63 protein-coding genes are annotated in these 55185 nt (G+C 48.8%); 12 read left to right on the top strand and 51 right to left on the bottom strand.

Annotated features, from left to right (window positions below; genetic code table 11):
- Positions 1–155 precede the first annotated feature (155 nt).
- Entirely contained in the window at positions 156–2117 is a 1962-nt protein-coding gene (locus AC6R0R_RS16670) for a bifunctional 2',3'-cyclic-nucleotide 2'-phosphodiesterase/3'-nucleotidase (RefSeq protein WP_500627528.1), read from the top strand.
- Positions 2118–2260: 143 nt separating this feature from the next.
- Entirely contained in the window at positions 2261–2716 is a 456-nt protein-coding gene (locus AC6R0R_RS16665) for a GNAT family N-acetyltransferase (RefSeq protein ID WP_500627527.1), read from the top strand.
- A gap of 39 nt (positions 2717–2755) precedes the next feature.
- Here the strand turns inward: AC6R0R_RS16665 and AC6R0R_RS16660 are convergent, their stop codons facing one another.
- The gene (locus AC6R0R_RS16660) at positions 2756–3451 is read right to left on the bottom strand and encodes a LysM-like peptidoglycan-binding domain-containing protein (protein ID WP_500627526.1); all 696 of its coding nucleotides are present in this window, start codon (positions 3449–3451) and stop codon (positions 2756–2758) included.
- Positions 3452–3698: 247 nt separating this feature from the next.
- Between AC6R0R_RS16660 and bamJ the strand changes: the two genes are divergently transcribed.
- Both bamJ and AC6R0R_RS16650 read left to right on the top strand, forming a co-directional pair.
- Entirely contained in the window at positions 3699–4319 is a 621-nt protein-coding gene (gene bamJ / locus AC6R0R_RS16655) for a BamJ family beta-barrel-assembly machinery protein (RefSeq protein WP_500627525.1), read from the top strand.
- A gap of 202 nt (positions 4320–4521) precedes the next feature.
- On the top strand, positions 4522–5001 hold the full coding sequence (locus AC6R0R_RS16650; protein ID WP_500627524.1) for a DUF2780 domain-containing protein: 480 nt from the start codon (positions 4522–4524) through the stop codon (positions 4999–5001).
- Positions 5002–5131: 130 nt separating this feature from the next.
- On the opposite strand, the gene rplQ is transcribed toward AC6R0R_RS16650, so the two are convergent.
- From rplQ to kefG, 37 genes are all read right to left on the bottom strand, one after another.
- A complete protein-coding gene (gene rplQ / locus AC6R0R_RS16645) occupies positions 5132–5512 on the bottom strand; it encodes a 50S ribosomal protein L17 (protein ID WP_005383141.1) in 381 nt (126 codons plus the stop codon).
- A 26-nt stretch (positions 5513–5538) separates the two neighbouring features.
- The gene (locus AC6R0R_RS16640) at positions 5539–6531 is read right to left on the bottom strand and encodes a DNA-directed RNA polymerase subunit alpha (RefSeq protein ID WP_334554594.1); all 993 of its coding nucleotides are present in this window, start codon (positions 6529–6531) and stop codon (positions 5539–5541) included.
- A 24-nt stretch (positions 6532–6555) separates the two neighbouring features.
- Positions 6556–7176, bottom strand: a complete 621-nt coding sequence (gene rpsD, locus AC6R0R_RS16635; protein ID WP_334554596.1) for a 30S ribosomal protein S4 — start codon at positions 7174–7176, stop codon at positions 6556–6558.
- A gap of 27 nt (positions 7177–7203) precedes the next feature.
- Positions 7204–7593: a 30S ribosomal protein S11 gene (rpsK, locus tag AC6R0R_RS16630; RefSeq protein WP_001118870.1), complete on the bottom strand. Its 390-nt coding sequence runs from the start codon at positions 7591–7593 to the stop codon at positions 7204–7206.
- Positions 7594–7611: 18 nt separating this feature from the next.
- On the bottom strand, positions 7612–7968 hold the full coding sequence (gene rpsM, locus AC6R0R_RS16625; RefSeq protein WP_005435100.1) for a 30S ribosomal protein S13: 357 nt from the start codon (positions 7966–7968) through the stop codon (positions 7612–7614).
- 148 nt (positions 7969–8116) lie between these two features.
- Positions 8117–8230 carry a 50S ribosomal protein L36 gene (gene rpmJ, locus AC6R0R_RS16620; protein WP_000868186.1) on the bottom strand — a complete coding sequence of 38 codons (114 nt, stop codon included), beginning with the start codon at positions 8228–8230 and terminating at the stop codon, positions 8117–8119.
- Positions 8231–8269: 39 nt separating this feature from the next.
- The gene (secY, locus tag AC6R0R_RS16615; protein WP_500627523.1) at positions 8270–9604 is read right to left on the bottom strand and encodes a preprotein translocase subunit SecY; all 1335 of its coding nucleotides are present in this window, start codon (positions 9602–9604) and stop codon (positions 8270–8272) included.
- A 20-nt stretch (positions 9605–9624) separates the two neighbouring features.
- Positions 9625–10059, bottom strand: coding sequence for a 50S ribosomal protein L15 (gene rplO, locus AC6R0R_RS16610; RefSeq protein ID WP_500627522.1), 435 nt, complete (start codon positions 10057–10059; stop codon positions 9625–9627).
- 5 nt (positions 10060–10064) lie between these two features.
- On the bottom strand, positions 10065–10241 hold the full coding sequence (rpmD, locus tag AC6R0R_RS16605; RefSeq protein WP_000201159.1) for a 50S ribosomal protein L30: 177 nt from the start codon (positions 10239–10241) through the stop codon (positions 10065–10067).
- Between the two features lie 7 nt (positions 10242–10248).
- A complete protein-coding gene (gene rpsE, locus AC6R0R_RS16600) occupies positions 10249–10752 on the bottom strand; it encodes a 30S ribosomal protein S5 (protein ID WP_500627521.1) in 504 nt (167 codons plus the stop codon).
- A gap of 14 nt (positions 10753–10766) precedes the next feature.
- Entirely contained in the window at positions 10767–11120 is a 354-nt protein-coding gene (rplR, locus tag AC6R0R_RS16595; protein WP_334554606.1) for a 50S ribosomal protein L18, read from the bottom strand.
- A 9-nt stretch (positions 11121–11129) separates the two neighbouring features.
- A complete protein-coding gene (gene rplF, locus AC6R0R_RS16590) occupies positions 11130–11663 on the bottom strand; it encodes a 50S ribosomal protein L6 (RefSeq protein WP_334554608.1) in 534 nt (177 codons plus the stop codon).
- A gap of 12 nt (positions 11664–11675) precedes the next feature.
- On the bottom strand, positions 11676–12068 hold the full coding sequence (gene rpsH, locus AC6R0R_RS16585) for a 30S ribosomal protein S8 (RefSeq protein WP_500627520.1): 393 nt from the start codon (positions 12066–12068) through the stop codon (positions 11676–11678).
- A gap of 29 nt (positions 12069–12097) precedes the next feature.
- A complete protein-coding gene (gene rpsN, locus AC6R0R_RS16580) occupies positions 12098–12403 on the bottom strand; it encodes a 30S ribosomal protein S14 (RefSeq protein WP_334554612.1) in 306 nt (101 codons plus the stop codon).
- Positions 12404–12420: 17 nt separating this feature from the next.
- Positions 12421–12960, bottom strand: coding sequence for a 50S ribosomal protein L5 (gene rplE / locus AC6R0R_RS16575; protein ID WP_334554615.1), 540 nt, complete (start codon positions 12958–12960; stop codon positions 12421–12423).
- 24 nt (positions 12961–12984) lie between these two features.
- The gene (gene rplX / locus AC6R0R_RS16570) at positions 12985–13302 is read right to left on the bottom strand and encodes a 50S ribosomal protein L24 (RefSeq protein ID WP_334554617.1); all 318 of its coding nucleotides are present in this window, start codon (positions 13300–13302) and stop codon (positions 12985–12987) included.
- 13 nt (positions 13303–13315) lie between these two features.
- Complete coding sequence (rplN, locus tag AC6R0R_RS16565; protein ID WP_334554619.1) at positions 13316–13687, bottom strand: 50S ribosomal protein L14; 372 nt, start codon at positions 13685–13687, stop codon at positions 13316–13318.
- A 163-nt stretch (positions 13688–13850) separates the two neighbouring features.
- A complete protein-coding gene (gene rpsQ, locus AC6R0R_RS16560) occupies positions 13851–14105 on the bottom strand; it encodes a 30S ribosomal protein S17 (protein WP_500627519.1) in 255 nt (84 codons plus the stop codon).
- Positions 14105–14296 carry a 50S ribosomal protein L29 gene (gene rpmC, locus AC6R0R_RS16555; RefSeq protein WP_334554623.1) on the bottom strand — a complete coding sequence of 64 codons (192 nt, stop codon included), beginning with the start codon at positions 14294–14296 and terminating at the stop codon, positions 14105–14107. Before rpmC ends, rpsQ begins: the two co-directional genes overlap by 1 nt.
- A complete protein-coding gene (rplP, locus tag AC6R0R_RS16550; protein ID WP_005379577.1) occupies positions 14296–14706 on the bottom strand; it encodes a 50S ribosomal protein L16 in 411 nt (136 codons plus the stop codon). The genes rpmC and rplP overlap by 1 nt, the downstream gene beginning before the upstream one ends.
- Positions 14707–14717: 11 nt before the next feature.
- Positions 14718–15416: a 30S ribosomal protein S3 gene (gene rpsC / locus AC6R0R_RS16545; RefSeq protein WP_334554625.1), complete on the bottom strand. Its 699-nt coding sequence runs from the start codon at positions 15414–15416 to the stop codon at positions 14718–14720.
- Positions 15417–15433: 17 nt separating this feature from the next.
- A complete protein-coding gene (rplV, locus tag AC6R0R_RS16540) occupies positions 15434–15766 on the bottom strand; it encodes a 50S ribosomal protein L22 (protein WP_334554973.1) in 333 nt (110 codons plus the stop codon).
- 10 nt (positions 15767–15776) lie between these two features.
- Entirely contained in the window at positions 15777–16055 is a 279-nt protein-coding gene (rpsS, locus tag AC6R0R_RS16535; protein ID WP_005435078.1) for a 30S ribosomal protein S19, read from the bottom strand.
- Positions 16056–16075: 20 nt separating this feature from the next.
- Positions 16076–16900: a 50S ribosomal protein L2 gene (rplB, locus tag AC6R0R_RS16530; RefSeq protein ID WP_334554627.1), complete on the bottom strand. Its 825-nt coding sequence runs from the start codon at positions 16898–16900 to the stop codon at positions 16076–16078.
- Positions 16901–16916: 16 nt separating this feature from the next.
- Positions 16917–17219, bottom strand: coding sequence for a 50S ribosomal protein L23 (gene rplW, locus AC6R0R_RS16525; RefSeq protein ID WP_004398471.1), 303 nt, complete (start codon positions 17217–17219; stop codon positions 16917–16919).
- Entirely contained in the window at positions 17216–17818 is a 603-nt protein-coding gene (gene rplD / locus AC6R0R_RS16520; protein WP_005379556.1) for a 50S ribosomal protein L4, read from the bottom strand. Before rplD ends, rplW begins: the two co-directional genes overlap by 4 nt.
- Before the next feature lie 17 nt (positions 17819–17835).
- Complete coding sequence (gene rplC, locus AC6R0R_RS16515; RefSeq protein WP_334554631.1) at positions 17836–18465, bottom strand: 50S ribosomal protein L3; 630 nt, start codon at positions 18463–18465, stop codon at positions 17836–17838.
- 14 nt (positions 18466–18479) lie between these two features.
- Positions 18480–18791 carry a 30S ribosomal protein S10 gene (gene rpsJ, locus AC6R0R_RS16510; RefSeq protein ID WP_001181007.1) on the bottom strand — a complete coding sequence of 104 codons (312 nt, stop codon included), beginning with the start codon at positions 18789–18791 and terminating at the stop codon, positions 18480–18482.
- Between the two features lie 428 nt (positions 18792–19219).
- Positions 19220–19957, bottom strand: a complete 738-nt coding sequence (rlmB, locus tag AC6R0R_RS16505) for a 23S rRNA (guanosine(2251)-2'-O)-methyltransferase RlmB (RefSeq protein WP_500627518.1) — start codon at positions 19955–19957, stop codon at positions 19220–19222.
- 56 nt (positions 19958–20013) lie between these two features.
- On the bottom strand, positions 20014–22494 hold the full coding sequence (gene rnr, locus AC6R0R_RS16500; RefSeq protein ID WP_500627517.1) for a ribonuclease R: 2481 nt from the start codon (positions 22492–22494) through the stop codon (positions 20014–20016).
- 301 nt (positions 22495–22795) lie between these two features.
- A complete protein-coding gene (motX, locus tag AC6R0R_RS16495) occupies positions 22796–23434 on the bottom strand; it encodes a flagellar protein MotX (protein WP_500627516.1) in 639 nt (212 codons plus the stop codon).
- A 331-nt stretch (positions 23435–23765) separates the two neighbouring features.
- A complete protein-coding gene (locus AC6R0R_RS16490) occupies positions 23766–25082 on the bottom strand; it encodes an adenylosuccinate synthase (RefSeq protein ID WP_334554640.1) in 1317 nt (438 codons plus the stop codon).
- A gap of 161 nt (positions 25083–25243) precedes the next feature.
- Positions 25244–26185, bottom strand: a complete 942-nt coding sequence (locus AC6R0R_RS16485) for an isoaspartyl peptidase/L-asparaginase family protein (protein WP_500627515.1) — start codon at positions 26183–26185, stop codon at positions 25244–25246.
- A gap of 145 nt (positions 26186–26330) precedes the next feature.
- Complete coding sequence (gene slyD, locus AC6R0R_RS16480; protein WP_500627514.1) at positions 26331–26903, bottom strand: peptidylprolyl isomerase; 573 nt, start codon at positions 26901–26903, stop codon at positions 26331–26333.
- Positions 26904–27000: 97 nt separating this feature from the next.
- Complete coding sequence (locus AC6R0R_RS16475; RefSeq protein WP_334554646.1) at positions 27001–27195, bottom strand: YheV family putative zinc ribbon protein; 195 nt, start codon at positions 27193–27195, stop codon at positions 27001–27003.
- An 82-nt stretch (positions 27196–27277) separates the two neighbouring features.
- A complete protein-coding gene (gene kefB, locus AC6R0R_RS16470) occupies positions 27278–29071 on the bottom strand; it encodes a glutathione-regulated potassium-efflux system protein KefB (protein WP_500627513.1) in 1794 nt (597 codons plus the stop codon).
- Entirely contained in the window at positions 29055–29699 is a 645-nt protein-coding gene (gene kefG / locus AC6R0R_RS16465) for a glutathione-regulated potassium-efflux system ancillary protein KefG (protein WP_500627546.1), read from the bottom strand. The genes kefB and kefG overlap by 17 nt, the downstream gene beginning before the upstream one ends.
- Positions 29700–29925: 226 nt before the next feature.
- Between kefG and AC6R0R_RS16460 the strand changes: the two genes are divergently transcribed.
- The 4 genes from AC6R0R_RS16460 to AC6R0R_RS16445 are packed head-to-tail and all read left to right on the top strand — an operon-like array spanning position 29926 to position 33633.
- Positions 29926–31854, top strand: coding sequence for an ABC transporter ATP-binding protein (locus AC6R0R_RS16460; protein WP_500627512.1), 1929 nt, complete (start codon positions 29926–29928; stop codon positions 31852–31854).
- Entirely contained in the window at positions 31791–32381 is a 591-nt protein-coding gene (locus AC6R0R_RS16455; protein ID WP_500627511.1) for a TIGR02444 family protein, read from the top strand. The genes AC6R0R_RS16460 and AC6R0R_RS16455 overlap by 64 nt, the downstream gene beginning before the upstream one ends.
- 4 nt (positions 32382–32385) lie before the next feature.
- A complete protein-coding gene (locus AC6R0R_RS16450) occupies positions 32386–33366 on the top strand; it encodes a hydrolase (RefSeq protein ID WP_500627510.1) in 981 nt (326 codons plus the stop codon).
- Between the two features lie 54 nt (positions 33367–33420).
- On the top strand, positions 33421–33633 hold the full coding sequence (locus tag AC6R0R_RS16445) for a YheU family protein (protein ID WP_500627509.1): 213 nt from the start codon (positions 33421–33423) through the stop codon (positions 33631–33633).
- Positions 33634–33716: 83 nt separating this feature from the next.
- On the opposite strand, the gene AC6R0R_RS16440 is transcribed toward AC6R0R_RS16445, so the two are convergent.
- The 7 genes from AC6R0R_RS16440 to AC6R0R_RS16410 form a co-directional block, all read right to left on the bottom strand.
- Positions 33717–35909, bottom strand: coding sequence for a YjbH domain-containing protein (locus AC6R0R_RS16440; protein WP_500627508.1), 2193 nt, complete (start codon positions 35907–35909; stop codon positions 33717–33719).
- Positions 35906–36646: a capsule biosynthesis GfcC family protein gene (locus AC6R0R_RS16435; protein WP_500627507.1), complete on the bottom strand. Its 741-nt coding sequence runs from the start codon at positions 36644–36646 to the stop codon at positions 35906–35908. The genes AC6R0R_RS16440 and AC6R0R_RS16435 overlap by 4 nt, the downstream gene beginning before the upstream one ends.
- The gene (locus AC6R0R_RS16430; protein WP_500627506.1) at positions 36643–37329 is read right to left on the bottom strand and encodes a YjbF family lipoprotein; all 687 of its coding nucleotides are present in this window, start codon (positions 37327–37329) and stop codon (positions 36643–36645) included. The genes AC6R0R_RS16435 and AC6R0R_RS16430 overlap by 4 nt, the downstream gene beginning before the upstream one ends.
- A gap of 74 nt (positions 37330–37403) precedes the next feature.
- On the bottom strand, positions 37404–37682 hold the full coding sequence (locus AC6R0R_RS16425; protein ID WP_500627505.1) for a hypothetical protein: 279 nt from the start codon (positions 37680–37682) through the stop codon (positions 37404–37406).
- Between the two features lie 142 nt (positions 37683–37824).
- Positions 37825–38805 (bottom strand): Wzz/FepE/Etk N-terminal domain-containing protein, encoded by a 981-nt coding sequence (locus AC6R0R_RS16420; protein WP_500627504.1) that lies wholly within the window; start codon positions 38803–38805, stop codon positions 37825–37827.
- Between the two features lie 138 nt (positions 38806–38943).
- Positions 38944–41526 (bottom strand): SLBB domain-containing protein, encoded by a 2583-nt coding sequence (locus tag AC6R0R_RS16415; RefSeq protein ID WP_500627503.1) that lies wholly within the window; start codon positions 41524–41526, stop codon positions 38944–38946.
- Between the two features lie 33 nt (positions 41527–41559).
- Complete coding sequence (locus AC6R0R_RS16410; RefSeq protein ID WP_500627502.1) at positions 41560–42906, bottom strand: capsule assembly Wzi family protein; 1347 nt, start codon at positions 42904–42906, stop codon at positions 41560–41562.
- A gap of 325 nt (positions 42907–43231) precedes the next feature.
- Between AC6R0R_RS16410 and AC6R0R_RS16405 the strand changes: the two genes are divergently transcribed.
- A complete protein-coding gene (locus AC6R0R_RS16405) occupies positions 43232–44101 on the top strand; it encodes a phosphoribulokinase (RefSeq protein WP_334554657.1) in 870 nt (289 codons plus the stop codon).
- A 257-nt stretch (positions 44102–44358) separates the two neighbouring features.
- Positions 44359–44991: a cAMP-activated global transcriptional regulator CRP gene (gene crp, locus AC6R0R_RS16400; protein ID WP_004410522.1), complete on the top strand. Its 633-nt coding sequence runs from the start codon at positions 44359–44361 to the stop codon at positions 44989–44991.
- 155 nt (positions 44992–45146) lie between these two features.
- Here the strand turns inward: crp and AC6R0R_RS16395 are convergent, their stop codons facing one another.
- The 6 genes from AC6R0R_RS16395 to AC6R0R_RS16370 all read right to left on the bottom strand — a co-directional run bounded on the left by AC6R0R_RS16395 (position 45147) and on the right by AC6R0R_RS16370 (position 51676).
- On the bottom strand, positions 45147–45947 hold the full coding sequence (locus AC6R0R_RS16395) for a DUF1338 domain-containing protein (RefSeq protein ID WP_500627501.1): 801 nt from the start codon (positions 45945–45947) through the stop codon (positions 45147–45149).
- 119 nt (positions 45948–46066) lie between these two features.
- Positions 46067–47524: a succinylglutamate-semialdehyde dehydrogenase gene (gene astD, locus AC6R0R_RS16390; RefSeq protein ID WP_500627500.1), complete on the bottom strand. Its 1458-nt coding sequence runs from the start codon at positions 47522–47524 to the stop codon at positions 46067–46069.
- A 59-nt stretch (positions 47525–47583) separates the two neighbouring features.
- Complete coding sequence (astA, locus tag AC6R0R_RS16385; RefSeq protein ID WP_487903350.1) at positions 47584–48603, bottom strand: arginine N-succinyltransferase; 1020 nt, start codon at positions 48601–48603, stop codon at positions 47584–47586.
- Between the two features lie 104 nt (positions 48604–48707).
- The gene (locus AC6R0R_RS16380; RefSeq protein ID WP_500627499.1) at positions 48708–49919 is read right to left on the bottom strand and encodes an aspartate aminotransferase family protein; all 1212 of its coding nucleotides are present in this window, start codon (positions 49917–49919) and stop codon (positions 48708–48710) included.
- A 505-nt stretch (positions 49920–50424) separates the two neighbouring features.
- Positions 50425–51009 carry an aminodeoxychorismate/anthranilate synthase component II gene (locus tag AC6R0R_RS16375; protein WP_500627545.1) on the bottom strand — a complete coding sequence of 195 codons (585 nt, stop codon included), beginning with the start codon at positions 51007–51009 and terminating at the stop codon, positions 50425–50427.
- Between the two features lie 130 nt (positions 51010–51139).
- Positions 51140–51676: an FxsA family protein gene (locus tag AC6R0R_RS16370; RefSeq protein WP_500627498.1), complete on the bottom strand. Its 537-nt coding sequence runs from the start codon at positions 51674–51676 to the stop codon at positions 51140–51142.
- Between the two features lie 270 nt (positions 51677–51946).
- Here AC6R0R_RS16370 and aspA point away from each other — a divergent pair, with 270 nt between their 5' ends.
- Together aspA and AC6R0R_RS16360 are read left to right on the top strand one after the other, a co-directional pair.
- Entirely contained in the window at positions 51947–53398 is a 1452-nt protein-coding gene (gene aspA, locus AC6R0R_RS16365; protein WP_500627497.1) for an aspartate ammonia-lyase, read from the top strand.
- A gap of 192 nt (positions 53399–53590) precedes the next feature.
- Positions 53591–54898 (top strand): anaerobic C4-dicarboxylate transporter, encoded by a 1308-nt coding sequence (locus tag AC6R0R_RS16360; RefSeq protein WP_500627496.1) that lies wholly within the window; start codon positions 53591–53593, stop codon positions 54896–54898.
- The last annotated feature ends 287 nt before the right edge of the window (positions 54899–55185 follow it).

The raw sequence follows: 55185 nt of genomic DNA, 5'->3' as shown, positions 1-55185 counted from the left end.
TGTGACACCGAATCGAGGCAAAAAGTGAGAGTTGGGCACCACAACCCGTTGATACCAACGGTTAAGATCACGTTTTCCTGATGAATGAAATTCTTGTTTCATACAACTTTGTTACATTATGCAGTACTGTTGACCCCCCCTCATCGGAGCAAAAAATGAACGTAGCAGTGAAACCTCTCTCTCTGGCCGTCCTCAGCGGGATGCTGGTTATGGCCAGCCCAGCGATGGCAGAAACCATCAAACTTCGCATTATCGAGACCACCGACATCCACACCAACGTGATGGATTACGACTACTACAAAGACAAACCGTCACAAAAGATTGGTTTGACTCGCGCCGCAACCTTAGTCAAAGCAGCGCGCAGTGAAGTCGAAAACAGCGTCTTGGTTGATAACGGTGACTTGATTCAAGGCAGCCCAATGGGTGACTACATGGCAGCCAAAGGCATTGAGAAAGGCGAGGTTCACCCTGTTTACAAGGCGATGAATCAGCTTGGCTACGATGTGGGTAACATCGGTAACCACGAGTTCAACTACGGGTTAGAGTTTCTGGCAAAATCGCTGGAAGGTGCCGAATTCCCTTATGTCAGCGCGAACGTTTTTGACCAAAAAACCGGTGAGCACTACTTCAAACCTTATCTGATAAAGTCGCACATGTTTAAAGATGTCGATGGTGTCGAGCACGAGATCAAAGTCGGCTACATCGGCTTCGTACCGCCACAAATCATGGTGTGGGATAAGAAAAACCTCGAAGGCAAAGTGTTTGCCAAAGACATCAAAGAGTCAGCGATGGCCCTAGTGCCACAAATGAAGGCTGAAGGCGCAGATGTGATTGTCGCCATCCCGCACTCTGGCGTATCCTCTGATCCGCACAAAATGGGCGCAGAAAACTCCACTTACTATCTCTCTGAAGTAGAAGGCATTGATGCGATTGCGTTTGGTCACTCGCACGCCGTCTTCCCAGGGAAAGGCTTTGAAAACATCCAAGGTGTGGATAATGAAATGGGTACCATCAACGGCGTTGCCGCCGTCATGCCAGGACGTTGGGGCAGCCACGTTGGTGTGATTGACCTAGAGCTTAAGCAAGAAGGTGAGCAGTGGGTGGTGGTGAAAGGCCAGTCCGAAGCACGCCCAATCTTTGATTCAGCGACTAAACAGCCTATCGTCGACGCGGATGCCGGTATCGTCAAAGCGCTTGAAGCAGACCACAAAGCGACGCGCGACTTTGTCAATCAGCCGATTGGTAAAGCCAGCGACGTGATGTACAGCTTCCTCGCCTTGGTGCAAGACGATCCCACCGTACAAATCGTCAACCTTGCACAAAAAGATTACGTTGAGCGCTTTATCCAAGGCGATCCTGATTTATCAGACATCCCTGTGCTCTCAGCGGCAGCGCCATTTAAAGCGGGCGGTCGTAAAAACGATCCGAATAACTACACCGAAGTGGAGTCAGGTCAGTTGACCTTCCGTAACGCTGCGGATCTCTATCTCTACCCGAATACCTTGGTGGCGATGAAAGTCAGCGGTCACGAAGTGAAAGAGTGGCTAGAGTGTAGCGCCGGTCAATTTAAACAGATCGATACCAACAGCAGCGCCGCACAAAGCCTGATTGATTGGGATGGCTTCCGTACTTACAACTTTGACGTCATTGATGGGGTTAACTACCAGATTGATGTGACCCAGCCAGCGAAATACGACGGCAACTGTAACGTCATCAATGAAGATGCTGAGCGTATCGTCGGTTTGACTTATCAAGGGAAAGCGATTGATCTGAAACAGCCATTTATCATTGCGACCAACAACTACCGTGCGTACAGCAACAAGTTCCCAGGCACAGGTGCCGAGTTTGTTGCGTTTGACTCGCCAGATGAAAACCGCTCGGTTGTGGCTGCGTACATTACCCGCGTCAGTGAAGAAAACGGTGAGTTTGTACCAAGCGCAGACAACAACTGGTCTTTCGCCCCTATCCAATCGGATAAAAAACTCGATATCCGTTTCGAAACCTCACCGGGTGAAAAGGCAGCTAAGTTCATCGCAGATAAAGGTCAATATCCAATGGCCTTCGTTGAGAATGATGATGTAGGCTTTGCGGTCTACCAAATCGATCTGCAAAAATAGCACTTTGCTCAATCAGAGCGTCTTTCATTAAGCCGCAGTCACTGCGGCTTTTTTCTCTCTATTTTACAAAGATCGTTAATATTGCAGCCACTTATCTCAGGTTGATATGATGGCGTCCCTTATTTACCACCAATAGGTGTCCGATGGATTGGCAACTGCGTACCTTTGAAGCTTTGAGCAACCACGAACTGTATCAATTACTCAAACTAAGAGTGGATGTGTTTGTGGTCGAACAAACCTGCCCATACCCCGAGCTCGATGACAAAGACCCAATCACGGGGGTGTATCACCTACTGGGTTATGAGCAAGGCCAACTGGTCGCCTGCGCGCGCTTACTGCCTGCGGGGATCAGTTATCCGAGCGTCAGTATTGGCCGAGTGGCGACACATGAAAAAGCGCGTGGCAACGGGCTGGGTCATCAACTGTTGGAGCAAGCGATTCATCAATGCCAACGTTTGTGGCCAAACAGCGCAATTGAAATCGGCGCGCAGGAGCACTTAAGTGCCTTCTATGGCCGATATGGATTTGTTGCCACCTCTGAGGTCTATCTCGAAGATGGCATCCCTCATATTGATATGAAGCGAGAGAGTGGGGCTTGAGGGGCAAAGGGGAATGGGTAGCGGGCAGAGGGTAAGTGATTACTTACTGCGGCCAAATCCACCATCTGATAACCTAAAGAACATCACCGATTGCTGATTTTTCTCAAGCTGAAGAATATCAAGCTGACCTTCATCGGTCACTTTGTAGCGCACCAACTGGCCTTGGCGAATTTGACTAAGCGGTTTATCTTGCCCCTCGACTTTGACGAGTGCGTTTAAGTCCGCCATTGAGAGCCCATTGCGTCGAAACATCTCAGCTAGGGTATCGCCACTTTTCACCGTATCTTCTTGCCACGGGTTCGTGACTTGTCTTGGGTTTGTTACTTGTTCTTGATGTGAGACTGGCGTTGAGCTTTGCTGGCTCAGTGAGGTGGTGTTGATATCAATGGAGACACGTTGAGGTGACGCAACCTGCACCGAAGCCGTCTCCGGTGTCGACTGTGATGTGGGCAACATCAGCAAAATGACAAGTAGTGGAACCAGTACCATCAACCCACGTTGATGCCACTTAGGTAGACGATGCCAAAGCGCCTTGCCTTGCTCGGGTAACGTGCGCCATTTAGCCCCAAGGGGAGACGATGGGTTCGTCTCAGGCGTGCTTGAGTCGGGCTGACTAGGCCCTTGCTTTTTCAGCTTGAGTGCGCCCAACGGGTTTGAATGACGAAAGCGCGCCAACTGTGTTTTCAATACCTCAGCATAATCGACACGTTGTGGTTTCTTCTTTCTGCGATTCATCGCCCTATTTCTCCCAATACTACCCTGCCCCAAGTATAAAAATGATAATCAACCGAGTATAGGGATTTTGCGCGCGTTAAGTAATAACTCGGTCAAATCTCACGGAATTCTCATCGATAGGCGCATTTCACCCCGAGAGTGATGGTTATTCTCCCCCGAGAGTGACAGTTAAAAGGGCGCTATCGTTTCATCACTGTGTGAGAACTGGTAGACTTGATGACTTTATACACCCAACAAGAGAGACATCATGTCTGAAGTGAAATTTGAAACTGTAGAGCAAAAAGCCAGCTACGGAATCGGCCTACAAATGGGTCAACAACTTGCGGGTTCTGGTCTTGACGGCCTAAACGTTGACGCCATTGCTGCGGGTATCGCAACAGCATTGGTTGGTGACATGCCAGCAATCGAAGTAGACGAAATCAACAAAGCGCTGCAAGAGCTGCACACTCGTGCAGAAGCAGTACGTCAAGAAGCGGCAAAAGCGGCGGCGGCAGATGGCGAAGCCTTCCTAAAAGACAACGCTCTACGTCCAGAAGTGACCGTACTAGAGTCAGGTCTTCAGTACGAAATCATCACTGAAGGTACGGGTGAAATCCCAACTTCAGACAAGCAAGTTCGCGTTCACTACCACGGTGAATTGACTGACGGTACGGTATTTGACAGCTCAGTGTCTCGTGGCCAACCAGCAGAATTCCCAGTTACTGGCGTGATCAAAGGTTGGGTAGAAGCCCTACAACTGATGCCTGTTGGCTCAAAGTGGAAACTGTATATTCCTCAAGACCTTGCCTATGGTGAGCGCGGCGCTGGTGCGGCGATCCCTCCATTCGCAGCCTTGGTCTTCGAAGTCGAATTGCTGGCTATCCTGTAATAGCCTGGCAGAACAGCCGAAAGTTCAAGACAGACAGCGGTGCTCTATGAGCGCCGCTTTTTTTCATCTTGACGCAGAGATGGCTCTATTCACTGTGAGATGAGTGTGATACAAGTATCGCTTATGGAAGCAATATACCCATTGATCCATTCAATCACTCTGGCCTATCAGAGTGTTAAAGCGAACACTGCATGGAGGCTCTATGCGCAAACACCTTCTTACTGCGGCGCTGCTGGCTCTGTCTGCCGGACAAGCGCACGCCTTTCTCAATTCCATTACTGAAAAATCAAGCCAAGAGGGTTTGATGGACATGGTTAGCCAAGGGCTCAACCTGCAATCTTCACCAATAAGCGAGCTGTTGACCAGTCAGCTTCCTGTGACCAGCGAACAAGCGACAGCGGGCGGCGGCGCACTGTTGGCGTTCGCACAAAGTCAGTTATCTTCTGAAAACAGCAACGAATTAGAGTCTTTAGTACCTGGCCTCTCGCAACTCAACGATGCGGGTGGGCTCTTTAGTCAACTTGAAAGTATCGAGGCGGTGCGCGGCGTCTTTGAAAAAGTGGGTCTGGACCCTTCGATGATCAGCCAATTTGCGCCTGTAATCCTTGGCTATCTTAGCGACCAAGGCGCCAGTGACAGTCTATTAGGTTCACTCGGTGGACTCTGGACCGATTTAGAATAGTCGTCAGTGAGTAGAGTGGTGCTCTGCATTAAATCTTGATGTCTCGATGAGATAACGTACAGAGACATTACCTATACGACAGGCACAAAAAAGCCGAGCTAACGCTCGGCTTTTTCGTTATACGAACTGATTACTCAGCAGCTTCTTCAGCAGCTGGGCGATCAACAAGCTCAATGTAAGCCATTGGAGCTTTATCACCAGCACGGAAGCCAGCTTTTAGGATACGAGTGTAACCGCCCTGACGAGCAGCAAAACGTGGACCTAGTTCGTTAAATAGTTTTGCAACTACTTCGTTGTCACGAGTACGTGCAAATGCTAGACGACGGTTAGCAACGCTGTCAGTCTTAGCTAGTGTAATCAAAGGCTCAACTACGCGACGTAGCTCTTTTGCTTTTGGCAAAGTAGTCTTGATAACTTCATGACGTACTAGAGAGCTAGCCATGTTGCTGAACATCGCTTTGCGATGTGAGCTGTTGCGGTTGAGTTGACGACCACTCTTACGATGGCGCATGACCTAATCCTTCTAACTAGTATCGATTAATCTTCAGCGATAGACGCTGGTGGCCAGTTTTCTAGGCGCATGCCCAGAGACAGACCACGTGATGCAAGTACGTCTTTAATCTCAGTAAGAGATTTTTTACCAAGGTTTGGCGTTTTAAGTAGCTCAACCTCAGTGCGCTGTACAAGATCACCGATGTAGTGAATCGCTTCTGCTTTCAGACAGTTAGCAGAGCGAACTGTTAGTTCAAGATCGTCTACAGGACGCAGTAGGATCGGATCGAATTCTGGCTTCTCTTCCTTCTCCTCAGGTACACGTACATCACGAAGATCTACGAACGCATCCAATTGCTCAGCAAGAATAGTTGCTGCGCGACGGATTGCTTCCTCAGGGTCTAGAGTTCCGTTCGTTTCCATGTCGATAACAAGCTTGTCTAAGTCTGTACGCTGCTCTACACGAGCGGCTTCAACAGCGTAAGCAATCTTGTCTACTGGGCTGTACGTAGCGTCAACCAGTAGGCGGCCAATTGGACGCTCATCTTCTTCAGTATGGATACGAGCTGAAGCTGGAACGTAACCGCGACCACGTTCAACTTTGATACGCATAGCGATCTCAGCGTTGTCATCCGTTAGGTGACAAATTACGTGTTCTGGGTTAGCGATCTCTACATCACCATCATGGGTGATGTCACCTGCAACCACAGGGCCTGAGCCTGATTTGTTCAGTGTAATAAACACTTCATCTTTGCCTTCGGCAACGCGAACAGCCAAACCTTTAAGGTTTAGAAGAATTTCAAGAATATCTTCTTGAACGCCTTCTTTAGTGCTGTACTCGTGCAGAACGCCTTCAATTTCAACTTCAGTCACTGCGCAACCTGGCATAGACGAAAGTAAAATACGGCGAAGTGCATTACCTAGAGTGTGACCAAAGCCACGCTCTAATGGCTCAAGAGTTACTTTTGCGTGTGTCGTGCTGACTTGTTCGATGTCAACCAGACGTGGCTTAAGAAATTCTGTTACAGAACCCTGCATTGTGTCCTCTCTTTAGTTTAAACCTTACTTAGAGTAAAGCTCGACGATCAGTTGTTCGTTGATGTCAGCAGACAGATCAGAACGCTCAGGCAGACGCTTGAACGTACCTTCCATCTTAGTGCCATCTACTTCAATCCAAGTTGGTTTTTCGCGTTGTTCAGCAACTTCTAGTGCACCTTTGATGCGAGATTGCTGTTTCGCTTTTTCGCGAATAGAAACAACGTCGTTAGCCGCAACTTTGAAAGAAGGAACGTTTACCACTTTACCGTTAACTAGAATAGCTTTGTGGCTAACTAGCTGACGTGCTTCTGCGCGAGTTGCACCAAAGCCCATGCGGTAAACTACGTTATCAAGACGACCTTCAAGAAGCTGAAGCAGGTTTTCACCTGTGTTGCCTTTAAGGCGAGCAGCTTCTTTGTAGTAGTTACGGAATTGTTTTTCTAGAACGCCGTACATACGACGAACTTTTTGCTTCTCACGAAGCTGAACGCCATACTCAGATAGACGACCGCGACGAGCGCCGTGTACACCTGGTGCGTTATCAATTTTACACTTGGTATCGATCGCGCGTACACCAGACTTAAGGAATAAGTCAGTACCTTCGCGACGGCTAAGCTTCAGCTTAGGACCCAAATATCTTGCCATGATCTTTCTCCAGTAATCTAAAAAACGTTATACGCGACGTTTCTTAGGTGGACGACAACCGTTATGAGGGATTGGTGTAGCATCAACAATGTTTGTGATGCGGAAACCAGCAGCGTTCAGTGCGCGAACAGTAGATTCACGACCTGGACCTGGACCCTTAACCATAACTTCCAAGTTCTTTAGACCGTATTCTTTAGCCATTTCAGCACAACGCTCAGCAGCAACCTGTGCAGCGAACGGAGTAGACTTACGAGAACCACGGAAACCTGAACCACCTGCAGTAGCCCAAGCTAGTGCGTTACCTTGACGGTCAGTGATGGTTACGATTGTGTTGTTGAAAGAAGCATGGATGTGCGCAACGCCATCTGCAACTTGCTTGCGTACGCGCTTACGAGCGCGAGTTGGTTGTTTAGCCATTGTACTCTACCTTCCCGATTATTTCTTGATCGGCTTACGCGGACCCTTACGGGTGCGAGCGTTGGTTTTAGTACGCTGTCCACGTAGTGGTAGACTGCGACGATGACGAAGACCACGGTAACAACCAAGGTCCATAAGACGCTTGATGTTCATAGATACTTCACGACGTAGATCACCTTCTACAGTGTACTTAGCTACACCATCACGCAGTTGATCGATCTGCTCTTCAGTTAGTTCACTGATCTTAACATCTTCAGCAATACCCACTTCAGCTAGGATAGCTTGAGAGCGAGTTTTACCGATGCCGTAGATTGACGTTAGTGCAATCACAGCATGTTTCTGATCAGGAATGTTAATGCCTGCAATACGGGCCATTATTCACTCCTAGTGTTTCTTAAAAAGAATTAGCCGCAACAAAGCCCGTTATGGATACGTTGCGGAATACTACTTCTTTTGCACGCAAAAGGTAGGCCGAGGAATATACTCGACCTAACCTTCTATTTCAAGTAAAAATTTCTGCTAATTAGCCTTGGCGCTGCTTGTGCTTTGGCTCACTGCAAATCACGCGAACGACACCGTTACGCTTGATAACTTTACAGTTACGGCAGATTTTTTTAACGGAAGCACGAACTTTCATTGCTAAACTCCGTAAATGAAATCTGAGACTACCGCCGAATTAACGGCCATAACCTTTCAGATTCGCTTTCTTCAACACAGAATCATATTGTTGAGACATCATATGAGTCTGTACCTGTGCCATAAAGTCCATGATAACAACAACTACGATAAGTAGTGATGTACCGCCGAAGTAGAAACGTACGTTCCATGCGACCATCATGAACTCCGGAATCAGACAGATAAAGGTAATGTAAAGCGCGCCCGCAAGGGTTAGTCGCGTCATTACTTTATCAATGTACTTAGCTGTCTGCTCACCTGGGCGGATGCCGGGTACGAATGCACCTGACTTCTTCAAGTTATCTGCTGTTTCACGCGGGTTGAATACCAACGCCGTGTAGAAGAAACAGAAGAAAATAATCGCTGCTGCATAAAGCATTACATACAGAGGTTGACCTGGGCTAAGAGCCAAAGACACGTCAGTTAACCAACCGAACGCGCTGCTCTCACCGTTCTGACCGAACCACTGAGCCAATGTTCCTGGGAACAGGATAATGCTCGAAGCGAAGATTGCTGGAATAACACCGGCCATATTAATTTTTAATGGCAGATGCGTACTTTGCGCAGCAAATACTTTGCGACCTTGTTGACGCTTCGCGTAGTTGACAACGATACGACGTTGACCACGTTCCATGAAAACAACAAAGTAAATGACAGCGAAAGACAATACAGCAATCAACAGCAGAAGAAGTACATGCAATTCACCTTGACGCGCTTGCTCAATTGTTTGGCCGATTGCCGAAGGCAATCCAGCAACAATACCTGCAAAGATCAGCAACGAGATACCGTTACCAATTCCGCGCTCTGTAATTTGTTCACCTAACCACATAAGGAACATGGTACCGGTTACTAAACTTACGGTCGCAATAAGCGTAAACATGGTTTGGTTGATAACAACCAGATTGTCGACCATGTTTGGTAGGCCTGTTGCAATACCAATAGCTTGGAAGGTTGCAAGTACAAGCGTGCCGTAGCGTGTATATTGGCTTATCTTACGACGGCCTGCTTCACCCTCTTTTTTGAGTTCAGCTAACGCTGGATGAACTACAGTTAGCAGTTGGACAACAATCGATGCCGAAATGTACGGCATGATGCCCAACGCTAATATAGATGCACGCTCAAGAGCACCACCGGAGAACATGTTAAACATCTCTACGATGGTACCTTTTTGCTGTTCGAACAATTGGGCAAGTACAGCAGCATCAATACCAGGTAGTGGTACAAAGGAACCTGCACGGAATACCAAAAGTGCGCCTAAAACGAACAATAAACGCGACTTTAATTCCGCCAATCCATTCTTTGCACTACTAAAATCTTGTCCTGGTTTTTTAGCCATCTGTACCCTTCCTTCGAAGATTATTCTTCGATTTTACCGCCAGCAGCTTCGATTGCAGCTTTAGCGCCTTTAGTCACACGTAGACCTTTAACAGTCACTGCTTTGTTAATTTCACCAGAAAGAACAACTTTTACAAATTCGATGTTCTTAGTGATGACGTTAGCAGCTTTAAGGCTGTTTAGGTCAACCACGTCACCTGTTACTTTCGCTAGCTCAGCTAGACGAACTTCAGCAGACACTAGGCTCTTACGAGAAGTGAAACCGAACTTAGGTAGACGTTGTTTTAGAGGCATCTGACCGCCTTCAAAACCTGGACGAACACTGCCGCCAGAACGTGATTTTTGACCTTTGTGACCACGGCCACCAGTTTTACCAAGGCCAGAACCGATACCACGGCCAACTCGCTTCGCAGGAGTCTTAGCGCCCGCAGCCGGTGCTAGAGTATTCAAACGCATTCTGATTACTCCTCAACTTTAACCATGTAGTAAACCTTGTTGATCATACCGCGTACACACGGAGTATCTTCAAGTTCTACTGTATGGTTGATTTTACGAAGGCCCAGACCACGCAAAGTAGCTTTGTGCTTTGGTAGGCGACCAATTGAGCTTTTAGTTTGAGTAACTTTAATAGTTGCCATGGTGTTCTTACTCCGAAATAGATTCAACAGTTAGACCACGTTTAGCAGCAACCATGTCTGGTGACTTCATGCTACCTAGCGCATCGATCGTCGCACGAACGATGTTGATAGGGTTCGTAGAACCGTATGCTTTAGATAGTACGTTGTGTACACCTGCTACTTCTAGTACTGCACGCATCGCACCACCTGCGATAACACCTGTACCTTCAGCCGCTGGCTGCATGTAAACTTTAGAGCCCGAGTGGCGACCTTTTACCGGGTGGAAAAGTGTGCCTTCGTTAAGCGCGATCGTAGTCATGTTACGACGTGCTTTTTCCATTGCTTTTTGAATCGCTGCAGGTACTTCACGGGCTTTGCCGTAACCGAAACCTACGCGACCGTTACCGTCACCAACTACAGTTAGTGCAGTAAAGCTCATGATTCGACCGCCTTTAACCGTTTTAGATACACGGTTAACTGCGATTAGCTTTTCTTGCAAATCATTCGCTTGAACTTGTTGTTCTTTAGCCATCTTCCAACCCTACCTTAGAATTTCAGACCAGCTTCGCGAGCAGATTCTGCTAGCGCCGCTACTCGACCGTGGTATTGGAAACCAGAACGATCAAATGCAACTGCGTCAACGCCTTTTTCAAGCGCGCGCTCTGCAATAGCTTTACCTACTGCTTTTGCTGCATCGATGTTACCAGTGTTCTTCACTTGCTCACGGATCGCTTTTTCTACAGTAGAAGCTGCTGCGATTACCTCAGAGCCGTTTGATGCGATAACCTGTGCGTACACGTGACGAGGAGTACGGTGTACTACTAGGCGAGTTGCACCCAGTTCTGCAATCTTACGACGTGCGCGTGTAGCACGACGGATGCGAGATGCTTTCTTATCCATAGTGTTACCTTACTTCTTCTTAGCTTCTTTAGTACGCACATTTTCATCTGCGTAACGAACACCTTTGCCTTTGTATGGCTCAGGCTCACGGTAAGAACGAATGTCAGCCGCAACTTGACCAACTAGTTGTTTGTCACAACCAGTGATAACAATTTCAGTTTGGCTTGGACACTCAGCTTTGATACCCGCTGGCAACTCGTGCTCAACTGGGTGAGAGAAGCCTAGTGTTAGACCTACAGCGTTGCCTTTGATAGCAGCACGGTAACCAACACCTTTAAGAGTTAGCTTCTTGGTAAAGCCTTCAGTAACACCAACAACCATGTTGTTCACTAGAGCGCGAGCAGTACCTGCTTGAGCCCATGCGTTAGCAACACCTTCTTTAGGACCGAAAGTAAGGTTGTTCTCTTCCTGAGCGATAACAACAGCGTCGTTAAGAACGCGAGTTAGTTCGCCCTTCGCACCTTTTACAGTGATTTCTTGGCCGTTCAGTTTCACCTCTACGCCAGCTGGAATAGCGACAGGTGCTTTAGCAACACGAGACATTTTCTACTCCTATTACGCTACGTAAGCGATGATTTCACCACCAAGACCTGCTTTACGTGCAGCACGGTCTGACATCAGACCCTTGGAAGTTGAAACGATAGCAACACCAAGACCACCCATTACAGAAGGAAGTTCATCTTTCTTCTTGTAAACACGTAGACCTGGACGAGAAACACGTTTAAGTTGCTCGATTACTGGTTTCGCTTGGAAGTACTTAAGAGTAACTTCTAGCTCAGGTTTTACTTCGCCTTCAACAGCGAAATCAACGATGTAACCTTCAGCTTTTAGTAGTGCAGCAATTGCAACTTTAAGCTTTGAAGAAGGCATTTTAACAGAGACTTTGTCTGCTGCCTGACCGTTACGAATGCGGGTCAGCATATCCGAAATCGGATCTTGCATGCTCATATGATTTACTCCAAATGATTAAGTGGCAATTACCAGCTAGCCTTACGAAGTCCAGGAATCTCGCCTTTCATGCAAGCTTCGCGAACTTTGATACGGCTTAGACCGAACTTACGTAGGTAACCGTGTGGACGACCAGTTTGGTTACAACGGTTGCGCTGACGTGATGCACTTGAATCACGTGGAAGAGTTTGCAGTTTAAGCACTGCATCCCAACGATCTTCTTCAGATGCGTTTACATCGCTGATGATAGCTTTAAGAGCCGCACGCTTTTCAGCGAACTTAGCTACAAGCTTCGCACGCTTTGCTTCACGTGCTTTCATAGAATTTTTAGCCATAACAGTAACCCTTCACCTTACTTACGGAATGGGAAGTTAAAGGCAGCCAGCAGAGCACGGCCTTCCTCATCAGTACCAGCAGACGTCGTAATAGTGATGTCTAGACCGCGTACTCGATCAACTTTATCAAAGTCGATTTCCGGGAAGATGATTTGCTCGCGAACGCCCATGCTGTAGTTACCGCGACCGTCAAAAGACTTAGCGCTAACACCACGGAAGTCACGTACACGTGGAAGAGCGATCGAAATTAGACGCTCAAGAAAATCCCACATACGTTCGCCACGCAAGGTTACTTTACAACCGATAGGGTAGCCTTCACGAATTTTGAAGCCTGCAACAGATTTACGCGCTTTAGTGATAAGTGGCTTTTGACCAGAGATCGTTGCCATATCAGATGCTGCGTTTTCTAGCAGTTTCTTGTCGTTGATTGCTTCACCAACACCCATGTTAAGGGTGATTTTCTCGATTCTAGGGACTTGCATGACGCTTGAGTAACCGAACTGTTTGGTCAGTTCAGCGACTACAGACGACTTGTAGTAATCATGCAGTTTCGCCATAGTAGAACTCCAAATTACTTTCTATTAGTTAGAAACAGTTTCGCCGTTAGACTTGAAGAAACGAACTTTCTTGCCATCTTCGATACGGAAACCGATACGGTCAGCTTTACCAGTAGCTGCGTTGAAAATCGCCACGTTAGAAACGTCGATTGCTGCTTCTTGCTCTACGATACCGCCTTGGATACCCATAGCAGGAACAGGTTTCTGGTGTTTCTTAACAAGGTTGATACCTTCAACGATAACTTTACCAGTAGCTAGGACCTTAGTTACTTTACCTTTCTTGCCTTTATCTTTACCAGCAAGAACGATTACTTCGTCATTACGACGGATTTTAGCTGCCATCTTTACGTGCTCCTTACAGAACTTCTGGAGCCAGTGAAACGATCTTCATGAACTTATCGTTACGAAGTTCGCGTGTCACAGGACCAAAGATACGTGTACCGATTGGTTGCTCAGTATTGTCATTTAACAGTACGCAAGCATTACGGTCGAAGCGAATGACAGAACCGTCTGGACGACGTACGCCTTTACGGGTGCGAACTACCACCGCCTTCAGTACATCACCTTTTTTAACTTTACCGCGAGGAATTGCTTCCTTAACAGTAACTTTGATGATGTCACCGATATGTGCATAACGGCGGTGAGAGCCACCCAGAACCTTAATACACATTACGCTGCGAGCGCCTGAGTTATCAGCTGCGTCCAGCATACTTTGCATTTGGATCATGTTAGTGCTCCGCTAAATATATAAAAAAACTAGACCCTCACGGGTCGGGCTGCCTCTTTAAAAGGGACGCGAATTGTACCACCCTTTTTTTCACTTGGGTAGTCAAAAAATAAACGGCCCCAAAAAAACTTTTTGGAGCCGTTTCATCATAGAATTAACGAGATTACATCTTCGCTTTTTCTACAACTTTTACCAAAGTCCAAGACTTAGTCTTAGACAGTGGACGACACTCTGCGATTTCAACTTTGTCGCCTAGGCCACATTCGTTGTTCTCGTCATGTGCGTGTACTTTTGTCGTGCGTTTTACGAACTTACCGTAAATTGGGTGTTTTACGAAACGCTCGATAGCAACAGTGATAGACTTGTCCATCTTGTCGCTGATTACACGACCTTGTTGAGTACGTTTTACTTCGCTCATTATGCGCCTGCCTTCTCAGTCAAAACAGTTTTCACACGTGCGATATCACGGCGTACAGCTTTCAGAGTATGAGTTTGCTGTAGTTGACCAGTCGCAGCTTGCATGCGCAAGTTGAACTGTTCACGTAGCAAACCTAGAAGCTCTGCATTTAGCTCTTCAACGCTTTTTTCGCGTAGATCTTGTGCTTTCATCACATCACCTGCTTAGTTACAAATGTCGTCTTGAATGGCAGTTTGCGAGCCGCTAGGCGGAACGCTTCACGTGCCAATTCTTCAGGTACACCACCCATTTCGTACATAACCTTACCAGGTTGGATTTGGGCTACCCAGTACTCAACGTTACCTTTACCCTTACCTTGACGAACTTCAAGTGGTTTTTCTGTGATAGGCTTGTCTGGGAACACACGGATCCAGATTTTACCTTGACGCTTAACGTGACGTGTCATTGCACGACGTGCCGCTTCGATTTGACGAGCAGTTAGACGACCACGGCCAACAGCTTTAAGACCGAATTCGCCGAAGCTTACATCAGTACCTTTAGCTAGACCACGGTTACGACCAGTCTGAACCTTACGGAACTTAGTACGTTTAGGTTGTAGCATCTGTCGACTCCTTACTTACGGCCTTTGCGCTGCTTCTTAGGCTTGTCGCCTTTAGGCTCTACAGCGTTAGCTGCTGGCATGCCGCCTAGGATCTCACCTTTGAAGATCCAAACTTTAATGCCGATTACACCGTATTGGGTGTGAGCCGAAGAAGTTGCGTAATCAATGTCAGCACGTAGAGTGTGTAGAGGCACACGGCCTTCACGGTACCACTCTGAACGTGCGATTTCAGCGCCGCCTAGACGACCGCTTACTTCCACTTTGATACCTTTAGCACCTAGACGCATTGCGTTTTGTACCGCGCGCTTCATAGCACGACGGAACATCACACGACGCTCTAGCTGAGACGCGATGCTGTCACCAACAAGTTGCGCATCCAGTTCAGGCTTACGTACTTCAGCGATGTTAATTTGCGCTGGTACACCTGCAATTTTAGCTACAGCTGCGCGTAGCTTCTCAACGTCTTCACCTTTCTTACCGATAACAACGCCTGGACGAGCAGTGTGAATAGTCACACGGATACTCTTAGCAGGACGCTCGATAACGATACGTGAAAGAGACGCTTTCGAAAGTTCCTTAGTTAGGAACTGACGTACCTTGAAGTCGCCGTCTAGGTTGTCAGCGAATTCTTTGGTGTTAGCAAACCATGTAGCATTCCAAGGCTTAACGATGCCTAGACGAATACCATTAGGATGTACTTTTTGACCCATTGCTTACTCTCCTAGTCTCAAGCGTCTGCAACAACAACAGTGATGTGGCTTGAACGCTTCAAGATACGATCCGCACGACCTTTAGCACGAGGCATAATACGCTTCATGATCGGGCCTTCATCTACGAAGATTTTAGCGACTGATAGATCGTCGATATCTGCACCTTCGTTGTGCTCCGCGTTCGCGATAGCTGATTCAAGAACTTTCTTGATCAGTTCAGCCGCTTTTTTGTTGCTGAACGTCAAGATTTCTAGAGCTTGATCAACTGATTTACCACGAATTTGATCTGCAACTAAGCGAGCTTTCTGAGGCGAAATGCGAGCAAAGTTATGTTTAGCTACTGCTTCCATCATCTACTCCTTAACGCTTCTTAGCTTTCTTATCCGCAGCGTGACCGCGGTAAGTACGTGTTGGTGCGAATTCGCCCAGTTTGTGACCGATCATTTCTTCGGTAACGAAAACTGGAACGTGCTGACGACCATTATGGACAGCGATGGTCAAACCGATCATTGTTGGAATGATCATTGAGCGACGGGACCAAGTCTTAATAGGCTTTTTGTCTCCGCTTTCCACCGCTTTCTCTACCTTCTTCAGCAAGTGTAGGTCAATAAATGGACCTTTCTTGAGAGAACGTGGCATGGCTTATCCTCTTATATAGATTACTTGTTACGACGACGTACGATGTACTTGTCAGTGCGTTTGTTCTTACGGGTCTTGAAGCCTTTAGTTGGCATACCCCAAGGAGAAACTGGGTGACGACCACCAGATGTACGGCCTTCACCACCACCGTGTGGGTGGTCTACTGGGTTCATTACCACACCGCGAACGGTTGGACGAACACCGCGCCAGCGGTTAGCACCAGCTTTACCTAGTTCGCGTAGCATGTGCTCAGCGTTGCCTACTTCACCGATTGTTGCACGGCCTTCAGACAATACTTTGCGCATCTCACCAGAACGTAGACGGATAGTCACGTACGCACCGTCGCGAGCAACGATTTGAGCGTAAGCACCAGCCGAACGAGCTAGCTGAGCACCTTTACCAGGCTTAAGTTCAACACAGTGAACAGTAGAACCTACAGGGATGTTGCGCATCGGCAGGGTGTTACCTGCTTTGATAGGCGCATCAACACCAGATTGGATCTGATCACCAGCTTGAACACCTTTAGGTGCAATGATGTAACGACGCTCACCGTCTGCGTACAGAACTAGAGCGATGTTTGCGCTACGGTTTGGATCGTATTCTAGACGCTCAACTTTCGCTGGAATGCCATCTTTAGTACGTTTGAAATCGATAACGCGGTAGTGGTGTTTGTGACCACCGCCGATGTGACGTACTGTGATACGACCGTTGTTGTTACGACCACCGTTCTTAGAGTTTTTCTCTAGAAGAGGTGCGTAAGGCTTACCTTTGTGAAGGTCAGCGTTAACAACTTTAACTACGTGACGACGACCAGGGGAAGTCGGCTTACATTTAACAATAGCCATTGTTTAACTACTCCTGTTATTCCGCACCGCCAACGAAGTCAAGATCTTGACCTTCTTTCAAAGTAACGTACGCTTTCTTAACGTCGCTGCGGCGACCTTGGCGTAGACCTTGACGTTTGGTCTTACCCTTAGTGATAAGAGTGTTTACAGACTTAACTTCAACTTCAAATAGCTTTTCTACGGCTGCTTTGATCTCTTTTTTAGTCGCATCTTTTGCTACTTTGAAAACGATAGTGTTCGCTTTCTCAGCAGCCATAGTTGCTTTTTCAGAGATGTGCGGTGCACGTAGAACTTTTAGGATACGCTCTTCAGTGATCATGCTAGCATCTCCTCAACTTGCTTAACTGCTTCAGCAGTCATTACAACTTTGTCGAACGCGATCAGTGAAACTGGGTCGATACCAGCAACATCACGTGCGTCAACTTTGTATAGGTTACGAGCAGCTAGGAATAGATTCTCATCTACTTCGCTAGTCACGATTAGAGCGTCAGTTAGCTCAAGCTCTTTCAGCTTAGCTACAAGCTCTTTAGTTTTTGGCGCTTCAACTGAGAAGTTATCAACAACGATTAGACGCTCTTGACGAACTAGCTCAGAAAGAATGCTCTTCATAGCACCACGGTACATTTTCTTGTTTACTTTTTGGCTGTGATCTTGTGGTTTCGCAGCAAAAGTAACACCACCTGTACGCCAGATTGGGCTACGGATTGTACCAGCACGAGCACGGCCAGTACCTTTTTGACGCCATGGCTTAGCGCCACCGCCAGAAACTTCTGAACGTGTTTTTTGAGCACGAGTACCTTGACGAGCACCTGCTGCGTACGCAACAACTACTTGGTGTACAAGAGCTTCGTTAAACTCACGTCCGAAAGTAGTTTCGGAAACAGTTAGTGCATCAGCACCTTTAACCATTAGTTCCATTACTTACTCCTGAGACGTTATGCTTTAACAGCTGGTTTAACGATCACGTTGCCGCCAGTTGAGCCTGGGACTGCACCTTTAATAAGAAGCAGGTTGCGCTCAGCGTCAACACGTACGATCTCTAGGTTTTGAGTCGTTACACGCTCAGCACCCATGTGACCTGCCATTTTCTTGCCTTTAAATACGCGACCTGGAGTCTGACATTGACCGATAGAACCAGGAGCACGGTGAGACAATGAGTTACCGTGAGTCATATCTTGAGTACGGAAGTTCCAACGCTTAACAGCGCCTTGGAAGCCTTTACCTTTAGATGTACCAGTAACGTCTACTTTCTTAGTTTCGTTGAACAGTTCAACAGTTAGCTCAGCGCCAACTTCAAACTCTTCGCCGTTTTCCAAACGGAATTCCCAAAGACCACGACCAGCTTCAACACCAGCTTTAGCAAAGTGACCTGCTTCAGCTTTGTTTACGCGGTTGGCTTTCTTAGCACCAGCAGTTACCTGAATTGCTGCGTAGCCGTCTGTTTCAAGAGTTTTCACTTGAGAAACGCGGTTCGCTTCAACTTCAACAACTGTTACTGGGATAGAAACGCCATCTTCAGTAAATACGCGGGTCATACCCACTTTACGACCGATTAGACCAATCATTCTTCTAATCTCCCTTAACCTAGGCTAATTTGTACGTCAACGCCCGCAGCAAGGTCTAGACGCATCAGAGCATCAACAGTTTTGTCTGTTGGCTCAACGATGTCGATTAGACGTTTGTGAGTACGGATTTCGTACTGATCACGAGCATCTTTGTTAACGTGTGGAGAGATAAGAACTGTGAAACGCTCTTTACGAGTTGGCAGTGGGATTGGACCACGAACCTGTGCGCCAGTGCGCTTAGCTGTTTCAACGATCTCCGCTGTAGAAGCGTCGATTAGTTTGTAATCGAAAGCTTTTAGGCGGATACGAATACGTTGGTTCTGCATGAGACAGAGCTCCAATAGTTATTTATTACACAAACAATATCGCCACTCAGACTCGCTAAGGCGAGAGAATGTACGATTGATTTATGTGAAACCGTAGCATCCAAGATTAGGACGCATTGTCAGCTAATTTTCGATTAGCTCTCGAGAAGAGAAACATTGCTGTTTGTTTTCAAGAGGTGAACTAATTGTATTAACCGCGAACATAAGCTGAGTTTACATTACCTAATTTACCAAGCGGTAAATCAGCTCCTCGCTGCTCATTGGTTCACAACTGGCTTAACCAGTGCGGGGCATTATACAGATCACAGTTTCACATGCAAGGGTTGTTTGAAAAATAGTCGCAGAAAAAGAGGGGGTAGAAAAAGAAGTGCCTAGTTTCTAGTTCCTAGAAGTCGCCCTCTAGGAACTAGGCACTCGCCACTAGGACCTTACGCCAACCTCTGACGGACGGCTTCGAAGAGGCAGATGCCTGAAGCGACTGAGACGTTTAAGCTCGAGACTGAGCCGGCCATTGGGATTTTGATTAGGTCATCACAGGTCTCGCGCGTTAGGCGGCGCATGCCGTCTCCTTCGGCGCCCATGACGATGGCCAGTGGGCCGGTCAGTTTGGCTTGATAGATATCGTGCGTCGCCTCGCCTGCTGTGCCGACAAACCAGATGCCCTGCTCTTGCAAACTGCGCATCGTGCGCGCCAGATTGGTGACGCGCACTAGGGGTACGGTTTCTGCTGCGCCACACGCCACTTTGCTGACCGTTGCCGTCATTGGCGCCGACTTATCTTTCGGCACGATGACCGCGCAAACACCCGCCGCATCGGCATTACGTAGGCAAGCGCCTAAGTTATGGGGATCGGTCACCCCATCCAGTACCAGCAGCAGTGGATTGTCGTGCTTGGCGATAATGTCATCCAAATCATGCTCGTTGAGCGGCTTGGCGGGCTTAACACGAGCAATCACACCTTGGTGATTGGCGCCATGCGCTTTGTCGTCGAGGGTTTTGCGCGTCATCTGCTGGATGGAAACGCCCACCGCTTGCAACTCATTAAGGATAGGTAGCAGGCGGTCGTCTTGACGCCCTTTAAGAACATACGCTTCAACAAAACGTTCAGGCTCTTTGGCCAACACTGCTTTGACGGCGTGGATGCCATAAATAAATTCGTTACTCATTAGTTAACCTGTTTTGATTCAAGAGAGAGGCGTGATGCGCCCCTCTCTTCGATAGATTATCGTTTGGCTTTTTTCGGCTTACGACCGGGCTTTTTCTTGTTGGCCTTTTTGACTTTTGGCTTTTTCGTCCCTTCAGCGCTCGCGTCGCCACGAGACTGACCTTTCGCGCCCGCTTTACCGCGCTCAGTGTCAGGACGCTTAGTCGGCTCCACTGCAGGGATGGCGCGGCGCTCGCCTTTTCCGCTGGCGTTACGCTTCTTCTCTTTTGCTTTACGCTGCGCTTCTGCCGCGCGTTTTTTCGACGTTTTGCCTTTACCGCGTGGCACTCGGCTACTTTCCACCAACTCAAAATCGATCTGTCTGTCGTCCAAGTTCACCGACAGCACCTTCACTTTGACGCTATCGCCAAGACGATAAATGGCGCCAAAGCTCTCGCCGATCAAGCGCTGGCCGATTGGATCAAACTGATAGTAGTCGTTCGCCAAGTTAGAGATGTGCACTAAGCCATCGATGTGCAACTCACTCAAACGGACAAAGAAGCCAAAGCCCGTGACGTTGGCAATCACACCGTCTAGCTCTTCACCAACATGATCTTGCATGTACTCACATTTGAGCCAATCCGACACCTCACGCGTCGCGTCATCAGCGCGGCGTTCGGTCATCGAACACTGCTCACCGTAGAAGTCCATGTCATCAAATGAATAGTGGTAGCCGCCTGTTGGGGTCCAGCGATCGTGGTTAGTGCCCGCTTGTTTGGCAATCAAATACTTAATCGCGCGATGGAGCAACAAGTCTGGGTAACGACGAATCGGCGACGTAAAGTGCGCGTAACGCTTCAACGCCAAGCCAAAGTGGCCACAGTTGTCGGCATTGTACACCGCTTGCTTCATCGAGCGTAGTAGCATGGTTTGAATCAGCTCTTTATCAGGGCGCTCACCGATCTGCTTCATCAAATCCGCATAATCCGTAGGTGAAGGCTCTAAACCGCCTTTCAAGTCTAAACCAAGCTCAGCCAAGAAATCTCTAAAGCCCGTTAAGCGCTCCTCGCCCGGCGTTTCGTGAATACGATACAGCGCTGGCTCTTTGGCTTTTTCCACCAAGGAAGCCGAGGCGATGTTGGCCAGAATCATACACTCTTCAATGATCTTGTGCGCATCGTTACGCACCACAGGTTCAATACTTTCGATTTTACGCTGCGCATTGAAGATAAATTTGGTTTCGACACTTTCAAACTCGATCGCCCCACGCTGATCGCGCGCTTCTTTTAGCACTTTGTACATCGCGTGCAGCTGCTCAAGATGCGGCACCAAGGCTTGGTAGCGCTCACGCAGCTCTTCATCCCCTTCGAGGATGTCATGCACTTTGTTGTAGGTCAGACGCGCGTGAGAATTCATCACCGCTTCGTAATGCTTGTAGCCTGACAGCTTGCCGGTTTCTGAGATGGTCATCTCGCACACCATACACAAGCGATCCACCTGTGGATTGAGTGAACAGAGCCCGTTGGAGAGCACCTCAGGCAACATCGGCACCACTTGTGATGGGAAGTAGACCGAGTTACCTCGGTTGATGGCCTCTTTATCTAACGCGCTATCGGTACGCACGTAATAGCTGACATCCGCAATCGCCACCCAGAGACGCCAGCCGCCCCCTTTCTTCGCTTCACAGTAAACTGCGTCATCGAAATCGCGCGCGTCTTCGCCATCAATGGTGACCAATGGCAAGTCGCGCAAGTCAACACGACCGACTTTCGCCTCTTCAGGGACCTCTTCACCCAAGCCTTCAATCTGTTTATCAACCGCTTCGGGCCATTCGTGAGGAATTTGGTGGGTACGAATGGCAATTTGCGTCTCCATACCTGGCGCCATATTCTCACCCAAGACTTCAACCACTTTGCCCATCATGCCACGTGAGCGTGAGCCACGATCGGTCAACTCAATCACGACCACGTTGCCCATACGAGCGCCGGCGCGCTGGTCATTAGGAACCAAAATATCTTGGCTAATCCGAGAGTCATCCGGCACCACATAAGAGTAGCCATACTCCATGAAAAAGCGGCCGACGATCTGCGTCTGACGCTCTTCCAACACGCGCACCAAGCGCCCTTCTTTGCGGCCACGCTTCGAGTTGTCAGTCGGCTGTACTAAAACGTAGTCACCATGAATGATGTTTTTCATCTGATGGTGCGGCAACACGATGTCGTTATCTTTACCGACACTGCCTTCCGGTCTGACCCAACCATGACCGTCTTTATGGCCAATCACATAGCCTTTCACCATCTCGAGTTTTTCTGGCAAGGCGTAACATTGACGTCGCGTAAACACCAACTGCCCGTCACGCTCCATCGCGCGCAAACGGCGGCGCAAACCTTCGTATTGCTCTTCGCCTTCGAGTTTGAGCGCCTCAAACAAATCGTTGCGGTTCATCGGCACTCCCGCGTTAGTGAGATACTCAAGAATGTACTCACGACTTGGGATGGGGTTTTCGTAATTTTCAGATTCACGATCGGCAAACGGATCGTTGGGCATTGTGTCAGACATAGGCACGCCTATTTTTTCCAGAGGAGTTAATAACAGTATATCGGCTCAAGTGAGCTTTTAATACTAAGCTAACGTTTTTAAAGTGAAAGGTGGTCTTTTTAGGAAGAGTTTTGCAAGTAGAAGGGTTAGCGGATAAAAGGTGAGTAGATAAAAGCAAAATACCCAGCCAAGCTGGGCATCACCATCACTGGCCACAAAGGCCAATCCAGAGTGCAGGTTGGATAAGCCGCGTGGTGTCTGTTTCGACTTCTAAGTCCGTTGCCTGTTAGCGCGAGTTCCGTCCCTGAGCAGAACGAGTGCGTTACCAGAACGTGTCGCGTTTTTTGGCGCGCGCGATGATGTTTTGCGGCATACGGCGCTCCAGCCCCTGACGCAAAATAGAGATGCGTTTGTGGGTGCGCTGATCCGCGGTGACGGAGTTGTAGAGCCAGCGGTAGGCATCTTCATAATCGAGCGGGCTGCCATAATCACGCAGCAGCAATTCAGCCAGATGAATACGCGCGTTCAGGTTGCCCATCGCAGCGGCTTCACGCAGATAAGGAATCGCGCGCTCTTTGTCTTCTTGCACCAAGGTGCCTCGAGAGTAGTAACGCCCGAGCTGCTCCAGCGCGGCAGGTAAACCTTGATGGGCAGCGTTCTCCATATAGTAGAGACCGAGTTCCACATCCTGCTCCACACACACACCCCACGCCAACATATCGCCATACAAAAACTCGTAAGACGGGAGGCTAATGCGCGTTGCGCGCGCGACAATGTCTTCCACCAGCTGACATTTGTCGGCTTTGACTTGCTCAAGGTGCTTGTTGTCGTTAATCAGTTTAATCAGTTCAGCTTCGGTATAAATCGGGACCGGTTCACCAATCTCCGCTAGCTCATTCGCGGTGACCGTTTGAGCGCCCAACATCAATACCATCGAAGCCGCTAACATTTTTAGCGTCATTATCTGCACTCTTTACTTCGATTGTTTGTCCATTGTTAACTGGGATGCGCGACTCAACACCACACCTCAATTGTGAGCGACCACCACCGAATGACTCCACTGCTGGAGTCGACGCCAATAAACCGGCGAAAGAGGTGGCAAGCTTGAACCTTATATCGACCAAGATTGATAACTCTTTAATCAAAATTGCCGCTACAAGGCAAATTGTTGCCGCGAAAGGGAGAGAATTCAAGCTGTAAAGACATAAAAAAACCAGCGCAAGAGCGCTGGTTTATCACATTCACTATTCACCGTTGTGGCAGCCAGTAGCGAGTAGGGCTGCCAGCCTAGATTAGGCGTTAAACGGGTGAACTTTGATGATGGTTTCGTTACGGTCAGGACCGGTTGAGATGATATCAACAGGCACGCCGGTGAGCTCTTCAATACGCTTGATGTAGTTCAGCGCAGCTTGAGGCAAATCATCGATAGACTTGGCACCGAAGGTGTTCTCAGACCAACCCGGCATGGTTTCGTAGATAGGGGTTGCCTTCTCGAACGCTTCTGCCGCCATCGGTGACACTTCAAGGATAGCGCCATCATCCATCTTGTAACCCGTACAGATTTTCAGCTCTTTCAAGCCATCCAGTACGTCCAGTTTAGTCAAACAGAAACCAGACACTGAGTTGATTTGGATCGCGCGGCGCATTGCCACAGCGTCAAACCAACCGGTACGACGTAGACGACCTGTCGTTGCACCAAATTCGTGGCCAACCGTACCTAGGTGTTTGCCGATAGGATCTTGCTTGTCTTGACCATCGTACAGTTCCGTCGGGAATGGGCCTGCACCAACACGTGTGCAGTACGCTTTCGCGATACCAAGAATGTAACCAATGTGACGAGGACCAAAACCAGAACCTGCCGCGACACCACCTGCTGTAGTGTTCGATGAGGTCACGTATGGGTAAGTACCGTGGTCGATATCAAGCAGAGTGCCTTGTGCACCTTCGAACATGATCTTGTCGCCGCGCTTACGAGCCGCATCCAGTTCGTCAGTGACATCAATCACCATAGAAGTGAGAAGGTCTGCGTAGCCTTTCGCTTGCTCAAGCACTTCGTCATAGCTCACCGCTTCCGCTTTGTAGAAATTCACAAGCTGGAAGTTGTGGTATTCCATCACTTCTTTCAGTTTCTCAGCAAACGCGTCCATGTCGAACAGATCGCCAACACGAAGACCACGGCGCGCCACTTTATCTTCATACGCAGGACCGATACCACGGCCTGTTGTACCGATCGCTTTTTTACCACGCGCAACTTCACGCGCTTGGTCCATAGCGATGTGGTATGGAAGAATAAGAGGACAGGCTTCAGAAATGAAAAGACGCTCGCGCACTGGAATGCCGCGCTCTTCAAGAGGTTTCATTTCTTTCAGTAACGCTTCTGGCGAAAGAACAACGCCATTACCGATAACACATTTAACGTTATCGCGAAGAATACCTGATGGAATTAAGTGGAGAACGGTTTTTTCACCGTCAATGACTAGAGTGTGACCTGCGTTGTGACCGCCTTGGTAGCGAACCACATATTTTGCATCTTCAGTTAAAAGGTCTACGATTTTACCTTTACCTTCGTCACCCCATTGGGTGCCCAGAACGACTACGTTATTTCCCATCTTTCCAAGTCTGATTGCTAGTTAAAAAAGGATTCTAGCACCGAATCACACTTCGTGCAGTCATTTTTTAATCATCCCAAAGGAAACCCCGCTAGTGCTCTGGTACGCAACGAGATTTTCAGATCCTATTATCCATTTTGACTCACAGTCAGTGGCGGCTTTCATTCATCGGCGTAAATTTTCACACATAAATTACCCGCGGCATCAATACTAGCGCGATACATGCCTGAGCTGTTCATGGCAAAGTGCACTTGCCCGTGCGCATCGAGAGCAATCAGGCCACCTTCTCCACCTAACGATTTGAGCTCCCCTTGAATGATGCTGTCGCTGGCTTGCTGGACGCTCTCCTTGAGATAGCGCATGCGCGCCGCAACATCAACGGCCACGGTTTTGCGAATGAAGTACTCACCCATTCCCGTGGTGGAGACCGCCACAACGCCATTTTCTGCGAACGTGCCCGCGCCAATCAGCGCAGAGTCACCGACTCGGCCATACTTCTTGTTGGTGATACCGCCGGTGCTGGTTGCCGCTGCCAAATTCCCGTTGGCATCGAGCGCCACCGCTCCGACCGTGCCGTACTTGTTGTCATCCGGATAACGCGACTCAGACAGGGCAAACATCCCTTTCTCTTTCATCGACTGAAGCTGCTCATAGCGGCGCTCGGTAAAAAAGTAATCTTGCTCGGTATAGGCATAGCCGTGCTCAAAGGCGAACGCTTCCGCGCCCTCTCCAATCAAAAGCACATGGTCGCTCTGCTGCATCACTGAGCGGGCAAGTTCTACCGGGTTTTTAATATGGCGTACCCCCGCCACCGCGCCAGCATCACACTGGGCGCCATGCATCACTGAGGCATCCATCTCGACAAACTCTTTGTGGGTCAGCACCGAGCCTTTCCCAGCATTGAAGTGCGGAGAATCTTCCAGCACTTTCACCGCCGCGACCGCCGCATCGAGCGCGTCGCCACCGGCCGCTAACAAGCAGTGCCCAGCGCGCACCGCGCTCTCCAAATCAGACAATATGGCCGCTTTTAGTGAGTCGCTCATTTGCTCTCGCAGTATGGTCCCAGCCCCGCCATGTATGGCGATTGAAATTGGTGAATTCACTCTTTTCTCCTTGACGTTGTTCAGTCACCCTATCCCCAAACAACAAAAAAGCGCAAGTCGATCACTCAACTCACGCTCCTGTTAGCTTTTTTTAGCCTCTCTACCCACCTCTAGATACTAGGAACTAGAAACTAGGCACTTGCGATCAATGTGAGCCGCAACCACCGCCACCGCAGCAGCCGTCTTTTTTCTCGCCATGGTCATGGCCTTCACCGCCACAACAGCCGCCTTCGTGATCGTGGTCGTGACCACCCGCTTGATGTACGTGACCGTGCTCGATCTCTTCGGCTGTCGCTTCACGTAGCGCAACCACTTCCACATCAAACGTCAGCGTTTGACCTGCAAGCATATGGTTACCATCCACCACTACTTCATCACCGTCTACTTCTGTCACTTCGACAGGGATAGGGCCTTGGTCAGTATCCGCTAGAAAGCGCATGCCCACTTCAATTTGATCCACACCTTGGAACACGTCAGCAGGAACGCGCTGAACCAATGCGTCATTATGCTCGCCGTACGCTTCTTCTGGTGAAACCGTCACAGAGAACTTCGCACCTGCTTCTTTGCCTTCAAGCGCAGTTTCCAAACCCGTGATCAGGTTGTTGTTACCGTGTAGGTAATCTAGCGGCGCATCGGCAGTTGATTGGTCAACGACAACGCCGTCTTCCATTTTCACTTGGTAAGCAAGGCTTACAACTACGTTCTTTTCGATTTTCATAATGACTCCAAGGAGAGTGAATAACGGAGCAACACAAACGCTCCGTAAAATAGTGTCGTCTAAGCGGACATTATGGGGATGATTTTTATAAACTCAATCAATCTGGCTTAAAAATACCGATCATATCTTGACCAGCATGGGGCGTTTTCTCCACCTCTTGCGGTTTTCGTTGATCGGTGTGCTGGCATTCCACGCACTCGACCCACTCAATATTGTTCTCTATCCACCAGCGCAGGGTATCTTGAGCTTGGCAATGTGGGCAACTCGCCCCAGCTATAAATCGTTTTTTCATGGTGCTCTTGTTATTGGGTTTGTAGGGTTATGGGTTATGGGTTATGGGTTATGGGTTATGGGAAGTGTAGAGCTTGATGGGCTCAGTCCCAGTAGTTTTTCGATTGCTGATCGCTTTCCATCTCACGACCGAAAATCTCTTCCAGCTCTTTACGCGCTTCTTTGGCTCTGAGCGCCAACTGCTTATCTTCGTTGTGCTGTGGCAGAAGCTCTTTGAGCATCGCATTGTCTAACTTTCTAAAGTGCGCCTCAGCACGTTTGGCCTGATAGGGGTGCATGCCCATCTCAACCAAGGCTTGACGCCCTAAGTCTAACGCGCCCAAAAAGGTTTCGCGCGAATAGTTGTCTACACCGTGACTGAGAAGCTGATACGCCTCCACTCGGCTGCGCGCACGAGCAAGCAGCTTTAGGTGCGGAAAATAGTGCTGACAAAGCTCAACGATCTTCATGATTTCATCCGGTGAGTCGGTACAGATGATCATCGCTTCCGCCTTGTCGGCGCCGGCGGCACGCAGTAAATCCAGTTGCGTCGCGTCACCATAAAATACCTTGTAGCCATATTTACGCAGCAGCTTGATTTGGCTGGCATCACTTTCCAACACGGTCACTTTGATTTTATTGGCGTACATAAGTCGGCCCACAATCTGCCCGAAACGCCCAAAGCCGGCAATGATCACTCGCGGACGTTTGTTGATGACGTCGCTTTGCGACGACTGACCTGAAGTATTAAGCCCGCGGGCATACCACTTGTTCTGCGCCATCAACAGCAAAGGCGTGGTGACCATAGAGAGGCTGACCACCACCAATAAAAACGCGGTTTGATCTTTACTCAACAACCCTTGACTGCTCGCAGCGGTAAAAATCACAAACGCAAACTCACCACCTTGACTCAAAATGGCCGCCATTTTACTGCGCGCTTTGGGTCGGCTGCCCGACGCCTTAGCCAGCAAGTACAAAATCAGCCCTTTGATCGATACCAGGCCAATCACCGATATCAGCACCGCCAACGGCTCTAGCGCCAACAGACCAAGATTGACCGCCATGCCTACGGCAATAAAAAACAGCCCAAGCAACAAGCCTTTAAACGGCTCAATCGCTATCTCGAGCTCATGTCGGTATTCACTTTCTGCCAGCAGCACGCCCGCAAGAAAGGTCCCGAGCGCCATTGATAGCCCCAAAGACTGCATCAACAAAGCAATGCCGATCACCAGCAGCAAGGCACACGCGGTAAACAACTCTCGAACACCACTTAATACGATGTAGCGAAACAAAGGGCGCAATAAATAGTGACCACCGACCAGCAAACCTATCACACCGCCGACCATCCACACGGCGCTGAGCCAATCACCACTGGAGTGCCCAGCCAGAAGCGGCAACACCGCCAGCATAGGGATCACCGCAATATCTTGAAACAGCAGCACCGCAAACCCTGACTGCCCGGCTTCACTGCCGCCTAGCCCTTGCTCTTCAATCACTTTCAAGGCGATGGCAGTAGACGAAAGCGCCAGCCCCATACCGATCACCACGCTAGTTTGCCAACTCACGCCAAAGAGATTGGCGATACTCGCCAACACGAGCGTAGTCAAGACCACCTGAGCGCCGCCCAAGCCTAAAATCGGCCCTTTCATTTTCAGCAGTTTTTTGGGATTGAGCTCAAGGCCTATCAAAAACAGCAGCAGCACCACACCAAATTCGGCAAAATGGAGAATCGCTTCCACATCACTAATCAGCCCCAGTCCCCAAGGACCAATCGCCACGCCCGCCAACAGATAACCGAGCACAGAGCCCAGGCCTAAACGCTGAGCCAGTGGCACCGCCACCACCGCAGCGGTCAGGAAAATCACGCTACTTTGCAGAAAATCACTTTCCAGAGCCATCTTGCCCCCCTTGTGCGCGCGCTTTCGCTTCGCTCAGCTCGGGCCCCGTAGTCATCGGAGCAAGCGGATCGTTGAGCCATTGACGGTACTCTTCGGCATGTTGATAACGCTCCAAGTCAGTCACATTGCGCGCCCAATAAAGCACCAGCGGTTCAATCCACTCCATTTGACACAAGGCGGCCGTCAACTCAAACGGCTGCAAAATTTCCGACAGTGGATAGCGGTTGTAGCCCGACTTGGCGTACGCATCAAAATGACCACCGGTGGTGATCACGCTGCGCCACACCTTGCCCTTGAGCGCTTCGCCTTTGCCAAAGGCAAACCCTTTGCTTAACACACGATCGATCCACTCTTTGAGCAGCGCCGGGCAAGAGTACATATAAAGAGGGTGATGAAAGACAATCACATCGTGCTCGAGCAGTAGTTGGTGCTCAGCAGCGACATCAATAAAGAATTCAGGATAGTGCGCGTACAAATCGCGCACAGTAACGTGCTCAAGTGAGGCTATTTTCTTAAGCATGATCGTATTGGCCACTGAACCTTGCGACTCTGGGTGCGCGTACAGCACCAGCACTTTAGGTTTATGCTTAAGTGTCTGCTTAGACGTGGGGGTCGATGACAGTTCCATCCGTGAATCACCATCCATTCTTCTCTGTTGCCTTTGACAATACGTGGTTCGCTGCTAATTCTCAATGCTAATCAATCAATTCACACCACCAATAGGCCCAAGAAAAGCGCAACCCGAAACAACACATACGCCAGCAACACCGACGCAATGATCGACTTTTTACGCCAATCCCCCTACTATGCGACGCAAGACCAGTCCACATCGCGAGAACCCAACGGGTAACATTATGATCACCTTTTCTGACATCGAATTGCTGCGCGGCGGCAAACCCCTGCTTGAACACGCTACGGCGACGATTCATCCGGGGGACAAAGTCGGCCTGGTCGGCAAAAACGGTTGTGGTAAATCCACACTGTTTGCGCTGATCAAAGACGAACTCTCTATCGATGGCGGAAACTTCACTAAACCCGCTCACTGGGAACTCTCTTGGGTGGCTCAGGAAACGCCCGCCCTAGAGCGCTGCGCCCTTGAGTATGTGATTGATGGTGACCGCGAGTACCGTGCACTGGAAGCGCAATTGGCCGAAGCGGAACAGAAAGACAACGGCACGCTCGTCGCTGAAATCCACGGAAAAATCGAAACCATTGGCGGCTACAGCATTAAAGCGCGCGCCGCGGAGCTGCTCGATGGCTTAGGCTTTAGCCAAGCGCAGATGAGCTGGAATTTGACCCAATTTTCCGGTGGTTGGCGGATGCGCCTTAACTTAGCACAGGCGCTGCTGTGTCGCTCTGACTTGCTGCTGCTCGACGAACCGACCAACCACTTGGATCTGGATGCCGTGATGTGGCTTGAGCGCTGGCTGCAAAATTACCCGGGTACTTTAATCTTGATTTCTCACGACCGAGACTTTCTCGATCCGATTGTCGGTCGCATCATTCATATCGAGAATAAGACGATGAATGAGTACACCGGTAACTACTCGTCATTTGAAGAGCAGCGCGCGCAAAAACTGATCCTGCAACAAGCGCAATTTCAGAAGCAGCAGAAACAGATGGCGCACATGCAAAGCTACATCGACCGCTTCCGTTACAAAGCCTCCAAAGCGCGCCAAGCGCAAAGCCGCATTAAGGCGTTGGAGCGCATGGAAAAAGTCCTGCCGGCACAATTTGATAACCCGTTTAGCTTTGAGTTCCGTGAGCCGTTGGCCCTACCTAACCCAATCATCATGATGGATGAGGTCAGTGCCGGTTATGGCGATGCCTTGATCCTCGACAAAATTCGTCTCAACCTGGTTCCTGGCAGCCGGATTGGCCTGCTCGGGCGCAACGGCGCCGGTAAGTCAACGCTGATCAAACTGCTCTCACGTGAACTCAAGCCTCAAGGTGGCGATTTAACCTACTCACAAGGGGTCAAAATTGGCTACTTTGCCCAGCATCAGCTCGAAACCTTGCATCCCGAAGAGACGCCATTACAGCACATGATGCAAATCGCCTCGGATAAAAACGAGCTAGAGCTGCGTAACTACCTTGGCAGCTTTGGCTTTCAAGGCGATAAGGCACTGGAAAAAGTCGCCCCCTTCTCCGGCGGCGAAAAAGCACGCTTGGTGCTGGCACTGATTGTGTGGCAAAAACCGAACTTGCTGCTGCTCGATGAACCGACCAACCACCTCGATCTCGATATGCGTGAAGCGCTGACCCTCGCGTTGCAAACCTTCGAGGGGGCGATGGTCATCGTCTCTCACGACCGTTACTTGTTGCGCGCCACCACCGACGACCTCTATTTGGTGCACGACCGACAAGTCGCGCCCTTCGATGGCGATCTCAATGACTACTATAAATGGCTGACGGAACAGCAAAAACAAGAGAGGCGTGACGCGCAAGACGCTCAACCTGAAAAAAGCACCACCAACAGCGCAGCCGCCAAGAAGGAGCAAAAACGTCGTGAAGCAGAATTTCGTAAGCAGACCGCCCCTCTTCGCAAAACTCTGACAAAACTCGAAGAAAAAATGGATAAGTTGGGTAAAGCGCTCAATGACGCTGAAGTACAGCTGTCTGACAACAGCCTGTATGAAGCAGAAAATAAGGCTAAACTTAATCAAGTATTGGCGACTCAAGCAAGCTGCAAAGCTGAGCTTGAGGAGGTAGAAATGGAATGGATGGCAGGGCAAGAACAACTCGAACAGATGGAAGCGGCGTTCACGGACGCGAGCCAGTAGAGACCACCGAAGCACAAGCATCGCAAGACAGCGCGCAAGCCGCGCGCCTGTCACACGACGAGCTGTGGGCATTCTGCTTGCAATACTACAGCGTGCGTGAAGTGAAAGACGCCTGTCTTAGTATGCAAAACCGCTATGGTGGCAATGTCAATTTACTGCTGCTGGTACGCTGGTTAGATGAGCAGAGGCTCACCTTTGACGAGCAGGGCTGGGCAACGCTGCACGCTAGCCTGGCGCGATGTGAACCTCTGCTGCACAGCTATCGAGAGCTGCGCCGCAAGTTAAAACTTGGCGCGCCCGATACGCTCTACCGCGAGGCACTGCAATTCGAGCTAGAGCTAGAAAAACAGCAGCAGATCGATTTGCTCACTGGCGTCAACACGCTCACACTGCAAGAGAATCAAGGCGAACCACTCACCTTGCACTATTGTCGGCAGCAGGATGCTGAGCCCCTCTACGCCGCGCTGCATACCGATTGGTATCCGACTGTCGGCAACCCGCCAAATACAGAAGCGAGCAAGGGATAGGCTTATGACACATTTTACCGCCGCGAAAGGACTCACCAATCCGCACCTGCAAACCTTGGCTCCGCGCCTGATTCGCAAAAAAGCCTTGTTTGAGCCTATCTGGCAAACGCTTGATACGCCTGATGGCGACTTTCTCGATCTCGCTTGGAGCGAAGATTGGCAACAAGAGAGCGCCGCACGCAAACCCATTTTTGTGCTATTTCATGGCTTAGAAGGTTGTTTTTACAGCCCCTACGCCAACGGATTGATGCACGCGTTTTCTTCCCAGGGCTGGCTCGCCGTGATGATGCATTTTCGCGGTTGCAGCGGTAAACCCAACCACACCGCGCGCGCCTATCACTCAGGCGAAACCGAGGATGCTCGCCACTTTTTACGCCATCTCAACCACCTGTTTCCCGAGCAAGCTAAAGTCGCGGTCGGCATCTCTCTAGGCGGAAACATGTTGGCCAACTACTTAGCCGACTACCGCGATGAGCCACTGCTTGACGCGGCAACCATCGTCTCCGCGCCTTTGGATTTGTCGGCCTGCGCCGAGCGAATCGAGCAGGGCTTCTCCAAGGTCTACAAAACCTATCTGCTCTCCTCACTTAAGAAAAACGCGCTGCGTAAACATCATCTGTTAAAAGGCGAGCTCGATCTCTCTTATCAAAGCATCAAACGGGTCACTAAACTGATGGAGTTTGATGACCTCATCACTGCCCCCCTACACGGCTTTAAAGACGCGCAAGACTACTACCAGCGCTGCTCTGGGATCCGTCGCCTGAAAGAAATCCGCCTGCCGACACAAATCATCCACGCCAAAGACGATCCGTTTATGACGCCCGACGTCATCCCGAAATTTGTCCTGCCAGACAACATCGACTACCGCCTGTTCGATCAAGGCGGCCACGTTGGGTTTCTCACTGGCAGCGCCATCAAACCGCGCTTTTGGTTGGAAGAGGCGTTGCCGGCGTATTATGAATCCCTAAGCGTTTCGAATCGTTAGCCCTTTCGGCATAATAGCCGCCTTCAACTTTCATCATAAATGAATGAGGTATTTATGATCATCCCTTGGCAACAGATCGCCCCTGACACCCTAGACAACCTGATCCGTGAATTTGTGCTGCGTGAAGGGACAGACTATGGCGAGCAGGAAATCTCTCTTGACGAGAAAATCGCCCAGATCCGTCAGAGCTTAGTGAATGGTGAAGCGGTAGTGGTCTATTCAGAACTGCATGAGAGTGTGGATATTCAACTCAAATCAAAGTTTTAGTATTGCTAATGGCATTTCACGTACTACTCTTTGGGTTTAGCCAATCAAAATAGCCCTCGCCAAAAAATAGCGAGGGCTTTCATCTAGTTACCAGAACGTTGATACCAAGTCGAACGCGCATCAGTAGTTTCGAACAGATTATGCAATTTATTTAACATTTGACCACCATCACGTGTAATAGGCTCCCAGCTAACACTAGCTCTACCCGTGCTTGGTTTCACCGTAAGCACATCTAATGGTATCGAAATATAAAAACCCTTGTTGTAACTACCTTCCCCGTACTCCTCCGCACTCAGATCTGTTTTGGTCGCGTAGGCTCCAACAATAACTCCAGAATTGAATTGTTTTGAAACGTCAAGCCTAGCTCCTATGTCACCACCCAAGAATTGACCTGCACTCACTTTAAACAAGGTGCCACGCAAAAATTCCCACTCTGGCATGTAATAACCGGTAACATGGCCTGTCACTCCCTGACTCAAAACAAAAGCCTGACATGATGGTATGGCTTCATCACAGCTTGACTCATCGTAGAAAAAATAATCTTCTTCATAAACTCCAAACCAAGAGTCCGGATCTCTCTGACTGACGACGTTTATATCAGCACCTATAGCCCAATTAGTATCCAACGGTCGATATAGTACCTCACCACCAACGCCAGCAAACATCATCTCTAAGTAGCCGCCATAGGATTGCGAATAAATATTGTCTGATAGCTGCTCGAACCAAGTTAACTGTAATCGATTTAACCTTAAGGTATTATCATGGACGTAAGCTCTGAACATCGTTCTAACTCTAGGAGTTGAATAGTTATTGATGTGAGGAGAGTTCTCTACATAATTAAACTTATCGTAGTTATCAAACAAGTTTAGATAAATAGATCCACTAAGCTCCAAACTATCTGTCAACCAAACGTTGGATGTCCCATTGATACCAAAACTATACAAGTAAAAGCTTTCTGGTCCACCAAGCGTTTGTGATAATTTAGGCTCGACGCCAACAGACCACTTCTCTTTCGAATTCACTATAGGTTGGATGTGTTTCAAAGAAGTTGGCTGAGTCTTCTTGAAAGTGTCCGTCACATGACCATCCATAGTTCGATAGTTGGCATATTTGTCAAAATCAGACCTATCTATAGATACTTCCGTCATAACCAAACCACTCTGAGTTTCCTGAATGTTAAACTCTTGGATCTCATCGGTCAGTTCGTTGTTTAACAGAATGGCGGCTCGTTCCAACGCCTCGTTTCTATCTCTGTACTTTTCCTGCTCTGCTGAGAGTTGTATTGTCTGGCCATTCTGGGTCAACACTCCCTGAGAGTAGCCTGCGTTAGACTCTAGCTCTTTTACAACCATATCCCAGTCAGTATCGCGCTCGCTAGGTCGCCCTTTTGATATAGGTTTGGGTTCATCACGCCAAGTTGCTTTTAGGTCGTTAAAATTAGTATACATATTCACACCTAATGTCAGTGTGTCACCGCGTTGATAGCTGACCTTGGCATCTATCCAGTCTGAGAATCGATAGCTTAGACCGAAATTCCAAGGTGTATGCTGGACCATAGTTTTCCCACCACGACTAACCGGAAAATCTTGGCTGTAATCATTGCCCTCATACTCCACTTTCAATCGAAGAGGCTCATAAGGTGTTTGATACTCGATACCACCAAATACCGCTGATGGCCCCTTAAACCAACGTGCGTAATCGACGCTGCCTCCGGAACCGCGAAAATCACTTGGGCGTTGGCAATAAGAGTCACTGACTTTGCAAAAAGGGTTCGTCACGCTACCTCTTTGACCTAAATAGCCCCATCCCAGACCCACGCTAAAATCAACAGAACCAAATCGCTTTGATACGGCGACAAACTCTCCGTCAAACAAGCCGGTTCCACCAAAGTCTCGAACACCTATTGAAGTTTCAGGTAACCAGTAGCTTTCCTCAAGGAGGCGCAATTTAAAATCTATACCTTTATCGGTATAGAGATTATCACCGCTATAATCGGCATCCGAGTTATACAGCACATCAGGTACTCGAGTATAGCGAACCGTTGTCTCCAGCCAGGGCATTAATTGTACTGAAGCCGTGTAGTGGTAGTAGTCATCGTTGTAATTCAACCCGACATTAAATTCACCTTCGTCGGCCATTCGGGCCGTAGGAGTTTGAAGCAACCCCACACCACCAAAATCCATTTGTGAAACCTGCCAATCAGCTTGAGCATAAGCCATGCTTTGAATACCGAAAACGCTAGGTGCGAATATTAAAGTTGCGACAAAGCGTTTCATGGCAGGTCCTTCCTCATACTAAGCAATTGAGTTATCGATTTTTCTAGTTCAATCGTTTCATCGGAGTCAGAGTCAAGTCCAATAAATATTGTGCTTCCAGGTGTCAAAGAAACCCCTTCATCATTCCAATACGCATAACCCACCCGCTTACTCTCACCATCGGGGTAAATGACCCAAGCGTAGCTTTTGTGCGCCTCTGGCAGTAGTTTGACCGAAGTAAGATAATCCGATAACGTTTGGTTTGCAGACATAGAGACCTTGCTGGCCTGATAGACAGCGCCTTCGATTGATATCGTTGATGTTCGCATACCTTGTACAAGTTCAAAGCGACCTGACAAAAGAGGATCATTTTTAGGATGAAGCCTGACTTGATCATAATCTAGCGAAACAAATTCTCGGTATCCAATTGGCCATGTTCGAACTTGCTCGATTAATGCGCCAATTGTTTTATTCTTGGTTAAGTCGCTTGATAGCTGTTCTTGCAGCCGATTCAAGACAGTCTGTTTCAGCTGAGAAGCTTTTTTGTGTTTGTCGTGATTAAACATTTTATTGGCGATACTATAGCCATCAAAAGTAATGGTTTGACTAAAAGAAGGGATATCACTCAGCACTTGGCTCAACCTGACGGGTATCGAATACTCCAGAGCAATCTCTTCCTGAGGCAACTGAATGACAAGTTGAGCGTTCACTTGAACGGTTACCAACAGTGTAATAATTAGTGCAACTAAGCTCTTCATCGTGGATTCTCTTGCCTACTTCTCATTCCATAGGGCTTCAATATTTCTAACTCTATTTTCAATTCATCAGGATGCAGCCATTGAACGGTCTTAACAACGTAACCTTGACGATCCAACCAGTAAATATTGTCAAACCGTTTATTCAGTCCCTTAAATTCAACCTTTTCAACAATCTTTTTCGCTGACAGACGGCCTCTGATCGTCTCGATACTTTCTTCGCCTAAAACATAAGAGTTAAGCACGGCGATATGACCGAAGCGATAGTTAGGTTGCCAATCATAAACAGCCTGCCATTGTTGCGCTTGTGATGTATTAATGGGAAAGGGAGCTACATCGGATGAAGATATGTGTACTAAGTTTGTATCAGGCAGACCAACAGTTTTCACGATACGTCCATCCCTCGTAACGATCATTCCTCGGTCTGACGAAACCCACTTCAACAACATTGAATCTGATTTGGTTTCTTTGTCTGCAAACGCCAAGGCCATAAACAACCGAGGGCCATCATTAATACGCGCATAAATACTCGCGTATGGCAAAGAATCTACGTGTTGCTGCGTAACCGAGGCGTCTTCTCCGCCCAATACTCCCTCTCTCATCGTATCGCCGACATTTTGAAAACGTTGTGTGCAACCTGACAAAAGCATTCCGACTGAGAGGGCAAAAACCCATAATTTGCGCATGCATAAAACCTAAAAAATGCTGATAAAGTAATAAAAAAAACACCCCTCCCGGGGTGTTTTTGACTAAACGAGGATTAGTTGGTAGTACCATCTGCGCCTGTTGTGCCATCATTGTTGTCTGCAACCGATGCAACAACCGCTCCAGCAACAACAACGCCTGCAGCAATTGCACCAACCGTTGCAGCGCCAATACCAGCACCAGCCGCAGCAGCAGCACCACCAGCAGCAGCACCACCGGCAGCGGCACTACCACTTGCAGTTGAACCAGAAGCTGCGCCAGCCGCCTCACCTGCAGCTAGTGCATTCCCAGAAACGCCAAAGGCAATTAATAGTGCCAACGCGATATTTTTCATGAATATTCCTTATAAAATTTGACTCAGTGATCACAAAGTTGAAGGATATTTAATCACTTCATGAACTATTTTATGAGACCAGAAGAACAATGTAAAACAATTAGCATAACAATTAACTCAGCGAGCTGATGTAACGTACTGACTAGTCGTTATTTTTATCCTCTTTGCGAAAAGCGTACTTTACGAGAACAACAGCGACACCTAACATACCCCCGAGCAAAGTAGCGAGTACGCAAATCAGCGCTCGTTTAGGGCCATCTTTGTCTTCTGGTACCACAGCTGGGTCTATCGTTTTAAAGACAAACTCTTCTTCTACCTCTGCTAGCATCTGGGTTTTATATTGCTCTTCAATCAACGAATAAAACATGTTTTGTAGCTCTGTAATCGATGTCTTAGTGATTTGTGTTTCTAAGTAGGCGATTTTCGAGCTTGCCTCTTTCAGCGCTTGTTCTTTCATCCATAAGTTGATGTCTTCAACCAATAAGGTGGTCCACTGGCGAGCGAGAAAGGGTGATTCACTAACCACTGAAACAGTGACCATTCCATTATCCTTGTTTTCGGAAACAGAAAGTATCTCTTTGAACGCTTTATGCGCCTCCCATAAAGTCGGCTTTAAAGACTCACCATTTTCGTCCAACATCCATTTACCTGTGCTGACATTGTACAGTTCCGAGTCGTAACGTATCTCTTCGTGGCTTTCATTCCAACTTTCAAGGGCCATGAGAGGCGCTAGAAGTTTGTGTTTCTCAATAAACGCCTCAATGAACTTTCGAGACTGTAACACAGCCAAAGCCTCAACTTTAGGGTCAGCTTGATTCCCTCCACCCAAACTAACACCTGCGAATGCGGCTAAATTTCCAAGAGAACCAGATATCCCCCCCGACCCTCCACCTTGAGTAGCCGTCAAAAGGGCTTGCGCTTTATAAGTATTTGGCTGATTTAGCGCAAATACGACCCCAGCTACAGAAAACAAAAACGTCACTAAAATGATTGTCCATTTGCCATGCCAAAGCGCAATAAACAACTCTTTTAAGTCGATTTCATCATCTCGAGTATCGGAAGGAAAAGGCGGTATAACGTGAAAGCCACCTTGCTGCGTATGTGTGGATTTAATATCTGACATGTTCGTAAGAATCGCCTAATTGTTTAATCGCAAACTTTGAGCGTTATTTCACCTTACTGATGAATGGGCTTATCAATAACGCAGATTATTATTTAAAGCGAGTTGTACATAGAACGTACAACTCGCTATCAACTCATATCAATCGCTAATGGCACTCCATGCAACTCCCAATTGATACATAATTTGTGTAGCAGAAGCGACTGTGCTCAAGCCATCAAGATAATCGACATCAACAGGTACTATGATGGTGTCACCAGGTTGTAATGACTCACTATTGCGGCTAAACCAAAATGAGTTGTTGGGCAACATTACTGAACCATTGGCTCGCACAACGTACACTCGGTCTGTATCTGCCTGTTTTTTGGTCCCACCTGCAAGTCGAATATAGTCTTCTACACTTTTTCCGTAATCGAAAGTATGAGTAGACGTAAACTGGACTTCACCAATGATGGAAACCGATTTATCAAACTCAGGAATATGAAGACGATCAAGATTGGTCAACAATATATTGGCATCTTGGTCACCAGCAAGAATAGCTGGTAAATCAATTACCATTCGTCCCAATGGCGCTGTGGATGACAAGTTCTCTACCAAGGCCATGGCTTCTGATGGACTTGATGAAAAGCTTGCACTCGAGCTGTTACGCCTCAACGTTAAGTTCGCAATCTCACTTTGTAAGGAACTTTTTAAGTGCTCCATTTGTTTTCGTTCACGCTCTTTCAAGCTCTCTCTCGCAAATACAGCACCATTTGGATAAGCAAACTCTGTTAGTCCACCAGCCCGTTCTATAACATCGAGGATAGTATCGCCTCTATTGATCGCGTAAACGCCGGGGTACATGACTTCCCCTGTTAGCTCAACAGTCATTTCAGAGCGCCATGCTGTATTCTTGAGAACCGTCACGCGATCTTTAGATTGCAATACAAACTCACCATTTCTCGTATCATCGCGACTCAGATCAAGCTGCACCTTTTCTAGCAGTTTGGTTTCATCTGTTGTCCTTGCATCAAAACGGATTAACTCAATGCCTTCTACATACGCAGCTTCCATGAGGCCACCTGCGGCTTTGACCAAGTCAGACACCGTCATATTCTGAGTAAGAGGGTATCTCCCAGGAAATTTCACCTCTCCAGTTATTTGTATTATTTGCGCTGGAAGAGCAAGCGAGGATTGCTCTTGCAATCGCTCTAGAATAGGCATTAGCTCTCGTTCGCGAAGAGACAGTTTATCATTGTCTGCCAAATCAGAGGCTTTAGCTACTGAGGAAACGCCACTAACAGATGAGCCGACTTGAGCATCGTTGGCTCTTTGTCTCTCTAACTCAATTCTTTTTTGTGCTCCTTTCCCCAACCAAAAGTCGACATCAAGATTGGTCGAAAACACAAATATTTGGTCTCTATTACTTAATGTGAGATCGTCTGTTGAACCAGGATTTGCCATTGCCTTTCCGAGCTCAAATTGCAGAACCTCAATACCTTTTCTATATCCTTTCTCTCGAACTACCAAAGCGTATTCAAGATCTGCTGACGGCAACAAGTCTTCTTCGAATGAAGACAAAATGTCAGAGACTTTCATACCACTGCGAAACGAATGAATACCTTGTTTGGTTACTTGACCACGAACGGCCACTGCATCGACTAAATTAAGACTAGCTTTGTGGAAGAATATCTCATCACCGTCAGATACTTTGTATTGCCGACCAGCAGGCGTCGTATAATCAATAGTGTCGACAACAATACCTTTTTGAGTTTGCTTTCGAATGGTGACAGCCGCAAGATAAGCGGTATTCACAGTCCCACCAGCATACGATACAACATCTTTTAATGCTGTTTCACCAACGATTTCATAGTGAGCCGGTCGTGTCACTTCACCACTTATCGTGATGTTAGACTGTTTTGTTGGGATAAAAAGGGTATCGCCTTTTTGCAAACGAACATCTTTACTTGAATCACCTTCAAGCAATAGCTTATACATATCTAATTGGGCAACGACTCTACCTTTTCGCTTTAAAAATATGGAGCGTAGTGAACCTGTTGGTTTCACACCTCCTGCCGCGATAATGGCTTGAGTCATTGTCGTGAGACCATTTACATTGTAAGCACCAGGCTGATTAGCCTCCCCCGTAATGTAAACTTGCATTAACCTCATGCTTCCCATGGACACGGTCACGTTGACACCGATGATCCGTTCTTCAATCAAAGCGCTGAGCTGCTCATCGACCTGCTTAAAAGATTTGCCTGAAACACTAAAAGGGCCGATTTTAGGCAAGGTAATATGCCCACTTCTATCAACAACGAGAGAATATTGCTGATCTTCCTTACCAAACACATGTACCAAGAGCTCATCACCCGCACCCAAAACATAATCTGTGGGAATGGGAGTGTTGTCGAGCGTTACAAAACTTCCTGGGACTCCGTTCAATACGTCATACCCAAACAGAGGAAGCGACTGATCTTGCACTTCCACATTTTTTTTAACCTCAGCTTCGGGTTCACTTGGCTGTACTCTCACTGGCTGAGATACGACGTTAACTGACGCTGGAGCCTGTGATGAGGATTCAAGGAGCGACAAGTCAACCCCATACTGGCGTGCCAGTTGCTCCTGCTGAGATTTCGGTAGCTTCTTGAATTGTTCTATTTGAGCTGGTGTAGGCTGATTGGCCAATGAAACTTGACTAATCAAAGTAATGCCTAGTAGTACCAGGTAGTTAAACACCTTCATACAATTTTAGGTCCCTTGCAAACTAATGGTAGGTTAGTAACGATACTCATAACCAAATGAAAAAATAGGCTCATTGTTAGAATAGGTATCCGAGACTACGTCTCGATAGCCCACTCCCAAGTTAAACATCCCTTGCAGATAAGGGATGTAGTAGTCGGTTTTCATCACCCTCTCTTGACCGTTGCTCGAACCTGAATCTCGAGCAACGATACTTAGCCGATGATCATTGGCCAATTGAGCATAAACAGCGACAGATTGACTGTTTCCCCAACTCAATGAGGTCAAGTCACTGATTAACTCATACTCTTTGGGATGAAGTACTTTAACGCAAGCTTCGTCAACATGCTGACTCTCTAAAACCAACGTCCAATCAATATCAAGCAAACGTCTATGACCTTCCCACCCCACAACAAAAGACTGGGTCTCCTGTCCAAAGGACACCTTTTGAAAGGACGCAAACATTGCATGACTGAGCTCAAAAACTTTTGGAAGAGGAACTTTGAAATCAACGCCAAATGAACGGTACGAGGCGCTGGAATCGAAGTCAGTGGATTCGTGATAGTTCAATGACACTTCTGCAAAATTAAACGGTTTCATTGAAAAGCGGTTAGACCATAAGTAGTCCGCCTCACTATCCGTTTCAGAGATGACACTATCCAGTTGCCAATAGCCTAATAGTCCCTGATTGTTTGATACCCATGACACTGATAAAGAAGGCGTCGAATTCCCATATGTGCCTAATTGTAAATTATGTTGCCATGTCGGCCCCCACCAACGTTCAAGGTATCCCAATGCAACTAACGAGTAACCAACATTAAAGGCAATATACGAACCGCTAAAGTCAATATCTTGATCATACTCTATGGGTAGCAAATCTTGCTGGGATATCCTTTGGTTTACGTAGTTCAAATTAAGTCTGTACGCAAAACGGTCATCTAGATGATCATAGCTAGAGTAAATTCCCCAACTATCACTATCATTAGCGCCATATCCTAAAGACACTAGCGGCCCTGTCTGGTACTTCACTTTCGACATGAATTTACCACGTCCATATTGCGCATTACTCATTGAATGCCGCAACTGTCGATTTGCTACTAAGGCTTGTTCATCTGATATATGATTGTTGGCGAGATCATCGCCGATGCTAAGCCAACGTAGAGGAAATGTACTAACGGGAGAGTTCATCAGGCCAATATTTGAGAGTTGATTGAGTGATGCTCTTAGGAAAGGGTCATGGGACTCTAGCCATGGTGACGCTTTTACACCAAAGGGAAGACAGAAAAGAGACAACACCCACATTAAACCGAAAAATACTTGCAGTGTTACCTCTGAAAACGTGTCTTTTATAAAGAACCGACGTCCTAAACATCCATTTACCACAACTAGAACCTTTGATTCTCTTTGAATCCCACTGACATAACCTATAATTATTATTAGCTTATTAGAATTTTGGTTTTCGATGAAATGGTGAACTAGCTACAAATAAGCACGCCCGATCATACTGCATCAATCACAAAGATATGCAGTATATAGAGTATTAACATATCAATAAAGTACTTCCCTTCTCATTATACTACGTAGTTAAAATGCAACTTGCGAAAATAAGAATACTGACGAGTAGCAAACTGCTCAAGGGGCACACTCGCCTTCGTTTTGGTGATATAGTGCGAACATACAAGGACAGGTATTACACATAAGGTTTGTCATGTCAGCAAAACACCCCATTATTGCCGTAACGGGCTCTTCCGGTGCGGGCACAACCACGACCTCTGAAGCGTTTCGCAAAATGTTTAACATGATGCGCGTGAAACCGGCTTGGGTGGAAGGGGACAGTTTCCACCGCTTTACGCGCCCAGAAATGGATGTCGAGATCCGCAAAGCGCGCGAGCAAGGACGCCACATCAGCTACTTTGGTCCGCAGGCGAACGACTTCCCTGCGCTGTCTGAGTTTTTTAAGCAGTATGGCAATGAAGGCACAGGGCAAATTCGTCGCTACTTGCACACCTTCGATGAAGCCGTGCCCTACAATCAAATGCCGGGTACCTTCACGCCGTGGCAAGATTTGCCGGAAAATTCTGACGTGCTGTTCTACGAAGGACTGCATGGCGGCGTGGTGGATGGTGAGGTCAACGTCGCCCAACACGTCGACTTTTTGATTGGCATGGTGCCGATTGTGAACTTGGAGTGGATTCAAAAATTCGTCCGTGACACGCGCGATCGCGGTCACTCACGCGAAGCGGTAATGGACTCGATTGTCCGCTCGATGGATGACTACCTCAACTACATTACCCCGCAATTTTCGCGTACCCACATCAACTTCCAACGCGTGCCGACCGTCGATACGTCCAACCCACTTAACGCTAAAGGCATCCCAAGTTTAGATGAAAGCTTTGTGGTGATCCGCCTGCGCGGCATCAAACAGGTCGACTTCCCATATCTGCTCGCTATGATTGATGGCTCTTTCATGTCGCGCCACAACACTATTGTCGTGCCGGGGGGTAAGATGAGTTTTGCGATGGAGCTCATCGTCAGACCTATCCTACAGCAGCTTATCGAGACGGGTAAAATTGGCTAGCGATCAGTCCTAAGACCCGTTTACTTGTCATACCGTGATCATGTGCACATTTTTGCGTAAACAATCACCAACTTGACACGATTAAAATCAAGAAATCCCTTTTGAAAAAGGCTACTATTTGTAACCGAAACAAAGATGGCTTGCAGCATTGAATAAGTGCTCTTATCCTAAAAAGCCTTGTTCAAGGCTTCGCGCCTTTTACTGGCGCGACAAAAATGGAAAGCGGCAAGCGTACCCTGCAGAGGAAGTGAGATATTATGGTTCTAGGTAAACCTCAAACCGATCCAACATTAGAGTGGTTCCTGTCACATTGTCATATTCATAAGTACCCATCAAAAAGCACATTGATCCACGCCGGTGAGAAAGCAGAGACGCTTTACTACATCGTCAAAGGCTCTGTGGCGGTACTGATTAAAGACGAAGAAGGTAAGGAAATGATCCTTTCTTACCTAAACCAAGGTGACTTTATCGGTGAACTTGGTCTATTTGAAGAAGATCAAGAGCGTACCGCTTGGGTTCGCGCTAAATCACCTTGTGAAGTTGCAGAGATCTCATTCAAGAAGTTCCGTCAGCTTATCCAAGTCAACCCTGACATCCTAATGCGTCTATCTGCGCAAATGGCAAGCCGCCTACAAGTGACGAGCCAGAAAGTCGGTGACCTCGCCTTCCTAGACGTGACAGGCCGCATCGCGCAAACGCTACTTAACCTAGCGAAACAGCCAGATGCAATGACGCACCCAGACGGCATGCAAATCAAGATCACTCGTCAAGAGATCGGTCAGATTGTCGGCTGTTCACGCGAGACCGTTGGCCGTATCTTGAAGATGCTTGAAGAGCAAAACCTGATCTCCGCCCACGGTAAAACCATCGTCGTCTACGGCACGCGATAGGGTATTAGAGGCGAGTTCCTAGTGGCTAGTTCCTAGAGAAAACCTTTAAAGATTAAGAAAGCCACCCTGTCTACCAGCGGTGGCTTTTTATTTACCACTACCTATTACCCATCACCCATTTCACCAGCCCCCCTCTAGGAACTAGCAACTAGGCACTAGGAACTTCCCCCATCCGTACTCTCAAATATCTTATCCGCTGAAGCCGCGACAAACCCTGGGTAGAGCTCACCATTACTCATCGGATAGCGTTTGGCGAATTCGTAGAAGCCACCTGGGGTCACTTGCGTACCGTCACTAAAGCTCACCTCGACTTTGTCTGCCATGGTGGACGATTGCTCAAGCAGTACCTCTGGTGAGCCTTTCACTTCGCCGCCCGACTCATTGATGACAAAACCCGCTTGGCGCAGGTGCTCATTCACCGCCGCGACCTCGTCAAATGCCTTGAGCTGATTAACGCTTACGGTGAAATGGTTAGCCCCATAGCCGTGCGCCGCAAGCCATGCTGCGTACTCACTCTCTTGGGCGAGGGTTTGAAAATCTTCATAGCTGAGATCCCACAAACGGCCCGCATACAAAAACTCATGGCTTTGCAGTGCGGATGCCTCCACTTGTGCCACCAGCTTGCTGACAATGCGTTGCAGCGGCGCTGAGCACTCTTCGACTTTCAGCTCACTGATGAACACTTTTGGCAACGTCGGATCGGCGTGCTCGTAGTGCTTGGCGACCAAGTGTTTGCTCTCAAAAAGATAATCACCACACGCTTGGTAACCCAGCGCAATAAATGGCGCAGCCAATGTCTCGATACCGAGCGGCGCGATGTTAAAGGTGCGCAGCGCAATATGGTCATTGATCAGCGGCTCATCTTCTTCTAAAAGCTGATGAACCTTGGCCGCTTGAGGGCATAGACGGGAAATATAGTCTTGCCACAGTAAATCGAACAGTTGAGCAGGCGTCATAACGTCTCCATGTTAATCGTGAAGCTGAATCGTAAAGCTAGTTCTTTAAAAGAATGGCTTAATCACAAACCTAGCAATGAATCGAACACCTTGGGCTCCAAGTGAGCCCAAGGTGCCTCTTACAGTTCTACACCCGGGCTTAACGCCTCAGGCAGCAAGGTGTGCTCGCCTTCCATCGATGCCATAGGGTAAGCGCAATAGTCCGCAGCGTAGTAAGCACTTGGGCGAAGGTTGCCCGAGGCGCCCGGTCCGCCAAACGGCGCATCGCCACTCGCCCCAGTTAATTGGCGGTTGCGATTGACGATCCCTGCACGAATGTGGTCAACAAAGTAGGCCCACTCATCATCATCGGTGGACACCAGCCCAGCAGAGAGGCCAAAGCGGGTGTCATTGGCCAGCTCAACCGCGCGCTCAAGACCTTGATAACGCACCACTTGCAGCAGCGGGCCAAAATACTCTTCATCTGGCAGCGCGTCGATGGCCGTGACATCAATAATCCCCGGAGTGACAAACGCTGCCTCGCCCGCTTTCGCTTCCACCAAGCTCACACCACCAAGGCTCTGCAAGTTCGCCTGTGCGTTGAGGATAAAGTGTGCCGCAGCTTTCGAAATTTGTGGGCCCATAAAAGGCGCTGGCTCTGCAAACGGCTGATCGACGCGCAGCTTGCGTGTGGCCTCAACCAAGCGATTAACCAAAGCATCGCCTTTGTCGCCCACAGGCACATAGAGACGACGCGCGCAGGTACAGCGCTGCCCAGCACTGATAAAGGCCGATTGCAAAATGGTGTAGACCGTCGCGTCCAGCTCACCGTAGTGCTCACTGATGACCATAGGGTTGTTGCCGCCCATCTCCAGTGCCAGCATCTTGTCTGGCTGACCGGCAAATTGGCGATGCAGCAGATGACCTGTATTGGCGCTACCAGTAAACAGCAGGCCATCAATGCCTTTCGACTCTGCTAGCGCAATGCCCGTCTCTTTGCCCCCTTGGACTAAATTGATCACGCCCGCAGGCAATCCAGCTTGTTGCCACAGCTTCATCGCTAGTTCACCGGTCAGCGGCGTTTGCTCTGACGGCTTGAACACCACAGTATTGCCCGCCAGCAGTGCTGGGACAATGTGACCATTGGGCAAATGACACGGGAAGTTATACGGACCAAACACCGCCATCACACCCAACGGGCGATGGCGCAGCACAATTTGGTTACCCGCCGCTTCACGGGTACTTTCGCCTGTGCGATCATGATAAGCGCGAATAGAGATGGCAATTTTACCCGCCATGGCCGCGGCTTCTGTGCGCGTTTCCCACAACGGCTTGCCGGTCTCTTTGGCAATCACTTCGGCTATCTGCTCACTGCTCTCTTTCACTTTTTCAGCAAACGCCAGCACGATGGCTTCGCGCTGCGCAAAACTGAGTTTTTTCCATGTCTGGAAGGCGTTTCTCGCCGCGCTGACCGCCGCTTCGACTTGCGCGCTAGACGCGCTGTCACCCTGCCAAATGACCTCGTCATTGTACGGGCTGGTTGAATTCATCGGCTCGCCTTGTCCGGCCAGCCACTCTCCTGCAATCCAATGAGTCATGTTGTTTTCCTTGTCCAATTCTACTGCCATTACTGGGCTGACTATCGCTGGGCTGACTATTACTGAGCCAGCATGCGCACGTAGTCACCATCGCCGACTTGCAGCGCGTTCGCCACCTCTGGCGCTAGGATGACCGAACCCGACTCTTTGTCGTACGCCGCTTTGGCGGCGGTGGCTCTGAAGTTCTCAAATGAGGTGTTAGCAATCAGGTAATCCTGAGAGCTGGCGTGTTCAGAGATGCTCACTTTGGCTCGAAACGATTCTCGCACCGACTCAATATTGCGCACCTCACACTCAACCGTTGGGCCGCCGTCAAAAATGTCTACGTAGTTACGACAGGTGAAACCCTCTTTCTCTAGAAGGCGCAGCGCCGGCTTGGTGTTCTCGTGCACTTGGCCGATCACTGCTTGCGCCTCTTTACTGAGCAAGTTGATGTAAATCGGCAGCTTAGGCATCAAATCGGCAATGAAGCCTTTTTTACCGATCCCGGTAAGATAATCCGCCATAGTGAAATCAATCGAGAAGAAGTGCTCTTGCAGCCATTGCCAAAATGGCGAGTTGCCGTTCTCATCAGAGACACCGCGCATCTCGGCAAACACGGTTGTCGAGAAGCGATGCGGATGCTCGGCCATCATCAAAAAACGACACTTCGACATCAAACGACCATTGAGCCCGCCACGGAAACTGGGTCTGAGGAATAGCGTACAAATCTCACTGCATCCGGTGTAGTTGTTGCCAAACGTGAGCAGTTTCACCACGTTATTCACGCCCAGTTTGGGGGATGAGTGAACAATGGTGCTAATGTGGTACGAGTAAAACGGGACATCCCAGCCAATCGAGGCTTCGATTCCGGTACACCCGGCCACTTCCCCCGTCTCGCTGTCAAACCCAACCATCAAATAGCCTTCGTCACCGGGCTCGGTCACATTGGCTTTGCCGAAGCTGTATTCGGAATGGGTAATGCGGTTCGTCAACAGCTCTTCGTTGACGGGTAGAGAAGTAAATCCGTGACCAGACTCCACCGCGCATGTGTGCAGCGCGTCATAGTCCGAAATAGAAATAGGGCGAACAACCAGCATCGATACTCCCTCCTGATGCTATTTAAGTGCCTAGTTCCTAGAGGCGAGTTCCTAGAGAAAGGAAACCCTCACTCTAGGCACTAGGAACTAGGCACTCACAAAACCTAAACCAAACTTGCGATGGCTTTATCTAAACGTGCGAGACCTTGTTCGATCTCTTCTTTGCTGATCACCAGTGATGGCGTGAAGCGCACGACGTTAGCGCCGGCGACCAGCACCATCAGGCCTTCTTTGCCTGCGGCGACCAGCACATCACGAGCTCGGCCTTGCCACTGCTCATTCAGTGCAGCGCCAAGCAGTAGGCCTTTACCGCGAATTTCGTCGAACAGGTGGTACTTGGCGTTGATTTTGTTCAGACCATCACGGAACAGGGCTTCACGCTCTGCAACGCCCGCCAATGTGTCTGGTTGGCTAACGATATCAACCACGGCCTCAGCGACCGCACACGCCAGCGGGTTACCGCCGTACGTCGAACCGTGCGTGCCCACTTTCATGTGCTCCGCGAGCGCATTGGTGGTCAGCATTGCCCCAATCGGGAAACCGCCACCAAGTGATTTGGCTGTGCTCAAAATATCCGGCGTCACGCCCAAACCTTGGTAGGCGTAGAAGTTGCCAGTACGGCCGTTGCCGGTTTGCACTTCATCGAAGATCAGCAGCGCATTGTGCTTGTCACACAGCTCGCGCACCGTCGCAACAAACTCGTCCGTTGGCGAGATAATCCCGCCTTCGCCTTGCAGCGGCTCCATCATGATGGCGCAGGTGCGATCTGAGATGTGCGCTTTCAGTGCTTCGACATCGTTGTAAGGCAAGTGCGTGACATCGCCCGGTTTCGGGCCAAAACCATCAGAGTAAGCCGCTTGACCGCCGACCGTCACCGTAAAGAATGTTCGGCCGTGGAAGCCTTGTTTAAAGGCAATAATTTCCGATTTTTCAGGGCCAAACTTATCCGCCGCCACGCGGCGAGCCAGTTTGAGCGCCGCTTCATTGGCTTCTGCGCCTGAGTTGGCAAAGAAGACTTTCTCGGCAAAGCTCACTTGGGTCAGCTTTTTCGCCAAACGCAACGCCGGCTCATTGGTCATCACGTTGCTCAGGTGCCACAGTTTTTGACCTTGCTCGGTCAGCGCCTTCACCATCGCAGGGTGACAATGCCCCAAGCAGCTCACGGCAATCCCCCCTGCAAAGTCGATATACTCATTACCTTGCTGATCCCACACGCGAGCACCCTCGCCTTTCACTGGGATCATCTCCATTGGGTTGTAACAAGGCACCATCACCTCATCAAACAGACCGCGTTCTACGTTCACTTCAGTTGTCATCGTCTTTCCCTCTCGATACTGCTCACTGGATCGCTGTTGCTCGATATCTCTTCGTTTCGTTCATTGGTGTCGCTCACGACTTTCGCTTATCACGTTACCAATAGAGACAGAAAACAGAATGTTTTGCATATCAGCCATCACAGCATTGTATTTACAATTAATTAACCATTTCAATAGTGATTTATTCTTTTTATAGGCACCATAGGAGGCAAAACCCTATTGAGCTTGAGTATTTATGCACGATGCCACCCCTTTTATGAAGCAATTTATTCTTATAACAAAGATAAGCAGGGGTTTAACCCAGACGCAACAAGGCGTGAGCCCAGAACGCCACTTGGCTAGCGAATAGTTTTTCACTCGCTATGCAAACGGCAAGTTATGAAAGAAATGTTAAGAAAAGTGATCTGAGTGCGGTTTTTAGCACAAGGGAAAGAGACAAACGTTGCACGCGGCTTGCTGACCGATTTGAAGACGGTTTTAAACTATGCGCATTCAATCATGCACGTTAAACCAGGCGCGTCAGGAAATTCGCCAGCAATTGATGTCCTTGCTCGGTTTTGATCGATTCCGGGTGAAACTGCACCGCGTCAATCGGCAGAGTGCGGTGTTGATAGCCCATGATCTCGTCCATGCTGCCATCGGCGAGTGTCGTCCAAGCCGTGAGCTCAAACTCACTCGGCAGGCTGTTTGCCTCGACCACCAGCGAATGGTAACGCGTCACCGTTAGGGGGTTATTGAGCCCTTTAAAGACGCTCTTACCCGTATGGATAATGGGGGAGGTTTTACCGTGCATCACTTGACGCGCCCGCACAACCTTAGCGCCAAAGGCTTGGGCAATCGCTTGATGCCCCAAACAGACACCGAGAATCGGCAGCTTACCGGCAAAGTGGCGAATGGCCGCTAGGGAAATCCCCGCTTCATTGGGCGTACATGGCCCGGGCGAAATCACCAAATGGCTTGGCGACAGCGCCTCAATCTCTTCAAGCGTGATCTCATCATTACGGCGCACCAACACCTCGCAGCCCAACTCACAAAAGTATTGGTAGAGGTTGTAGGTAAACGAGTCGTAATTGTCGATGATCAGTAGCATGAGTGACGATGACACACAGGTTGGTTTTCACTGGGGCGGTATTGTGCAACACCATGCCAGAAAGGCAAGGGAAAAGCGCAAAAATAAGGCCAGCAAACGCTGGCCAGAAATTCAACTCGCCTATGCGTGGTTACTTTAATTTTGGCTTGTCGTTCTCATCGTCTTTGCGTTCGTACTCACCTTCAAACGTCTCCCCCTGTGTCGAGTCAGACTCAAACGGCGAAGCGCCGTCACGATGGAAAGGGTCTTGATGAGAAAAGGGATCATGAGAGAATGGATCATGACCAAAGCCACTCTGCCCACCCACCGATCGAATCACCATTTTGCTCATCAGCGTTTTGGCGATAATGGCACGGGGCGCCGGCAGTAAGACCAACATGCCTAATGCGTCGGTCAAAAAACCGGGAGTGAGCAGTAAGACACCCGCCACCGCCAGCATCACGCCTTCCATGATCTGCTGCGCGGGAAGCTCACCTTGTGCGAGGCGCTGCTGCACCGACAGTAACGTCGCAACGCCTTGGCTGCGCACTAAAGAGGCGCCGACAAACGCGGTGACCAGCACCAGACCGATGGTCGGCCATAAACCAAGAAACCCACCCACTTGGATAAACAGGCCGATTTCAATAATGGGTACGATGATAAATAGTAAGAGTAAGATAGGAAACACACGCCCTCCTTTGTTGCCCTCAGTGTACGCGCAAAGCCTGCACAGGCACAAATTTAAGCGGTAAAAAAGTGTTTACCTCTCACGATGAAACTTTCAGTCAATAAATATAAAAAAGGTGATCAAGTTACTATTTTTATACGCTAGGTGCAGTATGATGTGCCACATAAGTCAGGACGGATTTATAGCCCAAAATTCTGATGAATGGATTCTTAGACTACAGAATGGCTAGCATTTAACTTTATTATCAGAATAATACTCTAAGGATCCTGTATGGCTACCCTAACCGATGCCACTAAGGCACTTTCCCCTGCAACACGTCTTGAAGAAGATTTATTGGGTGAGCGTCACGTCCCTGCCGACGCTTACTACGGCATCCACACCCTACGTGCGATTGAAAACTTCAACATCTCCAACATGACCATCTCCGACGTACCGGATTTCGTCCGCGGTATGGTGATGACCAAAAAAGCTGCGGCGCTGGCCAACAAAGAGCTGGGTGTGATTCCAAAGGATGTGGCGAATTACATCATCCAAGCGTGTGATTTGATTCTAGACACCGGCAAGTGCATGGACCAATTCCCATCAGACGTCTACCAAGGTGGCGCCGGCACGTCGGTCAACATGAACACCAACGAAGTGATCGCCAATATCGCCCTCGAATTAATGGGCAAGGAAAAGGGCGAGTACGACTTCATTAATCCAAATGACCACGTCAACAAGAGCCAGTCGACCAACTGTGCTTACCCAACCGGTTTTCGCATTGCGGTGTACAACAGCGTGCAAAAACTGATTGAATCGATTGAATACCTCAAAGGTGCGTTCGAGCTTAAGAGCCAAGAGTTCAAAGATATCCTCAAGATGGGCCGCACTCAGTTGCAAGACGCGGTACCAATGACGGTCGGTCAAGAGTTCCACGCTTGGGCGGTGACGCTCAACGAAGAGATCCGCGCGCTTGAGTACACCTCAAAACTGCTGCTCGAAGTGAACCTAGGCGCAACAGCCATCGGTACTGGGCTGAACGCGGCGCCGGGCTATCAAGCAGCGGCAGTCAAACACTTAGCACAAGTGACCGGTCTTGATGTGGTTCCAGCGGAAGATTTGATTGAAGCCACCTCAGACTGCGGCGCCTACGTGATGACGCACGGCGCGCTGAAACGCCTAGCGGTGAAGCTATCTAAAATCTGTAACGACTTGCGCTTGCTCTCATCTGGTCCTCGCGCAGGTCTGAACGAGTTGAACTTGCCACAGCTGCAAGCGGGCTCTTCTATCATGCCTGCTAAGGTTAACCCTGTGGTGCCTGAAGTGGTCAACCAAGTCTGCTTCAAAGTATTGGGTAACGACAACACCATCTCTTTCGCGGCAGAAGGCGGTCAATTGCAGCTTAACGTGATGGAGCCAGTGATTGCCCAAAGCATGTTTGAGTCGATTTCGATTCTGTCTAACGCGTGCGTGAACTTGCGCGACAAATGCATCGACGGCATTACCGTCAATAAAGAAGTGTGCGAAAACTACGTCTACAACTCGATTGGTATCGTCACTTACCTCAACCCGTACATCGGCCACCACGAAGGCGACATCGTCGGTAAGATTTGTGCTGAAACCGGTAAGAGCGTGCGTGAGGTGGTGCTAGAGCGTGGATTGCTGACGCCAGAAGAGCTCGATGACATTCTTTCGGTTGAAAACTTCATGCGTCCAACGTATAAAGCCAAGCGCTACGAGTAAGCGCAAAAATAGGGCCTGCGGGCCCTTTTTTAGGCACGCATCCGGTAACCACACTTTTCCTATGGATTACTCTCACACAAGGTAAACAAAACGCAGTGATTATCTAAACCTTCATGCCGCTGGCCGACTCTCAGCAGCGCGAAGCATTAGATAATCAAAATCAAACGTTAAACATTATACGAGGATATAGCTATGGTCGCAGTGGAGCTCATTGTTGTTCTGCTCTTCATTTACTTGGGAGCAAGAATCGGCGGGATTGGCATCGGCCTTGCCGGTGGTGCGGGTGTAATTGCCCTGTCTTTGGTGTTGGGCGTGCCCACCAGTCAGGCGTTCATTCCAGTTGACGTTATCTTAATCATTATGTCCGTGATTACCGCGATTGCCGCCATGCAAGTGGCCGGTGGTATGGACTGGCTGGTTCAAGTAGCGGAAAACTTTTTGCGCAAACACCCTGAACGTATCACTTTTTACGCACCGATCGTCACCTTCTTAATGACCTTGATGGCGGGGACTGGCCACACGGCGTTCTCAACCTTGCCTGTGATTGCTGAAGTGGCAAAAGGCCAAGGCGTGCGTCCTTCTCGTCCACTGTCGATTGCCGTCGTTGCCTCGCAAATTGCCATCACGGCATCGCCAATCTCAGCGGCGGTCGTGGCTTTCGCGGCGATGCTGGCGCCAATGGGCGTGGACTACCTCACGCTACTGGCGGTCTGCATTCCGACCACCTTTATTGCTTGTATGATTGGTGCGTTTGTCGCCAACTTCATGGGTAAAGAGCTTAAAGACGATCCTATCTACCAAGAGCGTTTGGAAAAAGGGTTGATCAAACTGAGCAGCGAAACACAACGCGAGATCCTGCCAACAGCAAAAACCGCGACCTACATTTTCTTGGCCGCGATTGGCTTTGTTGTCTGCTACGCAGCGGCGATTTCAGGCTCGGTCGGCCTAATTAAAGACCCTGCGCTTGGCCGTAACGAAGCCATCATGACCGTGATGCTGGCTGCGGCCGCCGCCATTGTGCTGGTGACCAAAATCGATGCTGCGAAAATCCCATCAGCCGCGACCTTCCGCTCAGGTATGACGGCGTGTGTCTGCGTACTGGGTGTTGCATGGCTCGGCTCAACGTTCGTCAATGCGCACGTGGCAGAAATCAAAGAGCTAGCCGGCGATCTATTGTCTGAGCATCCTTGGATGTTGGCGATGGTGCTGTTCTTTGCCTCTATGCTCCTTTACTCACAAGGCGCGACCACAGTGGCGCTAATGCCTGCCGCGCTCGCGATTGGTGTCGCGCCGCTGACTGCCGTTGCGTCCTTTGCCGCCGTCAGTGCCCTGTTCGTACTGCCGACCTACCCAACGCTGTTGGCCGCGGTTGAGATGGACGACACTGGCTCAACGCGCATCGGCCAATACGTGTTTAACCACCCGTTCTTTATTCCTGGTGTGGTGACCATTGCCTCGGCGGTGGCACTCGGCTTTACCTTTGGCGGTCTACTGATCTAGCCTCAATAAGACGCCATAAAAATAATTCGATACAAAGGGAGCCGAGCGCTCCCTTTTATTTTGCACTGAATAAAAAATCACAGATCACAGACGGTTTTTGATTGACATCAAAATAGCGTTAATTAATAAAACCTTCTCGTTAACCAAATCGATTGAATAAAATTCCCAGCGTTTATTTACGCCACTATTAAATCCATCCACTCTTCCTAAAAACATCCAAAAACCAGCATAGAAATCCAACTATTTCACTTGAATACCCTAGCGATTTTTCCATGAAAATTTTGGCC

This window comes from Vibrio sp. R12-SW3-ISO1, assembly GCF_059834005.1.
Note: the sequence above shows the minus strand (reverse complement) of the source record. Positions and strands in the feature narration are given on the sequence as shown.

What these genes read in the sequence shown, in the direction of transcription:
- AC6R0R_RS16490 (WP_334554640.1), bottom strand. Translation starts at nt 25,082, where the DNA reads ATGGGAAATAACGTAGTCGTTCTGGGCACCCAATGGGGTGACGAAGGT.
- secY (WP_500627523.1), bottom strand. Translation starts at nt 9,604, where the DNA reads ATGGCTAAAAAACCAGGACAAGATTTTAGTAGTGCAAAGAATGGATTG.
- rpmC (WP_334554623.1), bottom strand. Translation starts at nt 14,296, where the DNA reads ATGAAAGCACAAGATCTACGCGAAAAAAGCGTTGAAGAGCTAAATGCA.
- rplB (WP_334554627.1), bottom strand. Translation starts at nt 16,900, where the DNA reads ATGGCTATTGTTAAATGTAAGCCGACTTCCCCTGGTCGTCGTCACGTA.
- rplF (WP_334554608.1), bottom strand. Translation starts at nt 11,663, where the DNA reads ATGTCTCGTGTTGCTAAAGCACCTGTCGCTATTCCAGCTGGCGTAGAG.
- AC6R0R_RS16640 (WP_334554594.1), bottom strand. Translation starts at nt 6,531, where the DNA reads ATGCAGGGTTCTGTAACAGAATTTCTTAAGCCACGTCTGGTTGACATC.
- motX (WP_500627516.1), bottom strand. Translation starts at nt 23,434, where the DNA reads ATGACGCTAAAAATGTTAGCGGCTTCGATGGTATTGATGTTGGGCGCT.
- rpsQ (WP_500627519.1), bottom strand. Translation starts at nt 14,105, where the DNA reads ATGAGCGAAGTAAAACGTACTCAACAAGGTCGTGTAATCAGCGACAAG.
- rlmB (WP_500627518.1), bottom strand. Translation starts at nt 19,957, where the DNA reads ATGAGTAACGAATTTATTTATGGCATCCACGCCGTCAAAGCAGTGTTG.
- rplC (WP_334554631.1), bottom strand. Translation starts at nt 18,465, where the DNA reads ATGATTGGTCTAATCGGTCGTAAAGTGGGTATGACCCGCGTATTTACT.
- rplV (WP_334554973.1), bottom strand. Translation starts at nt 15,766, where the DNA reads ATGGAAGCAGTAGCTAAACATAACTTTGCTCGCATTTCGCCTCAGAAA.
- kefB (WP_500627513.1), bottom strand. Translation starts at nt 29,071, where the DNA reads ATGGCTCTGGAAAGTGATTTTCTGCAAAGTAGCGTGATTTTCCTGACC.
- slyD (WP_500627514.1), bottom strand. Translation starts at nt 26,903, where the DNA reads ATGAAAATCGAAAAGAACGTAGTTGTAAGCCTTGCTTACCAAGTGAAA.
- AC6R0R_RS16450 (WP_500627510.1), top strand. Translation starts at nt 32,386, where the DNA reads ATGACACATTTTACCGCCGCGAAAGGACTCACCAATCCGCACCTGCAA.
- AC6R0R_RS16440 (WP_500627508.1), bottom strand. Translation starts at nt 35,909, where the DNA reads ATGAAACGCTTTGTCGCAACTTTAATATTCGCACCTAGCGTTTTCGGT.
- AC6R0R_RS16430 (WP_500627506.1), bottom strand. Translation starts at nt 37,329, where the DNA reads ATGCGCAAATTATGGGTTTTTGCCCTCTCAGTCGGAATGCTTTTGTCA.
- rplX (WP_334554617.1), bottom strand. Translation starts at nt 13,302, where the DNA reads ATGGCAGCTAAAATCCGTCGTAATGACGAAGTAATCGTTCTTGCTGGT.
- rpsJ (WP_001181007.1), bottom strand. Translation starts at nt 18,791, where the DNA reads ATGCAGAACCAACGTATTCGTATCCGCCTAAAAGCTTTCGATTACAAA.
- AC6R0R_RS16455 (WP_500627511.1), top strand. Translation starts at nt 31,791, where the DNA reads ATGGATGGCAGGGCAAGAACAACTCGAACAGATGGAAGCGGCGTTCAC.
- AC6R0R_RS16475 (WP_334554646.1), bottom strand. Translation starts at nt 27,195, where the DNA reads ATGAAAAAACGATTTATAGCTGGGGCGAGTTGCCCACATTGCCAAGCT.
- rpsM (WP_005435100.1), bottom strand. Translation starts at nt 7,968, where the DNA reads ATGGCCCGTATTGCAGGCATTAACATTCCTGATCAGAAACATGCTGTG.
- AC6R0R_RS16460 (WP_500627512.1), top strand. Translation starts at nt 29,926, where the DNA reads ATGATCACCTTTTCTGACATCGAATTGCTGCGCGGCGGCAAACCCCTG.
- rplQ (WP_005383141.1), bottom strand. Translation starts at nt 5,512, where the DNA reads ATGCGCCATCGTAAGAGTGGTCGTCAACTCAACCGCAACAGCTCACAT.
- rpsC (WP_334554625.1), bottom strand. Translation starts at nt 15,416, where the DNA reads ATGGGTCAAAAAGTACATCCTAATGGTATTCGTCTAGGCATCGTTAAG.
- rpsH (WP_500627520.1), bottom strand. Translation starts at nt 12,068, where the DNA reads ATGAGCATGCAAGATCCGATTTCGGATATGCTGACCCGCATTCGTAAC.
- AC6R0R_RS16420 (WP_500627504.1), bottom strand. Translation starts at nt 38,805, where the DNA reads ATGTCAGATATTAAATCCACACATACGCAGCAAGGTGGCTTTCACGTT.
- rpsD (WP_334554596.1), bottom strand. Translation starts at nt 7,176, where the DNA reads ATGGCAAGATATTTGGGTCCTAAGCTGAAGCTTAGCCGTCGCGAAGGT.
- rpmD (WP_000201159.1), bottom strand. Translation starts at nt 10,241, where the DNA reads ATGGCAACTATTAAAGTTACTCAAACTAAAAGCTCAATTGGTCGCCTA.
- AC6R0R_RS16360 (WP_500627496.1), top strand. Translation starts at nt 53,591, where the DNA reads ATGGTCGCAGTGGAGCTCATTGTTGTTCTGCTCTTCATTTACTTGGGA.
- AC6R0R_RS16375 (WP_500627545.1), bottom strand. Translation starts at nt 51,009, where the DNA reads ATGCTACTGATCATCGACAATTACGACTCGTTTACCTACAACCTCTAC.
- aspA (WP_500627497.1), top strand. Translation starts at nt 51,947, where the DNA reads ATGGCTACCCTAACCGATGCCACTAAGGCACTTTCCCCTGCAACACGT.
- rpsN (WP_334554612.1), bottom strand. Translation starts at nt 12,403, where the DNA reads ATGGCTAAAAATTCTATGAAAGCACGTGAAGCAAAGCGTGCGAAGCTT.
- rnr (WP_500627517.1), bottom strand. Translation starts at nt 22,494, where the DNA reads ATGTCTGACACAATGCCCAACGATCCGTTTGCCGATCGTGAATCTGAA.
- rplO (WP_500627522.1), bottom strand. Translation starts at nt 10,059, where the DNA reads ATGCGTTTGAATACTCTAGCACCGGCTGCGGGCGCTAAGACTCCTGCG.
- rpsE (WP_500627521.1), bottom strand. Translation starts at nt 10,752, where the DNA reads ATGGCTAAAGAACAACAAGTTCAAGCGAATGATTTGCAAGAAAAGCTA.
- rplR (WP_334554606.1), bottom strand. Translation starts at nt 11,120, where the DNA reads ATGGATAAGAAAGCATCTCGCATCCGTCGTGCTACACGCGCACGTCGT.
- rpsK (WP_001118870.1), bottom strand. Translation starts at nt 7,593, where the DNA reads ATGGCTAAACAACCAACTCGCGCTCGTAAGCGCGTACGCAAGCAAGTT.
- rplD (WP_005379556.1), bottom strand. Translation starts at nt 17,818, where the DNA reads ATGGAACTAATGGTTAAAGGTGCTGATGCACTAACTGTTTCCGAAACT.
- AC6R0R_RS16415 (WP_500627503.1), bottom strand. Translation starts at nt 41,526, where the DNA reads ATGAAGGTGTTTAACTACCTGGTACTACTAGGCATTACTTTGATTAGT.
- astD (WP_500627500.1), bottom strand. Translation starts at nt 47,524, where the DNA reads ATGACTCATTGGATTGCAGGAGAGTGGCTGGCCGGACAAGGCGAGCCG.
- AC6R0R_RS16395 (WP_500627501.1), bottom strand. Translation starts at nt 45,947, where the DNA reads ATGACGCCTGCTCAACTGTTCGATTTACTGTGGCAAGACTATATTTCC.
- kefG (WP_500627546.1), bottom strand. Translation starts at nt 29,699, where the DNA reads ATGGAACTGTCATCGACCCCCACGTCTAAGCAGACACTTAAGCATAAA.
- bamJ (WP_500627525.1), top strand. Translation starts at nt 3,699, where the DNA reads ATGTCTGAAGTGAAATTTGAAACTGTAGAGCAAAAAGCCAGCTACGGA.
- AC6R0R_RS16445 (WP_500627509.1), top strand. Translation starts at nt 33,421, where the DNA reads ATGATCATCCCTTGGCAACAGATCGCCCCTGACACCCTAGACAACCTG.
- AC6R0R_RS16405 (WP_334554657.1), top strand. Translation starts at nt 43,232, where the DNA reads ATGTCAGCAAAACACCCCATTATTGCCGTAACGGGCTCTTCCGGTGCG.
- AC6R0R_RS16670 (WP_500627528.1), top strand. Translation starts at nt 156, where the DNA reads ATGAACGTAGCAGTGAAACCTCTCTCTCTGGCCGTCCTCAGCGGGATG.
- crp (WP_004410522.1), top strand. Translation starts at nt 44,359, where the DNA reads ATGGTTCTAGGTAAACCTCAAACCGATCCAACATTAGAGTGGTTCCTG.
- rpsS (WP_005435078.1), bottom strand. Translation starts at nt 16,055, where the DNA reads ATGCCACGTTCTCTCAAGAAAGGTCCATTTATTGACCTACACTTGCTG.
- rplN (WP_334554619.1), bottom strand. Translation starts at nt 13,687, where the DNA reads ATGATCCAAATGCAAAGTATGCTGGACGCAGCTGATAACTCAGGCGCT.
- astA (WP_487903350.1), bottom strand. Translation starts at nt 48,603, where the DNA reads ATGCTGGTTGTTCGCCCTATTTCTATTTCGGACTATGACGCGCTGCAC.
- AC6R0R_RS16380 (WP_500627499.1), bottom strand. Translation starts at nt 49,919, where the DNA reads ATGACAACTGAAGTGAACGTAGAACGCGGTCTGTTTGATGAGGTGATG.
- rplW (WP_004398471.1), bottom strand. Translation starts at nt 17,219, where the DNA reads ATGATCACTGAAGAGCGTATCCTAAAAGTTCTACGTGCACCGCACATC.
- AC6R0R_RS16660 (WP_500627526.1), bottom strand. Translation starts at nt 3,451, where the DNA reads ATGAATCGCAGAAAGAAGAAACCACAACGTGTCGATTATGCTGAGGTA.
- rpmJ (WP_000868186.1), bottom strand. Translation starts at nt 8,230, where the DNA reads ATGAAAGTTCGTGCTTCCGTTAAAAAAATCTGCCGTAACTGTAAAGTT.
- AC6R0R_RS16435 (WP_500627507.1), bottom strand. Translation starts at nt 36,646, where the DNA reads ATGAAGAGCTTAGTTGCACTAATTATTACACTGTTGGTAACCGTTCAA.
- AC6R0R_RS16425 (WP_500627505.1), bottom strand. Translation starts at nt 37,682, where the DNA reads ATGAAAAATATCGCGTTGGCACTATTAATTGCCTTTGGCGTTTCTGGG.
- rplP (WP_005379577.1), bottom strand. Translation starts at nt 14,706, where the DNA reads ATGCTACAACCTAAACGTACTAAGTTCCGTAAGGTTCAGACTGGTCGT.
- AC6R0R_RS16665 (WP_500627527.1), top strand. Translation starts at nt 2,261, where the DNA reads ATGGATTGGCAACTGCGTACCTTTGAAGCTTTGAGCAACCACGAACTG.
- rplE (WP_334554615.1), bottom strand. Translation starts at nt 12,960, where the DNA reads ATGGCGAAACTGCATGATTACTACAAGTCGTCTGTAGTCGCTGAACTG.
- AC6R0R_RS16650 (WP_500627524.1), top strand. Translation starts at nt 4,522, where the DNA reads ATGCGCAAACACCTTCTTACTGCGGCGCTGCTGGCTCTGTCTGCCGGA.